Raw genomic sequence first — 54431 nt, forward strand, 5'->3', positions numbered from 1 at the left:
GAATCTCGCTGGGGCGGGTGTGGCGCTTGCGGCGGACGTTCTCCTGCCCATTTTTGTCGGAGGGTGGATTTAGTGTTCGGCTACGAATCGATCACATGTTCGGACGGACCCTTTTTCTCGAACACATGAGCGAGTAAATTTCGAACACAGGAGCGAACATGGCTACCAGCAAACGGTCGAAAGGAACGGCGATGCGGACGGTAATGGCAGAGATGGATACCTGGGTGAACGCTCGGCCGAGCGCGCCGACGGCGCCGGTGCGGCCCGTGCGCCGCCGGCCCCGTGGGGCAGATCCTCGGCGTCGCCCGGGACCGGGGCGAGCGGCCGGCGCGCCGGTGCGCTATCGGGGAACAGGTGTGTTGATGTCGCGCGCGCCGCATCGCACGCGGCCCATCACGCCGTTCACCACCGTCGCGCTGGCGCTGTTGGCCGCTCTGATCACCATCTGGCTCGGTGCAGTCGCGCAGTTCGGTGCGGCGATCCAGGGTGCTGCCGCCCCGGTGCCGGACAAGCTGGCGGTGGTGCAGGTACAGACGGGGGAGACGTTGCAGCAGGTCGCCGCCCGGGTGGCGCCCGACGCGCCGACGGGCCCGGTGATGGAGCGGATCCGTGAGCTCAACAAGCTCGACTCGGTCGCCGTCGACGCCGGACAGACGTTGATCGCGCCGGTCGGCTGAGGCTGGGGGCTGCGGTGGCTGCGCCGATGCTCGCGCAGGTAGGCTCTGAGTCGGAGTTTTCCCACCGTCGGCACGGCGAAGGAGCGGTCATGCACTGTCCTTTCTGCCGTCATCCCGATTCCAGGGTCGTCGACTCCCGGGAAGCGGACGAAGGGCAGGCGATTCGGCGCCGCCGCTCGTGTCCGGAGTGCGGGCGCCGGTTCACCACTGTCGAGACCGCCGTATTGGCAGTAGTAAAGCGTAGCGGCGTCACCGAGCCGTTCAGTCGGGAAAAGGTGATCAGCGGGGTGCGCCGCGCATGTCAGGGCCGGCAGGTGGATGACGATGCGTTGAACTTGCTGGCCCAACAAGTAGAAGACAGTGTGCGGGCGGGCGGCTCGCCTGAAGTGCCCAGTAATGAAGTCGGTCTGGCTATTCTCGGCCCGCTGCGCGAACTCGACGAGGTCGCCTATCTGCGGTTCGCGTCTGTCTACCGCTCGTTTTCCTCAGCCGAAGACTTCGAACGTGAGATTCAGGCCCTCCGCGAGCACCGCGCTGTGATCACCCCCAGCTGATCGCAGCCCACTAGGCGGTGCTTAATCGACCTGTCGCACTCCGTCATTGACTACCCGGCCGGCCACTCGCACCCAGCCCTCCGGACTCCATCGGGTTTCGATCTTCGAGCCCGCACCCTGGGTGATGGACAGATCGCTGCTGAGGTAGTCGGTGATCCGGACGGCCGCCGCGCCGGTCGCTTCGTCCTCGCGGATTCCGAGGTTCATGGCGAACGCCCGGGACCGCACTGCGCCGGACGGTTTATCCGTCCAAGTCCAGAGGTAGTGCTGGATATCGTCGGAATAGTCCTCTGGATTCGCCGCCGCGAGCTCCTCGACGGAGTCCAGATCGTGAATGGCGAACTCGGGAGCCCAGTCGGCGCGGGCGTTGACCGCGGTCAGGTCGGCGTCGTAGTCGATCTGGACGATGCCCGCAGGTACCTGCAAGGTCTTGACCGGTGTGCCCAGTGATTGCAGCCACCACGAGGCCCCGACCGTCGGATGCCCGGCGAACGGAAGCTCTGCTGTCGGGGTGAATATTCGGGCGTGCGCCGTCGACGAACCTTCGTTCGGAAGATCGACGAAAATGGTTTCGCTGTAACCTAATTCGGTCGCCAGGCGCTGGCGATCCGCCGGCGGTACAGTGCTGGCGTCGACGACCCCGAGCGGGTTACCGAAATTGCCCTCTGCGTCGGTGAAAACTCGAAGAACTGTCACCTCGATAGCCATGATTCGACTGTACTGCGCGTGATCTGAGGTGGGTGCCACCTCGAGGTGACGGCCTAGGTGGCACTACGTTCGTCAGAGCCCATCGCGTCGAGGACTGCGACCTTGGTGTCGACAGAGCCGGACAGGTCGCGCTCGTCGATGCCGTCACGCAGCAGCTGTCGAAGCGCGGTTTGGTCGTACGGTGCGGGCTGGGTCGAGTCGATGAAGCGCTGGACCAACTCGACGAACCGGTCCGGGTCGTCGTGGAACGGGAAATGGCCGGAATGTTCGAAGATTTCCAGCTGGGATCCTGGCATGGCGGCATGCGCCATATGGGCGTGTTCGACGGGGATAACGACGTCCTGGCGTCCCCAGATGAGTTGCACGGGAACAGATTCGGTCAAATAACATCGATCGAGCATCGTCACCACTTGGCCGCGCCAGTCCACCACCGCGCGCAACGTGCGCGTGAAGGCCGACGACGCGGTCGGCTCCGGCAGGTCCCGCAGAATCCTCAGCACATCGGGTAGGTCCCGCCCGACCGCGGTCCGGCCGAGCATCGCACCCGCCACCTGACCGGCGACCTGCAACGTCGGCAGCACAAACGGCAGCCGCAGCAGCGCGAGCGCTTCACCGCCCATCGGCAGTGACGCGACGCGCAAGGCGATGTTGACATCCTTGGTGACCCCGCCGGCACCGACCAGAATGAGACGCTCCACCAACTGGGGGAACTGGTAGGCGAATTGCATCGCCACGCCGCCGCCGAGTGAATGGCCGACCACCGTGGCTCGCTCGATATCGAGGACGCTCATCAGGTCCCGCATACCGTTGGCGTAGGCAGCGACGGAGTAGTCGGCCCGCGGCTTATCGGACTGGCCGTGACCCAGCAGATCGGGCGCGATCACCGTGAATCGCTGCGCGAGTTTCGAGTGGACTGTGCTCCACGTGGTGGAGTTGTCGCCAATGCCGTGAATCAGCAACAGGACTGGGCCGGACCCGGCGATCCGGAACGCGCGCCGGTAGCCATGGATAGTCCGAAACTCCAGTGCTGGGGTCAGCTCCCGCACTGGTTGCAGATTCGGCTTCCGGACCATCAGCTGATCACCTGCAGTACCGATGTCATATCGTCCAACCTCGTTGTCGGGCCAGCCGGCGTCAGATGTTGCCGTTGTCGTCGCGGAACGGATCCTTGAACTTTTCGTCTGCCTGCTGGGCGAGGAAGCGTTCGAATTCCGCACCGAGCTCGTCGCCGCTGGGGAGTTCCTCGTCATGGGCCAGCAACGAACGGTTTTCCTGTGCGGCAACGAATGCATCGTACTGTCGCTCCAGCGCGGTCACCACCTGAGCGACCTCTGGACTGGCCGCTACCTGTTCGTCGATCTTGGTGTGGACATCCGCGGCCGCCTCGGTCAGCGCCGTCATCGGCAAATCGAGTGAGCTGATTTTGGCGACCTGTTCGAGCAACGCGTGCGCCGCGGCCGGATAGTCCGTCTGGGCCAGGTAGTGCGGCACGTGCACGGTGAACCCGACGACCTCGTGCCCGTGCTGGGCCATCCGGTACTCCAGGAGGTTCGACACGCTGCCCGGCACCTGCACTTCGCCCACCCAGGGCGTGTGATCGTCGATCAGATCGCGGTTGTTGGCGTGGGCGGTCAAGGTCACCGGCCGGGTGTGCGGCACGGCCATCGGAATGGAGCCGAGACCGATCGTCTGCCGGACACCGAGACGCTCGGCCAGCAGCCGCACCGCGGTGATGAAGCGTTCCCATTTGAGGTCCGGTTCCATCCCTGCGAGCAGCAGAAACGGCGTCCCGACCGTGTCGTGCAGCGCGAACAGCGAAAGTTCGGGGTCGTCATAGTGTGTGAAGTGATCGGTCTTGAACGTCATCAACGGCCGCCTGGACCGGTAGTCGAGCAGCTCGTCGATGGCGAACGACGCCACCAGTTCCGTGTCGAGCGCGTCCTTGAGATGATCGGCGGCCAACTTGATGGCGTGGCCGGCGTCGGAAAAACCTTCCAGTGCGTGCAGCATCACCGGGCCGCGGCCGTCTTCCGACGACAGCTGCGGCGCCGGAAACTCGAGCTCGTACATGCCGGTCTGTTCTGGCTGGTACCGCGGATGGGGGTCCGGCGTCGGAGCTGGTTCTGGGCCTGTCTGGCTGGCCATCTGGTGTCGCCTCCTCGCCACGGCACGTGACATATCCGTCTGACGGTTCATCTGCCGTGACCTCTAGTGTCCCTCAGATCGTCGCGGGCCCCGTGGCGGACCCGCCCGACCTCTTGTCTTTCCTGCCAACGCGCTGTCTGGGAGCTGACATTCCATCACAGCGGCGTGCAGCCTCATCCGGCATGATCGACCTTCATGCGCATCTGGCTGGCCACCCCTGCGGCCGTTGTACTGTTGGCCGGTTGCGCCGGTCACAGTGCTTCGGCGCCCACAGTCGCCAAGATTCCGCTGGATACGCGGAGCGACGCGACGGGCCTGGTCGCGGTCAAAGCAGCTGAGATTGGCCCCGATCCGCGGGTCGGCGCGCTGTTCCTCGGCGCCGGATCCCAGCACACCTGTACGGGGTCGGTCTTGCAGTCTTCGACCGGTGACCTGGTACTGACCGCCGCGCACTGCCTCGCCGATGGGGTTCCCGCCACTTTCGTGCCTGCGTTCGTGAACGAGGCGGCCGCCGACGACGTCTGGAAGGTCGACACGGTCTACCTGGATCCACGCTGGGTCGCCACCCAGGACCCACTCGCCGATTACGCAATCGTTCGGGTCAGCCGCGACGGGGGCGGGTCGATCGAGGCGCAGACGGGCTCGGCGCTGAAGCTGGGCACCGCGCCCTCGGCGGGCACCCCGGTGACCATCACTGGCTATCCGCTCGGTGACGGTGGTGGGCCGTTGACCTGCCAGGCCGATACCGAACAGTCGCCGCAGGGCTACCCGAGGCTGAAATGCGGGGGGTTGGTGGACGGCACCAGTGGTGCGCCGTGGATCAACGGGGCGACGGCCACGGGTGTGATCGGTGGTCTCGACGGCGGCGGATGCGACGAAAACATCTCGTACTCGGCGCCTTTCGACGCCGACACCGCCAAACTGCTGGCGCGGGCGGAGGCCGGCGGCCCCGGTGACGCGGCGCCGAACACGTTCGATTCGGACTGCTGACCGGACAGCCGGCTAGACCCGGAACTGGCTCAGTGCGCGCAACTTGTTCATCACGTCGAGCGCGGCGACCTTGTAGGCCTCCGAGAACGTCGGGTAGTTGATCACGGCGTCGACGAGGTACTCGATGGTGCCCCCGCAGCCCATCACAGCCTGACCGATGTGCACCAGTTCCGTGGCGGCGGTGCCGAAAATATGGACCCCGAGGATCTTCAGATCATCGGTGGAGACCAGCAGCTTGAGCATGCCGTAGGAGTCGCCGGCGATCTGACCGCGCGCGAGTTCCCGGTACCGAGACACCCCGACCTCATACGGGACGGAATCCTTGGTCAGCTCGACCTCGGTGGCGCCGACATAGGACACCTCGGGAATCGAGTAGATGCCGATGGGCTGCAGCTCCGTCATGCCTTTACAGGGCTCGCCGAAGGCGTGATAGGCGGCGAGGCGCCCCTGGTCCATCGACGTCGCGGCGAGGGCGGGAAAGCCGATGACATCGCCGACCGCGTAGATGTGGTCGACCTTGGTCTGGTATTGGTCGTCGACGAAGATCCGGCCGCGGCTGTCGGCCTCAAGTCCGGCATTGGCCAGGTCGAGGTGATCGGTCTGGCCCTGACGGCCCGCGGAGTACATCACGGTCTCGGCGGGGATCTGCTTCCCACTGGCCAAGGTGGTGACCGTGCCGGCGGCGCCGATGTCGACGGCGGTGACTTCCTCGCCGAACCGGAAAGTGACCGCGAGGTCTCGCAGATGGAACCGCAGCGCCTCGACGATCTCCGGATCGCAGAAGTCGAGCATGGTGTCGCGTTTCTCGACGACGGTCACCTTGGTGCCCAGTGCGGCGAACATCGAGGCGTATTCGATACCGATGACACCGGCGCCGACGACGACCATCGAGGAGGGGATGTTCTTGAGGTCCAATATCCCGTCGGAGTCCAGTACCCGGTTCTCGTCGAACTCGATCCCTGCCGGCCGGGCAGGTTTGGTTCCGGTCGCGATGACAATGAACCTGCCGCTGACCGTGACGGTTTCGGATCGGCCCGGCTCTTCGATGGCGATCGTGTGCTCGTCGACGAAGCGGGCATGTCCGACATAGAGCTCGACCCGGTTGCGCATCAGCTGCGAGCGCACGACGTCGACTTCCTTACCGATCACGTGCTGGGTGCGGGCGAGTAGGTCGGCGGGGGTGATCTTCTCCTTGACGCGGTAACTTGCGCCGTACAGCTCCCGCTGGCTCATCCCGGTCAGGTAGACGACGGCCTCGCGCAGTGTCTTCGAAGGGATGGTTCCGGTGTTGACGCAGACGCCGCCGAGCATTCGGCCCCGTTCGATCACCGCCACCGATTTGCCGAGCTTGGCGGCCGCGATGGCGGCCTTCTGACCACCCGGCCCCGAACCGATGACGACGAGGTCATACTCCTCTACCGAACCCATGAGATAGGTGTCTACGCCGGTTCCGGGAACATCGCATGTTGACGAGGTCACGACCACGTGAACAAGGCATCCTCCGAGGGCGATGCACAGTCGGCGCTTCATCCACAGCTGCCGCTGATGGCCCGCTGCAGCGGTTCCCCGTGACGGTACCGATTGTCACCGTTCGGGCATGACACGTCACTATCGCGAATTCAGTACCAACCGTCCCGGCGCCCTGATCGCCGCAATACCCGCCGTTTTGGGCTTCACACCGGAGCAGTCTCTGGTCCTGGTGTCGATCGAAAGTGGAGGACTGGGCGCGGTGCTGCGCGTCGACCTTTCTCCCACCTTGGTGGAGGGCCTGCACGAGTTGATCGAGGTGATCGATGCCGAGCAACCCGACGCGGTCGTCGCGGTGATCGTCGATGACAAGGGCGCCGCCTGCCCGATGTGCAATGAGGAGCATCGAGCGTTGTGCGATGCCCTGATCGAGGCGCTCAGCGGCAGCGGCATCGAACTGTGGGCTGCGCACGTCGTCGATCACATCGGCCTCGGTGGTACGTGGCACTGCGTCGACGGCTGCGGATCGCGCGGCGCGGTCGACGATCCGAAGGCTTCCCCGCTGGCGGCGGCCGCGGTCTTGGACGGACGCCGGCTCTACGCCACCCGCTCCGACCTCCAGGCGGTCATCGCCGCCGACCACACGGCGGCCCCGTCGGCGCTGACGGACGCGATCGCTGCCCGGCAGGGAGACGACGAGAGACGCCGCTGGGAGGACTCCGCCGGTGCCGCGCGCCGCGACGTAGAGGCGGCCCTGGCCGCCGTGAAGCGGGTGGCCGGCGGCGCCCTACTGGCTGAGGCCGAGATCGTTGCTCTGGGCAGCGCGCTGGCCGATGCTCAGGTGCGAGACACCATGTACGCCGTGGCGGTCGGGGAGAGCGCCGGCGCCGCGGAATCGTTGTGGGCGACGCTGGCGCGCAGATTGCCAGCGCCCTGGAGGGTCGAGCCGCTCGTCCTGCTGGCGTTCAGCGCGTATGCCCGCGGCGACGGCCCACTGGCCGGGGTGTCGCTGGAGGAAGCGCTGCGTTGCGCACCGAAACACCGAATGGCACGCATGCTCGACGACGCCCTGCATTCGGCGATGCGTCCGGAACAGATCCGCGAACTTGCCCGCACCGGGTACCGGCGCGCGGCAGAACTCGGGGTCCAACTTCCGCCACGGCAGTCGTTCGACCAGCGTGCGGTGTAGCAGGATAGTTCGACTCGACTAGACCTTCTCGACCTTGACGGCGTGCGCCATCTCATGCGGCAGCTCGACGTTCTCGTGACCGGGGATGACGATGATGACCCCGCCCAGCGGGCTCATCTCGACGGTCACCCTCGCGTTGGGCACCACGCCGGCGTCCTTCAGACGACCGATCAGCGCGGTATCGCCCTGGACGTGCTCGGTCAGCTGGCGGACCACCACGGCGACGGGCGACCCGGCCGGAAGTTCAGTCAGTCGAACAAGACCCGTCTCCTCGAGTCCGCTGGTAGTACCGAAGCCGAGCTCGGAAAGGCCGGGTATCGGGTTGCCGAAGGGCGAGACCGTGGGGTTGTCGAGCACGGCGACGAGCCGACGCTCGACGTCCTCGCTCATGACGTGCTCCCACTTGCACGCCTCGGCGTGAACTTCTTCCCACGGCAGCCCGATGACGTCGACGAGAAGTCGCTCGGCCAGCCGGTGCTTGCGCATCACGGCAATGGCGAGTGTGCGGCCCTTATCGGTCAGCTCGAGGTGTCGATCACCGGCCACGTGCAGCAGTCCGTCGCGTTCCATCCGCGACACCGTCTGGCTGACGGTGGGACCACTCTGTTCAAGCCGCTCGGCGATACGTGCACGCAGCGGAATTACGCCCTCTTCCTCGAGGTCGTAGATCGTCCGCAGGTACATCTCTGTGGTATCGACCAGGTCATTCATTTGGCACCTCCGTTGCCGATGAGTCTACTGGGCTAGCTGGGTGAATGGTTCTCTAACCCGGCCGCGCGGCGACCGATGCAGAGCGAGGCACGAGCGATGGGGAGGAGCGGCGCAATATGGCCCGAACAGCAGTATGCCCGCCGGGGGGCACGGCGGGCATACTGTTTTCCGGAGGGGTCAGCTGGCGTACGAGCGCAACCGCTCAGCGCGGTCGCCATGCCGGAGCTTGGCCATCACTTCGCGTTCGATCTGGCGTACCCGCTCGCGGGACAGGCCGAAGAGCTTGCCGATCTGGTCTAGGGTGCGGGGCTGACCGTCGTCGAGGCCGAATCGCAAGCGGATCACCTGATGCTCACGCTCATCGAGAGTGGACAGCACGCTACGGATATCGGTGTGCAGCAGTTCGGCGATCACTGCGTTCTCCGCGGACAGCGCCTCGGCATCCTCGATGAAATCGCCCAACGGGGCTTCTTCATCGCTGCCCACCGGCATGTCCAGGCTTACCGGGTCACGGCTGTGGGAGAGTAGATCGGCGATCTTCTCGGCAGGGATGCCCGACTCTTCTGCCAACTCTTCGTCGGTGGCGTCGCGGCCGAGGCTCTGATGCATCTCGCGCTTGATCCGGGCCAGCTTGTTGACCTGTTCGACCAAGTGCACAGGCAGACGAATCGTGCGGCTCTGATCAGCCATGCCACGCGTGATCGCCTGACGGATCCACCAGGTCGCATATGTCGAGAACTTGAAGCCCTTGGTGTAGTCGAACTTCTCCATCGCGCGGATCAGGCCCAGGTTTCCTTCCTGGATGAGGTCCAGCAGTGGCATCCCGCGACCCGTGTAGCGCTTGGCCAACGAGACGACAAGCCGAAGGTTCGCTTCGAGCAGATGGCTGCGGGCGGCCTGGCCGTCGCGGACCACCTGCGCGAGCTCGCGCTTGCGGTTGTCGCCGAGGCGCTTACGCGTCGCAAGCAGATGCTGGGCGTACAACCCGGCCTCGATTCGCTTGGCGAGTTCTACTTCGTCTGCGGCATTGAGAAGCGCCGTCTTGCCGATTCCGTTGAGATATACCCGGACAAGATCTGCGGCTGGGCTCTGGGCGTCCAGGTCCCCGTCAATCCTTGCGGCGGCATTTGCCATATCGGCCTCCTACTGGCTCGAACTGTCATGAGGTTCAACGCCTTACTGGAGGAAAGAGTTCCCACAACTCCGCGGATTCACACCCTCTGAACTGCAGAAATGCGGCGACGCCCTGAGAATGTACTGAGAATAGAACTAGAACTTTCTCATCGGGAACCATCCGGCCACTCGCCGGCCGAGTCGGGTTGCGGTAAGCCTTGTTCCAGCGCCGGTCGCTCGGCGGTCGGAAACAGGGGAGTGCGCTTGCGGTTGTCCTCGAACCGCCGTGCTTCCTCGGCTTTGCGTGGCGGCCGATCGTTGGCGATCAGCACCGCGATCCACGGCAGGGGTATCGATGCGGCGATGATCGCCAACGAAATCAGGCCGTTGTGCCAGAGGCTGTAGGCCAGTGCGGCCAGTATCAGGGCGGGCAACCGAAACGACATGATGGTCAGGTACTTGCGCACGCGTTGCTTGTGCTGGACTTCGTAAGCGGGAGCGGCAGCGGTGATCAGCACTGGCCGACCGTCGTCGTCGAAACCCAGCTCTGAGCTGTGTTTCATACCTCTACTGTTTCACAGCCGCACCGACTGTGCCGCGCCGGTTCACGGACCGTAATTCTTTCGGCAGAATGTCACCCATGGACACCCAGACCATCGAGCGGACCGACACTGACGAACGCGTCGACGACGAGACCGATAGCGACAGGCCCAAGTTCTTCCACTACGTGAAGAAAGACAAGATCGCCGAAAGCGCGGTGATGGGTACGCATGTCGTGGCGCTGTGTGGCGAGGTGTTTCCTGTGACGAAGGCCGCCAAGCCGGGATCGCCGGTCTGCCCGGACTGCCAGCGGATCTATAAAAACCTCAAGAAGGACTGACGCGCAGCGGATCCTCAGGGGGATCCGCCACCGCAGCGTTCCGATTGCGGCTCAGGTCCTTTTCGGCCAGTTTCTCCTGGGCCTTTTCCTTGAGTCGCACCCGCAGTCGGTGTGCGTGGGTTACCGGGGCCGGCCATTCCTCCTGGATCGCGGCATTCAATTCGGCCCCGATCATGATGGCGAAGCCCAGGAAGAACGCGAACAACAACAGTGCGATCGGTGTGGCGAGCGCGCCGTAGGTATAGCCAGTTTGGGTGATGTAGCTCAGATAGACCCGCAGCCCGAAGGTGGCGACCAGGAAGACCGTCGTCGCCAACACCGCGCCGATGACGAGGCGATGGGTCGGTAATGGGCTGGGCAATGACACCCGGTAGAGCACGGTGACCGCGAAGATCAGGCTGATCGCCAGCACCGGGTAGTAGCCGAACTGCAGGACCTGGTCCCAGCTGTCCGGGATGAACTCCGCGATCTTCTGCGGGCCCAGTGCAACGAACGGCGCCGCGACGATGACGAACATCAGCACGACGACGTATAGGAACAGTGCAAAGAACCGTTGCCGCACCGGATGTCGCAGCGGCGTCTGATCGTGGGCCTCGACTACTGAGTCGACAAACGCCGAGATAGCGGATGACCCCGCCCACAACGAGATGACGAAGCCGATGGACACCACTTCCCCGCGGGCGCCCTGCACGATATCGGTGATGGTCGGTTCGATGATCTCGCTGACGACGTTCTTCGAGAAGAAATGGCTAGAAGTGCTGATCAGCCGTTCCTCGATGGTCTGCAGTGTCGCCGGGCCGAACAAGGGGGCGATGTAGGCGAGACTGCCCAGCATTCCCAAAAGTAGTGGCGGTAGCGATAACACCGACCAGAACCCGGCTTGCGCGGATTCGGCGAAGATTGAGTCGTCCCACGCTTTGGACAGAGTGCGTTTGGCTATCTGCCAGATGTGGTGACGGGACGGTCGGATCGGAGCGGCTTCGTTCTGGTCGGTCATGACCAGAACAGCATCCCTGACGAGAGGCCGTCATGCCCAACCTGGCCGCCCGAAGGCGGCCAGGCGTGGCTAAAGATCGGTCGCGCTTGCCTCCAGCACGGCGGCCAACTCGATGAGTCGCGCTTCGTGCTCATTGGCATGGTGCTGGCAGAACAGAAGCTCAGCTCCAGAGGGCAACTTGGCCCGGACGCGAGCGGCAGCGCCGCAACGGTCGCACCGATCGGCCTTGGTGAGCTCGGGTGTGGTCAGAGTTGCATTCATGGCTCCTCCTTCTCGCGTAGGTATTACTTTCTCAGACGTTTACGGTTCCGGCCTTGTTCCCAGCCTGTTTACCGGTGTGTCGTGTCTCACGCCCGGTCGCGTTGCGGGTGAGGCAGGCTGATCGTATGGATGCCGGCACCCCCGAACTGGTTCATCTATGCGCTTCCGACGAGTGGGAAGCCGCTTCGGTACGAGGTGAGCTGCGTCCGGACTCGCTTGTCGAAGTTGGCTTCGTTCATCTTTCGACCCTTCAGCAGGTTCACCTCCCGGCCAACCGGCTCTTTGCCGGCCGGGACGATCTGGTACTGCTGTACCTCAATCCTGGCCTGCTCACATCGCCGATTCGCTGGGAACCCGGAGTGCCAACGGATCCCGAGGCCATGCTGTTCCCGCACCTGTATGGGCCTCTGCCCGTCGAGGCTGTGACAAGTATCACGTCGTACCGGCCGGGTCCGGATGGAGCCTTCCCGGCACTCGGAACCACTCAGTCCTTGAGGTAGGCGTCGGCCTCGATCTCCACCAGCAGCTCGGCAGAGATGAGCGCCTGGACTTCGACCATCGTGGTGACCGGACGGATGTCCCCGAAGACCTCTGCATGCACCGCCCCGACCTCGCGCCACTGGGCGATATCGGTGACAAAGATTCGGGTCCGAACGACATCGGTCAGTTCGGCGCCCGCCGCGCGCAGCGCGATCTCGATACGTCGCAGGGCGTCTCGGGCTTGGTCGGCGATACCGTGGCCGGCGCCGGTGGTGCCCGCCACCGCGATCACCGGCCCGATGCGGACGGCCCGGGAGTAGCCGACTGTCGACTCGAATTCCACCCCTGAGGAGATGTTCTGCCGTTGTGTCACGCGAGGTCTCCTCGTTGGTCAATTCTGTTCTGCTCGTGTGGTGTCGATCAGTCCCGTCGCAACGTATCCCAATCGTGTTCGTCCTCTAGGTCGGCGATCAGCCGGCCGGTTCGTTCCCGCAGCAATAGTGTCGCCCCGATACCGACGAGCACCGCCACGATGAGCGCGATCCAGGAGAACCGAGACAGCCAGCGTTCGGCGGCCAGCCCGAGGAAATAGACCACCGCGGTGGTGCCGCCGGCCCAGCAGAGCGCGCCTGTCGCGTTCGCGGCGAGGAACCGCGCATATGGCATCTTCAGCGCGCCGGCCAACGGTCCGGCAAAGATCCGTAGTAACGCGATGAAACGGCCGAAGAACACCGCCCAGACACCCCAGCGCGTGAACAGCTGCTTGGCCAGGGCGACATGGCCCGGTCCGAAATGCTTGGGGAACCGGCGACCGAGTCGCTCGAACAGTGACATGCCGAAGCGGCGTCCGATCGAGTACCCGATGGTGTCACCGACAATGGCGCCGATCGCGGCGGCCGCACCGACGGCGACCGGATTGATGTCCAGTGTGTGGCGCGACGCCAACAGCGCCGCGCTGACCAAAGCGATCTCGCCGGGCAGCGGTATGCCGAGGCTTTCCAGCCCGATGACGGCTCCGACGATGACGTAGACCGCCAGTGGTGGAATCGTCTCAAGCAATGCGTCGACATTCACGCCGCCCACAATGCCTTATTGCTCGTTGTCTGCCGGGTAATCCAGGTGTGCGGATTCCGCAGAAGTGACACAACGGGCCCTGAGTGTAAAGGCAGCCCTTATACTCGGCCACCGTGGGAATTCTCGCCGGCTTCGCGCCGTGGATCGTCTACTGGGTACTGGTCGGCAACGTTGCGTCCACTGTCGCGGTGCTGGTGGCGCTGGCGATCGCCGTGTTGTCGTTCGTCGTCGGCAGAACCAACCGCAAACCGGGAATGACACTCGAAATCGGTTCCATTACAACGTTTCTGATGCTGACTGCACTGACATTCGCGCTGAGTCAGCAGTTCGTGGAGCGCTGGATCCAACCACTGAGCACGGCCGGGATGTTGCTGGTCGCCGTGATCGGAGTGCTGGTCGGCAAGCCGTTCATCCGTGAGATCGCCGAAGCCGAGCAAGCCCCCGACGTCATCAAGAGCGAGTTGTTCGCCACGATCACCGCCCAGATCACCTGGGTCTGGGTCGGTGCGTTCGCAGCGATGACGATGTCGTCGGCGATTCCGCCGATCGTGCAGGGCCTCAACAGCACACCTGACACGCTCCTGGACGCCAGGGCCCCGCTGTCGTACGTCTGCTACTGGGTGGTTCCGTTCGCGCTATTCGGGTGCGCTGCGATCGGTTCGCGCCTGCTCATGGAGCGGATGATTGCCGAAGCGACGAGCCCGCACACCGTGCGGCGCACCACATTTGTCGCGTTCAAAGAGCTCGAGATCGACCAGCTGTACTACCTGGCCAGGGAGCGGGCCGAACGCGAGGTCGGTCCCGATATGGAGGCCTATGACGTCAAGCTCGGTGCTGCGGGCTTGCCACTGACCGGCGACGACTCCCGGGAGTCGTGGCCGGCCAGTTACAAAATGCGCCCGCGCCGCTAGCGGCTAGTCCAGGTAGTCGCGCAGCACCTGGGAACGACTGGGGTGCCGCAGCTTCGACATCGTCTTCGACTCGATCTGGCGGATGCGCTCGCGGGTGACCCCGTAGACCTGACCGATCTCGTCCAGCGTGCGCGGCTGGCCGTCGGTCAGACCGAAGCGCAACCGGACCACGCCGGCTTCGCGCTCGGAGAGCGTTTCCAGGACCGACTGCAGCTGATCCTGCAGCAACGTGAACGACACGGCGTCCACGGCCACCACAGCTTCGCTGTCCTCGATGAAATCGCCCAGCTGGCTGTCGCCCTCGTCGCCGATGGTCTGGTCCAGCGAGATCGGCTCACGCGCGTACTGCTGGATCTCCAGCACCTTCTCCGGCGTGATGTCCATTTCCTTGGCCAGCTCTTCGGGCGTGGGTTCGCGACCCAGGTCCTGCAGCAGCTCGCGCTGGATACGGCCGAGTTTGTTGATGACCTCGACCATGTGCACCGGGATGCGGATGGTGCGAGCCTGGTCGGCCATCGCGCGGGTGATCGCCTGACGGATCCACCAGGTGGCATACGTCGAGAACTTGTAGCCCTTGGTGTAGTCGAACTTCTCGACTGCGCGGATCAGACCGAGGTTGCCTTCCTGGATCAGGTCCAGGAACGCCATGCCGCGGCCGGTGTAGCGCTTGGCCAGCGACACGACGAGCCGGAGGTTGGCTTCCAGCAGGTGGTTCTTCGCCCGGTCGCCGTCGCGGCAGATCCACTGGTAATCGCGACGCTGCGCGGCGGGGAGTTTCTCGCCTTTCTCGACCAGCTCCGACATCAGCTGGGTGCAGTACAGCCCGGCTTCGATCCGTTTGGCGAGCTCGACCTCTTCCTCGGCGTTGAGCAGCGCGACCTTGCCGATCTGCTTGAGGTAGGCGCGCACGGAGTCGGCCGACGCGGTGAGCTCGGCGTCTTTGCGGGCCTGCCGAAGCGCCTCGGATTCCTCTTCGTCCCAGACGAAGTCACCGGATGCCTTGTCCTTTTCGGACGGCTCGGGAACGTCTTCCTCGTCGGTGGCGGGAGTGGGCTCCACAACAGCCGGTGTCTTCACGTCCTTGACTGCGGTGCCCGACTCCTCACCGTCTTCGTCGAGGACGACATCGTCGACCTCCAGATCGGCGTCCTCTTCGATAACGTCGGGCTCGGCCTCGAGGTCGTCGTCGAGATCGATGTCGTCGCCACCGGCCAGATCGGTCTCATCGCCCGAAGTGGCCTTCTTGGCGCGCGGACCGGCGGTTTTGGTTGCTTTGGCGGCCCGCTTGGCGGGGGCCTTGGTGTCTCCGGTGGCGGTCTTGGTAGCTCGCTTCGCGGGCGCCTTCTTGGCGGGGGCCGGGGCCGTCATGGTCACGGTGTGGTTCACCGCTTCATCAGTTACCGGGCTTGCCTTAGTCGCTGCCACGTACACCCTTTCGGTCTTGCTGCCTTTCAGTGGGCAGGTGCATGCACCACCGAAAGTGTCGGCTATTGGGAATATCGGCGTGAGTCTCTGGCTTGGAGCTTCGCCGCTATCCGTTGAGGCGGCCGCCCTGACCATTGTAACGACAGTAATGGGGTCTACTGCGCCGAGCGCGCTGATTCACCCGCGTTTCAGTGTGCTCCTATTGCTCGTTGTCGGCTTCGGCGGCCATTGCCGCACCCACGATTCCTGCCGTGTTCAACAGCGCGGCGGCAACGACAGGCGTGCGGTTCTTCAGCAGCGGAATCCACTTGTCGGCTTTGCGGCTGATGCCGCCACCTGCGATGAACAGGTCGGGCCAGATCGCGTTCTCGACCGCTTCCAGCACCTTGGTCACCTCAGGGGCCCAGCGCTTGTAGCTCCAGTCGTTCTTTTCCTTGACCGAGGATGCGGCCCGGTGCTCGGCCTCCATCCCGCCGACCTCGAGGTGGCCGAACTCGGTGTTGGGCAGCAGGACGCCGTTGTTGATCACCGCAGATCCGATGCCGGTGCCGAAGGTGAGCAGCACGATCAGGCCGCTGTTGTCCTTTCCTGCACCAAAGCGCTCCTCGGCCAGTCCGGCGGCGTCGGCGTCGTTGAGCACCGTGACCGGCTGTCCGTCGAGCGCCCCGCTGAAGACCTCACTGGCGTTTGCCCCGATCCAGGCCTTGTCGACATTTGCCGCGGTCCGCACGACACCGTCGGTCACCACACCTGGGTAGGTGACGCCGAGCCGGCCGGTCCAGCCGAATTCGTGGACGACCGCGGCGATGGTCTTGGCAACGGCTTCCGGCGTAGCCGGTTGCGGGGTGGCTAGCTTGAATCGTTCTCCGATCAGCAAACCGGTGTCGAGGTCGACGATGCCGCCCTTGACGCCGCTTCCGCCGACGTCGATTCCGAATCCGCGGCGCTGGGCGCCCGAATCTGAGGCGGATGAATCTGTCGCGGTCATGAAGACTCCTCAACGAGGCTGGCTGGCGGCGCGCCCCACACACTAGTGGGTGGACGGACAGTTGGTGAGTGTGTCACGAGGTCTCGGACATGTGTTGCGACCCGGATATGTGTTGCGATAGGTGGGTGACGAATCCCGCCAGCCGCCCCGCCAGCTCCGCCGCCGACCTGCGCACGATCGCCGAGCAACTTGCCTCGGAGGCAGCGGCATTCGTCCGCACGCGGCGCGCCGAGGTGTTCGGTGCGGCGGCGGAATCCGGGCAGGCGGCTGCGACCGCGGTGTCTGCTGTGTCCTCCAAGAGCACGCCGACCGATCCGGTCACGGTCGTTGACACCGAGACCGAACGTCTGCTGCGACAGCGCATTGCGACGCTGCGCCCCAGCGATCTCGTGGTCGGAGAGGAAGGCGGCGGCCCGAGCGGGGATGCCCAGGCGGGCGTCGTCACATGGGTGCTCGATCCGATTGACGGGACGGTGAACTTCGTCTACGGGATTCCGGCGTATGCCGTGTCAGTGGCCGCGCAAGTCGACGGCATCACGGTTGCCGGGGCAGTCGCCGACGTCGTCGCAGGCGAGGTCTACTCGGCCGGTCTGGGTCTGGGGGCGCACGTCGAGGGCCCTGCGGGACGGCGGCAGTTACACTGCACCGCGGTCCTTACGCTCTCGATGACGTTGCTGGGCACCGGATTTGGCTACTCGCCGGCCAGGCGCGCGACGCAGGCGGCATTACTTGCCCAACTCATGCCGCTGGTTCGCGACGTGCGCAGGGTCGGCTCGGCGGCGCTGGATCTGTGCATGGTCGCCGCGGGCCGCCTCGACGCCTATTACGAACACGGGACCAAGGTGTGGGACTGGGCGGCCGGTGCTCTGGTCGCGGCCGAGGCGGGCGCGTGGGTGCGTCTTCCGCAGGACACCAAGGACCTCCTTGCCGCGGCCGCCCCCGGCGTCGCCGACGAGTTCCGCGAGACGTTGGGCCGGTTCGGTGGACTGGCGCCGCTGCCGGAGTAGGGGAGTCGGCCTCAGCAGGCGGTGGCGTGGATCTTCTTGATCAGGGCGGGGTCGGCCTGCACGGTGGCGTCGGGCTTGAGGCCGGCCAGCACGGCGTCGATATCGTCGCTGTGCGTCAGCGTCGTGAAATCGGTGCCGACAGCCAGATCGACGGAGTCGTTGTCGCGGTTGTCGCGGTAGAGCTCCGTGCATGGCGCCACCAGCCAGAGTGCGGCTGCCGCCGCCTGCCCCTTGGGGCCGAAGCGGATCTGTCCCTGACAGGTCAGCCGGGTCGTCGCGTAGATCGGATCGTTGGCGGCCACCGGCTGGGCAAATCCGAGATCACGTAGGGCGCCCGACACCTCGGCGGCTTGGCCGCCCTGGCCGCTGGCGTTGAACACCGAGATCTTCGTGTCGGTGAGCTTGGCTGGCGCGACATCGGACATTTCGGTCCGCGACACCGGATCGCCGAGTTTTGGGGCGTTCGGGTCGGTCGGCTGCGGGGGAGGATTGCACACCGCGGCCTCCCGGACGTCCGGTGGCCGAGTCAGGGCGAATCCCCACACCAACGCGGTCGCCACCAGGAGCACGGCGGCTGCGATGACGCCGGGCCAGATATTGCGGCGCCGAAACGGCAATCCGCGCTTGTCGAAGGCCGTACCTTCGGTGATGTTCGCAACCACGCCTGCACTCTAGGCGTGGCGTCGGAAGGGATCTCTGCCCGTATCCCCCGGATAGCACCCCTTTGTGATGTAAATCACAACCAAACTAGGGCTGTTATGGGCACGAATAGTTTGGCGCAGGCGTTCGGCACTGGTACAAAGCCTTGCTGCAACGATTACGAGGGGACGAGGACGATGGCTACCGACTATGACGCCCCACGGCGCTCCGAGACCGATGACGTTTCTGAGGATTCGTTAGAGGAGCTCAAGGCACGCCGGAACGAAGCGCAGTCGGCCGTTGTGGACGTCGACGAATCCGATTCTGCGGAGAACTTCGAGCTGCCCGGCGCCGACCTATCCGGCGAGGAACTGTCTGTGCGGGTGATCCCGAAACAGGCCGACGAGTTCACCTGCTCGAGCTGCTTTCTGGTGCACCACCGCAGCCGCCTCGCCACCGAGAACAACGGTGTGATGATCTGCACCGACTGCGGGGCCTGAGCGACCCGTCGGCGCGCTCAGCTGCGCAGTGCGGACAACACCCGGTCAGGGTGTCGGCAGCTCACCAACCAGTACGGGGTCGGATCATCGGGATCATCGAGCACGACGAGCACCATCGGGCCCACCCAGGCTCGATGCACCACGTAGGCGGCCGGGTCGAGTTGTCGTCCGAGGGCGGCCGACTTGGCTGACCGGGGAACCTCGGCAGAGCGGGCGATGACCGACACCGGCAGGTGTGCGCCGCCGGCCCACAGCTCGATCATCCCGTCTGCGGCAACCACCCGGACCTCCGAGCGCCCTAGCCACAACAGTGCGCCGGAAGCCACGCCGAACAGCGCAGCGAACGGAATCCAGTTGGGCACGGCGGCGGCGGCCTGGTTGACTTCCAGCGCGATCAGGCCGGCCAGGATGAATCCCAGCGGCCACCACCACCAGGGCACCCAGAGTCGCTCGCGGTATCGCACCGCCTGCGAGGTCACACGCGAACTCGACACGCGGCCAAGGGTAGTCTGTGGCCTCGTGTCCACCCCTCTTGCGGTCGTACGTCTGGACCCCGAGCTCCCGCTACCCGCTCGCGCGCACCACGGCGACGCGGGGGTCGACCTGTACAGCGCACAGGACATCGTCCTGTCGCCCGGACAGCGCGCTCTGGTGCCGACCGGCATTGCGGTCGCGATTCCGGAGGGAATGGTCGGCCTGGTGCATCCACGTTCAGGATTGGCTGCCCGCGTTGGACTTTCCATCGTCAACAGCCCCGGCACTGTCGACGCGGGCTACCGCGGCGAGATCAAGGTTTCACTGATCAACCTCGACCCGACCGAACCGATCGTGATTCATCGCGGTGACCGGATTGCGCAGCTGCTGGTGCAGCGTGTCGAGCTACCGGAGCTTGTCGAAGTCTCGTCGTTCGAGGAGGCTGGGTTAGGGGACACCGTCCGTGGCGAAGGTGGCCACGGTTCCTCGGGAGGACATGCGAGTCTGTGATGGCATTTGGAAAACGCAAGCAAAGTGGTGACAGCAGCGGCGAGCCGGCGAAGGGCGCGCCCGCAGTGGAGACCTCGCGCGCGGCGGAGCGGACGGCGCCGGCGGAACCGGCCCCCGGTCTGGAGGACGACCTCGAAGGTCCCTTCGAGGTAGAGGATTTCGATGATCCCGAGGAGGCGGCCGTCGGCCGCCTCGATCTCGGGTCGGTGCTGATACCGATGCCGGAGGGCGGTCAGGTCCAGGTCGAACTGAGCCAGACTGGCGTGCCCAGTGCGGTGTGGGTCGTCACGCCGCACGGCCGCTTCTCGATCGCTGCGTACGCGGCGCCCAAAACCGCGGGCCTGTGGCGCGAAGTGGCCACCGAGTTGGCGGACTCGCTGCGCAAGGATTCGGCGTCGGTCTCGATCGAGACGGGTCCGTGGGGGCGAGAGGTGGTCGGCACGGCCGCCGGGGCGGTTCGCTTCATTGGGGTGGATGGCTACCGGTGGATGATCCGCTGCGTCGTCAACGGCGCCATCGAAACGGTGGACGCTCTGACGGTGCAGGCTCGAAGTGCATTGGCGGACACGGTGGTTCGCCGTGGCGATACGCCGCTGCCGGTGCGCACCCCGCTGCCGGTGCAGTTGCCCGAGCCGATGGCCGCCCAGTTGCGGGCCGCCGCGGAGCAGGCCGGACATCAGCTGCCCCAGGAGCAGGAAGCCCCGCCCGCCGTGCCTGAGCCGACTGCGCGCCGCAGTACGCAGGGTGAGGCGATGCAGCAGTTACGCACCATCACCGGCGGCTAGCTCCGACGGCGCTAGATATCGCTCAGGGCCGCCAGGCAGGCTTCGCCGAGAGTTGATGGGTCGGTACCGAGGTCTGCCAGCGTGATCGTGCGCAGCGATGCGTACGGCGCCGCGGCCACCCACTCGAGACCTACTTCCACGGGGTGGATCGGGTCATCGGATGCCGAGGCCACCCCCATCGGCGCGGTCAGCGTCTCCAGTTGGGCGCTGGTCGGCGCGACGTAATGGGCGGCGGCCTCCATGGCATCCGGCAGTTCCGGCCATTGACCCACCCATGATCGCGTCAGTTCGTCGGCGAGCCACGGGGGGCTGGAATCACGCATCCTGGCCGTCGCGGCCACCACCCCGTCGCGACGGAGTTCGTCGGCGGAGTGCCGGGCCGCCACCGCGGCGGGAGCGGTATCCGGAGCCCCCGTCCACGGGGGTAACGCCGCCAGCACGGCCACGGCATGACCGGGGTGTGCGATTGCCCACGCCGTGGCGACCGCCGCGCCCAGCGAAATCCCGCCGACGGCGATCGGGCCGTCGGCTGCCGCCTCGTCCAGCGCTGCCAGATACCCCTCGATCAGCCGTGCCGGTTGGGGCCGGTGAGCCACCGGCAGGGCGCCTACCTGGTGTAACGCCGGAGCGAACGCACGGTAAACGTAGTCGTCGTCGGAGCCGGTGCCCGGCAGCAGAACCGTGGTGACGCCACGAAGGTCAATGCCCATGCACTGATCGTGCCTGGTGCCGCAGGAATCCTAGGTTTAACGGCGCGGGCGGCGTGGCATTCAGGAACCAAGGGGTCTACGGTGACGTTGTCATTGTGATTCGCGGCTAGTGCGGACCCATTGAGGTGTCAGGAGTGCGATGGCTACGGCCGAAGGTTATCTGCGCCGGCTTACCCGCCGCTTGACGGAAGACCCTGAGCAGCGCGACGTCGATGAGCTGACGGGTGAAGCCGCCAGCACCGGCGCCCAGCGCGCCATCGACTGTCAGCGGGGGCAGGAAGTCACGATGGTCGGGACACTGCGCAGTGTCGAAGCCAACGCCAAGGGCTGCGCGGGCGGGGTCAAGGCCGAATTGTTCGACGGCACCGATACCGTCACCCTCGTGTGGCTCGGACAGCGCCGCATCCCCGGTATCGACTCGGGCCGCACCCTGCGGGTGCACGGCCGGATGGGCAAGTTGGAGAACGGCACCAAAGCGATATATAACCCGCATTACGAGATTCAGCGGTGATGTAGTCGCCCGTGTCTGAGAACCGCACCGGCGCCCAGGCGATGCTGGACCAGATGGGCGGCGTGAGTGGCCTGGTCTACTCATCGTTGCCTGTCGTAGCCTTCGTTCCGATTTCCTCTGCTTTCGGTCTCCCCGCCGCCGTACTGTCGGCGCTCGGGGTGGCCGCACTCGTCCTGTTCTGGCGTCTTTTCCGGCACGACTCGCTCCAGCCCGCGATATCGGGCTTTATCGGAGTGGGCTTCTGCGCCCTGATCGCCTACGTGATGGGCGAGGCCAAAGGATATTTCCTGCTTGGTATCTGGATGTCGCTGGCGTGGGCTGCCGTGTTCGGCATTTCGGTGCTCATCCGGCGGCCGATCGTCGGCTATGTCTGGAGTTCGGTCAACGGCCACGGCCGCGAATGGCGCTCGGTCCGCCGCGCCGTTGTCGCATTCGATATCGCCACCGTCACCTGGGTATTGGTGTTCGCGGCCCGTTTCGTTGTGCAGCACCGGCTCTATGACGCCAACCAGACCGGCTGGCTCGGGTTCGCCCGTATCGCCATGGGCTGGCCGCTGACCGCTGTCGCCGCACTTGCCACCTACCTGGCGATCAAGTCCGCCCAGAAGTCGGTACGCGCTGCCAGTGGCGAAGAACACGAATCTGTTGACGGTGTCGAGGTCGGAGATGGCGACCAGCCGGGGGTCGTCGCCGACAGCGACTCCGCGCAACGCAGCGACTAGCGTCGACGACTCAGGAGAGCGACGGCAGGCTGATCGCCGACGTCGTGTTCAGGCGGTCGTGCTCCGATAGCAGTGCTCCGACAGCCACGACCCGCTTAGGTCGACGGCGGGAGCAGCAGCGCGCGCAATTCGCCCTCGACCTCGGGGGAGACAACCAACACCAGCTCGTCGCCACCTTCCAGCGGCTCGTCGGGTGCGGGCACAATCACCCGATTCCCCCGCAGGATCGTCACCAATGCGGCGTCGCGGGGGAGTTCCAGCTTGCGCACCGCTTTGCCGCCCCACGAGGTGTCCGCGGGCAATGTCATCTCGACCAGGTTCGCCTGACCAGTGCGGAAGGCCATGAGCCGCACCAGGTCTCCGACGGCGACGGCCTCCTCGACGAGCGAGGCCAGCATCCGAGGAGTCGAGACCGCGACGTCGACACCCCACGCGTCGTCGAAAAGCCATTCGTTGCGGGGATCGTTGACGCGGGCCACCACCCGCGATACCGCGAACTCGGTCTTGGCCAGCAGGGAGAGCACCACATTGGCCTTGTCGTCGCCGGTCGCGGCGATGACCACATCGGACTCCTCCAGCTGCACCGACTCCAGCAGGCTCAACTCGCAGGCGTCGCCGAGACGCCAGTGCGCGGCGGGGATGGCGTCGACGTCGATGTGCTCGGCGTTGCGCTCGATCAGCGTGACGTTGTGCCCGTTCTCGACGAGCTCGCGGGCGATCGAACGGCCGACCGCGCCCGCCCCGGCGATGGCGACCTTCATCTGCGCCGCTCCTCGTCGTCGATCGACATCAGTGTTTGTCCTTCACTTCGTCGTCCTCGCCGGGAGGCAGGGCGGCGATCGCCATCGCCTCGGCGGCATGCCCGGACACGGCCGCGATATACACCTGGTCGCTGGCCTGGATCACGGTCTTGGGCTCGGGTAACACGCCCGTGCCGAAGCGGATCAGGAACGCCACCCGGGCACCCGTAGCCGCCTCCAGATCGGTAACCCGGCGCCCGACCCACTCCTCGTGCAATTCCACTTCGGCGACCGCGACCGTGCCGGTAGGGTCGCGCCAGCGGGCGGTTTCGGCATCCCGGGTCAGCGCGTTGAGCAGGCGATCGGTGGTCCACGGCACCGTGGCCACCGTCGGGATGCCCAGGCGTTCGTAGACCGCGGCGCGCTTGGCGTCGTAAATACGCGCCACCACACGCTGCACGCCGAAGGTCTCTCGCGCGACCCGTGCCGAGATGATGTTCGAGTTGTCACCGGAGGACACCGCCGCGAAGGCGCCGGCCCCTTCGATCCCGGCCCGCAGCAGCACCTCTCGATCGAATCCCATCCCCAGCACACGTTCACCGGTGAATTCGGGGGACAGGCGCTGAAACGCCGCGATATCGCGGTCGATGACAGCCACTTCGTGACCGATCCTGGCCAGCCCGTCGGCCAGCGAGGCCCCTACTCGGCCGCACCCCATAACCACTACCCGCACCTGAAGTCCTCTCGGCTGCATTTGCGCGTCAGACGGCCGTCTTACCCGGCCGTGACTCGACCGTACGTGGAACGCTACAGCCCGACGTGCTTAGGCATACTCTTGGTCCTCGTGTCCAAGCTTTCGACCGCCGCGCGCCGGCTCGTTCTGGGTCGCCCGTTCCGTAGCGACAGCATGGGGCACACCTTGCTGCCCAAGCGGATCGCGCTGCCGGTGTTCGCCTCCGACGCCATGTCGTCGGTGGCCTACGCCCCTGAGGAAATCTTCCTGGTGCTCTCGGTGGCCGGGCTGAGTGCCTACTCGATGACACCGTGGATCGGCCTGGCCGTGGCCGCGGTGATGCTCGTGGTGGTGGCCAGCTACCGGCAGAACGTGCACGCCTATCCGTCCGGTGGAGGTGACTATGAGGTGGTCACCACCAACCTGGGCCCGACGGCAGGTCTGACGGTGGCCAGCGCACTACTGGTGGATTACGTTCTGACCGTTGCTGTTTCGATGGCTTCGGCGATGTCGAACATCGGCTCGGCAGTACCGTTCGTCGCCGAGCACAAGGTGCTGTTCGCGGTCCTGGCGATCCTGATCCTGATGTCGATGAACCTGCGCGGTATCCGGGAGTCGGGAACCGCCTTCGCCATCCCTACCTATGCGTTCATCTTCGGCATGCTGATCATGCTGGGCTGGGGTCTGTTCCGGATCTACATCCTCGGTGACCCGATCAAGGCCGAGTCCGCCGGTTTCGAGATGCACGCCGAACACGGCCAGGTGCTGGGGTTCGCGCTGGTATTCCTGGTCGCACGTTCGTTCTCGTCGGGCTGCGCGGCACTGACCGGTGTGGAGGCCATCAGCAATGGTGTGCCCGCCTTCCGGAAACCGAAGTCGCGCAACGCGGCAACGACGCTGCTGATGCTGGGCGGGATTGCCGTCGCCCTGCTGATGGGCATCATCGTGCTGGCGGAGAAGGTCGGCGTGCAGATCGTCGACGATCCGGCCACCCAGCTGGTCGGCGCGCCCGCTGGCTACCAGCAGAAGACGCTGGTCGCCCAGCTCGCGCAGGCGGTGTTCGGCAGTTTCCACATCGGGTTCCTGGTCATCACCATCGTCACGGCCCTCATCTTGGTCCTGGCTGCAAACACCGCGTTCAACGGTTTCCCGGTGCTGGGGTCGATCCTGGCCCAGGACCGCTATCTGCCCCGTCAGCTGCACACCCGCGGTGACCGGCTGGCGTTCTCCAACGGCATTCTGTTCCTGGCCCTGGCGGCCGTCGCGTTCATCGTCGCGTTCAACGCCGAGGTGACCGCGTTGATCCAGCTCTACATCGTCGGGGTGTTCGTTTCGTTCACGCTGAGCCAGATCGGTATGGTCAAGCACTGGACCCGGTTGCTTCGCACCGAAACCGATTCGGCGGTACGTCGCAAGATGATGCGCTCCCGGGTGGTCAACACCATCGGCTTCCTGATGACGGGCGCGGTGCTGCTGGTTGTGCTGGTGACGAAGTTCTTGGCCGGCGCCTGGATCGCGATCGTGGCGATGACGGCGCTGTTCGTCATCATGAAGTTGATCCACAAGCACTACGACACGGTGGCGCGCGAATTGGCCGAGCAGGAAGCCGAAGAGGGCGAAGTGGTGCTGCCCAGCCGCAACCACGCGGTCGTGTTGGTGTCCAAATTGCACCTGCCGACGCTGCGGGCACTGGCCTATGCCCGGGCCACCCGGCCCGATGTACTGGAGGCGATCACGGTCAGCGTGGACGATGCGGAGACCCGCGAGCTGGTGCACAAATGGCAGGACAGCGACATCACCGTGCCGCTGAAGGTGATTGCGTCGCCCTACCGTGAGATCACCCGCCCGGTCCTCGATTACGTCAAACGGATCAGCAAGGAATCGCCGCGGACCGTGGTGACGGTGTTCATCCCGGAATACGTCGTCGGGCACTGGTGGGAGCAGATCCTGCACAACCAGAGCGCGCTGCGACTCAAAGGCCGTCTGCTTTTCATGCCCGGTGTGATGGTGACTTCCGTTCCCTGGCAGCTAAATTCGTCGGAACGACTCAAAACACTGGAAGCGCAGTCCGCTCCCGGTGACGCCAGAAGGGGCTTCGTCGATTGAGTACCGACACCTGTACCGAACTCACCCTGGAGACTGGGGCGGCCGCCAACGGCGGCAGCTGTATCGCGCGCCATGACGGTCGCGTCGTCTTTGTCCGCTATTCGCTGCCCGGCGAGAAGGTCCGGGTCCGTGTCACCGATCAGCGTGGGTCCTACTGGCACGCCGACGTCGTCGAGGTTCTGCAACCGTCAGCCGACCGCATCGACCCGCTGTGCCCGATCGCCGGTGTCGACGGCGCCGGTTGCTGTGATCAGGCGTTCGTCGAACCGGCCGCGCTGCGCACCATCAAGGGGCAGGTGGTCGCCAACCAGCTCGAACGCCTCGGCGGCTTCCAGTGGGACGGCCGGGCTGAAGCGGTCGGCACTGACACCGCGATCGGCTGGCGCACCCGGGTTCGCCTCGAGGTAGGCGCCGACGGCCGGCCCGGTTTTCACCGCTATCACAGCGCCGAACTGGTCACCGACCTGCGCTGCGGCCAGCTGCCCGACGGCATGCTCGACGAGCTGCCCGCCGATCGGCTGCGCACCGGTGATCAGGTGCACGTGGTGCTCGACGACGACGGTGTCCGGCACGTGGTGTGCGGGGGCCAGCACCGCCGCACCCGGGTGGTCGAAGGCGAATATCACGGTATCCAGCGAGTGGCCGGCCGGGAATGGTCTCTGCCGGTCACCGCGTTCTGGCAGGCCCACCGTGACGCGGCCTCGACCTACGGCGAGTTGGTGGCCGGCTGGGCGGGACTTGCAGACGGTATGACGGCCTGGGACCTCTACGGTGGCGCCGGGGTGTTCGCAGCGACGCTCGGTGCCGCGGTGGGGGACAGCGGCCGCGTCATCAGCGTGGACACCTCGCGCGACGCCACCAGGGCGGGCCGGGCCGCGCTCGCCGATATGCCGCAGGTACGCCTGGTGACCGAGTCGGTGCGCCGCGCTTTGTCGGCCCCCGCCGGACAGGACAGCGCGTTGGGCGACAGCGCGGACGTGGCGCTGCTGGACCCGCCGCGGGCCGGAGCGGGGCGTGAGGTGATCGATCGGATTGCCGCCGCAGGTGTGCCACGGGTGATCCACATCGGTTGCGAGGCAGCGGCATTCGCCCGCGATATCGGGCTGTACCGCGGACACGGGTACACCGTCGAGCAGCTGCGGGTGTTCGATGCGTTCCCGCTGACCCATCACGTCGAGTGCTTTGCGCTGCTGACCAAAGGCTGATCGGTGGCCACGCGACTGTTCACCCGTGGCTCGTGGTCGGAGGCCAGCCGGTTCGCCGAGATCCTCCGCAAGGAGACCATCGGTGGTGTCCTGCTGCTCGTGGCCGGTGCGGTCGCGCTGGTCTGGGCGAACTCGCCGTGGTCAGCCGCGTATCACCACCTGTCGGAGCTGACGGTCGGGCCGGCGAGCCTGCACCTGGACCTGCCGCTGGCGGCGTGGGCAGCAGACGGCTTACTGGCGATCTTTTTCTTCGTGGTCGGTGTGGAACTCAAACGCGAGTTCGTCGCCGGCGATCTGCGCAGCCCGGCGCGCGCCGCCCTGCCGATTCTGGCGGCGGTCGGCGGCATGCTGGTGCCCGCGGCTCTCTATGTGGGTGTCAACCTGGGATTGGGCTCGCCGGGCACTCTGGCCGGCTGGGCGGTGCCGACGGCCACCGACATCGCGTTCGCGGTCGCCGTGCTCGCAGTTCTTTCTACGCACCTGCCAAGTGCGCTGCGCACGTTCCTGCTGACGCTGGCTGTCGTCGATGATCTGCTCGCGATCACCGTCATCGCGATCTTCTACACCGACCACCTGGCGCCGGGACCGCTGGCGCTGGCGTTGGTCCCCGGCGGGCTGTTTGCGCTGTCGGTGCAGCGTGGTGTGCGCCAATGGTGGATTCTGCTGCCGTTGGCGATCGCCACGTGGGCGCTGGTGCACGCCAGCGGTATCCACGCCACCGTGGCCGGGGTGTTGCTCGGCTTCACGATCCCGGTGCTGGGTCGCCACGGCGCCGCCGAGCGCACGGAGCATCTACTGCGACCGGTCTCCGCGGGGTTCGCCGTCCCGGTGTTCGCCTTCTTCGCCGCCGGGGTGACGGTCGGCGGTTTCGGTGGTCTTGGCCACGCACTAAGCCATCCGGTGACGCTGGGCGTGATCGCCGGCCTGGTGGTCGGCAAACCCCTGGGGATCTGGCTCACCACATACCTGCTGGCTCGCTTCACCCACGCCAGCCTCGACGACGACCTGGCCTGGCGCGACGTTCTCGGCGTGTCGATCTTGGCCGGAATAGGTTTTACCGTGTCGTTACTCATCGGAGAGCTGGCCTTCGGTTACGGCACGCCGGACACCGCGGACGTCAAGATCGGTGTCCTGTTGGGGTCAGTAATCGCAGGTCTACTCGCTGCAGTGGTGTTGAGGAGCCGCAACGCGGTCTACCGCCGAATCCAGGAGGCGGAAACCGTCGACACCGATCACGACGGTGTGCCCGACATCTATCAGCCTCGTACGGACTGAATCAGGTATCCGTGCGTAGACTGACCAGATGCTTGAACAGATCCGCGGCCCCGCAGATCTGCAGCACCTGTCTCAGCTACAGCTAAGTGATCTGGCTCACGAAATTCGTGACTTCCTGATTCACAAGGTGGCTGCTACGGGCGGGCATCTCGGCCCGAACCTGGGTGTTGTCGAGCTCACCCTGGCGCTGCATCGCGTGTTCGACTCGCCGCATGACCCGATCATCTTCGATACGGGCCATCAGGCCTACGTGCACAAGATGCTCACGGGTCGCAGCCAGGACTTCGATACGCTGCGCAAACAGGGTGGACTGTCGGGGTACCCGTCGCGGGCTGAGAGCGAGCACGACTGGGTCGAATCCAGCCACGCGTCCTCAGCGCTGTCCTACGCCGACGGGCTGGCCAAAGCATTTGAACTGACCGGACATCGCAACCGGCATGTGGTGGCCGTTGTCGGCGACGGAGCGCTCACCGGTGGAATGTGCTGGGAAGCGCTGAACAATATCGCCGCGGCGCGGCGCCCGGTGGTGATCGTCGTCAACGACAATGGCCGCAGCTATGCGCCGACGATCGGCGGTTTTGCCGACCACCTGGCCACTCTGCGCCTGCAGCCGGGCTACGAGCGGTTGCTGGAGAAGGGCCGCGGCGCGGTCCGCGGTATGCCGCTCATCGGTGAGCTCTGCTACCAGTGCATGCACAGCGTGAAGGCGGGCCTCAAAGACGCGCTGGCTCCGCAGGTGATGTTCACCGATCTGGGATTGAAGTACGTCGGGCCGATCGACGGACACGACGAGCATGCCGTCGAAGCGGCGCTGCGCAGCGCGCGCGGATTCAACGCTCCCGTGATCGTGCATGTCGTGACCCGCAAGGGCATGGGGTACGGCCCCGCCGAGGCTGATGAAGCCGAGCAGATGCACTCCACCGGGGTGATCGACCCGCTCACCGGGCAGGCCACCTCCGTGGCGGCACCCGGGTGGACCGCGACGTTCTCCGAGGAACTCATCAAGCTCGCGGCCAAGCGCCGCGACATCGTCGCCATCACCGCGGCCATGCCCGGCCCGACCGGGTTGAGCGCCTTCGGGAAGCGGTTCCCGGACCGGCTCTTCGACGTCGGGATCGCCGAACAGCACGCGATGACGTCGGCGGCGGGGCTCGCGATGGGCGGCCTGCATCCGGTGGTCGCGATTTATTCGACGTTCCTCAACCGCGCCTTCGACCAGGTGATGATGGACGTCGCGTTGCACAAGCTGCCGATCACGATGGTGCTCGACCGGGCCGGTATCACGGGTTCGGACGGCGCGAGCCACAACGGCATGTGGGACATGTCGATGCTGAACATCGTGCCCGGTATGCAGGTCGCTGCGCCGCGTGATGCAGCCACTCTGCGTGAGGAACTGCGTGAGGCGATCGCCGTCAGCGACGGGCCGACCGCACTGCGCTTCCCCAAAGGCGATGTGGGACCGAACATTCCGGCGGTCGAACGACGCTCCGGCGTCGATATCCTGGCTCTGCCCGAGGATGAATTGACCGCAGACGTGCTGCTGATCGCCATCGGGTCGTTTGCCGCGATGGCATTGGCGGTCGCTTCGCGGCTGCGCGATCAGGGTATCGGTGTGACGGTCGTCGACCCGCGCTGGGTGCTCCCAGTTCCCGCGGTCATCAAAGACCTGGCCAAGACACACAAGCTTGTGGTGACGCTGGAGGACAACGGCGTCAACGGTGGCGTCGGATCATCGGTGTCGGCAACGCTGCGGCGCGGCGAGATCGACGTGCCGTGCCGCGATATCGGTGTGCCCCAGCAATTCCAAGATCATGCTTCCCGTAACGAGGTGCTGGCTACGGTCGGCCTGACGGATGCGAATGTGGCCCGCCAGATCACGGGTTGGATTGCCGCTCTTGGTAGTTCGGTGACCGAGCCGGCTGAGGGTCAGTTCGATGAGCGGTCGGACCGCCGGCCGCGCTAGGTCCGATTGCCCCGCCGGGCTGGATTATGCCGCTAGCCGCCTAACGCCATCGTGAGGTGCTGGGCGGAGGCGGTCTTGAGGTGAACCAAGTCTGAGGACACGGTGGCGAAGGTGTATCCCTGCGCCAACCGTCGAGCGGCGGCGTCGCCGGCAGCGGTGTGAATTCCCGCCGCAATTCCGGCGTCGGCGGCCGCTTTCTGAATCCGTACCAACGCGGCCTCGAAAGCATCGTCGACACTGACATCGGTGGTCGAGGAACCGCCCACCGCGAGCCGCAGGTCCGATGGGCCGACATACACTCCGTCGAGTCCGGCCACACCGCAGATGGCCTCGACGTTCGCCAAACCGTCGGATGTTTCGATCATCGCCACCACCGCGGTATCGCGATTGGCGTCGGCGGGTACCGGTCCGACGCGCAGCTGGGAACGCATCGGCCCATAGGAGCGGACACCGATCGGCGGGTACCGTGTCGCCGACACCGCCCGCGTGGCATCCTCGGCGGAATCGACGAGCGGGACGATCACCATCCGTGCTCCGGCGTCCAACGCCTTTCCGATGTACGTGGGGTCGTTGGCTTCCACCCGCACGACGCCGGCGGGTCCCGCCGCTGAGTCGATCGCCTGCAGCCCGCGCAGCATCCCGTCGTAGCCGATCAATCCGTGCTGAAGGTCGAGCGCGATGTAGTCCCAGCCGACGTGGGCTAGCCATTCGGTCGAGACGGGGGAGTCGATGACCGACCAATACCCGACGATGCGTTCGCGGTTGCGCAGGCGAGCGGCGAAGTCAGTTGCAGACATGAGACGACAATTCCTATCTGTTGTAGGCAGGCATGGGGCCACGCAAAGCCGCGCCGACCTCGTCGCACGCCGTGACCAGGTCATCGGACAGCGGTCCGCGACTCAACGCCTCGATATTCGATTGCAGGTGAGACGTTTTCGAGCCGCCGAGCAAGATCGGTCCGGCTACGGGCTTGGACCGCAACCAGCGCAGCGCGAGCTCGGTCAGGGGCAGGCCCGCGTCGCCGGCGATCGAGGACAACGCAGCGATCGCCTCGAAAATCTGGGTGTTCCAGTATCTTTCGCGATACATCGTCGCCAACCGAGAGTCGCCGAACCGACCTTCGCCGGGCTCTTCGGTGAATGAATGCCTGCCGGTGAGCAGCCCGCCGCCGAGTGGGTTGTAGACCATCGTGGTCAAGCCGGTGACGCCGGCATATTCGACGTACTCGTCCTCGATGCGCCGGGCCAGCAGGTTGTACAGCTGCTGTGCCACGACGGGCCGCGGTGCGCCGACCGCACCGGCGACCCGCACCACCTCACCGATCTGCCATGCGGCAAAGTTGGAGACGCCCAGGGCTCGGATCTTGCCTTCGGAGATCAGATCGGCGACTGTCGACAGCGTGTCCTCGAGCGATGCCGCGCGGTCCGGTTGGTGCAGGTAGAACAAGTCGACATACTCGGTCCCGAGACGAGTCAGCGAAGCTTCGACGCTGAGCCGCAATCCTTTCGGTGACAACGGCGAGTGACCGTCCACATCGCCGAGGTACATGCCGGCCTTCGTCGCGATGGTCACCGAGTCACGCCTGCCGGCGAGCAGCTTCGACAAGATGCGTTCCGATTCGCCCGCAGAATATCCGTTGGCAGTGTCGATGTGGGTGATGCCGGCGTCGAGGGCCAAGTCGAGAAGCGCACCAGCGCCGTCGATGTCCACGGTGTCGCCGAAGGTCATGGTGCCCAGCACCATGTCGGAAGAATCCGGTCCGAATGTCATACCGACGCTCCTTGCAGGTTCTGAACCAGGTGTCGAGGCTTGATGCCCGTCATCGTGGTGGGGTCGAGCGCGGCCGCACGCAACATTCGGGTGTACGGATCCTCGGGGTTGGCGAGTATCTCCGCCGTCGGCCCTGTTTCGACCAGCCTACCGTTGCGCATCACGACCACCGAATCCGAGATCTCCCGCACCACACCAAGATTGTGCGAAATAAACACGTAGGTGATCCCGGTATCGTTCTGGATTGTCCGCAGTAGGTCGAGCACCTGCGCCTGCACCGACACGTCCAGGGCGCTGGTCGCTTCGTCGCACACCAGGATCTCAGGCTCTGAGGCCAGGGCTCGCGCGATACCGATGCGCTGGCGTTGTCCGCCCGAGAACTCGGCGGGTCGACGGTGCAGCGACGTCGGCGGTAGTTGTACCCGGTCGATCAGCTCGGCCGCGCGCTTGGCCCGCTCGTCCTTGCTGCGAACACCTTTGAGGCGCATGGGCTCAGCCACGATGTCGACGGCAGACAGGTGCGGATCGAGGGAGCCGTACGGATCCTGGAACACCATCTGCACTCGGGAGCGGAACGGGCGCAGCGCTTTCTCCGAGAGCTGCGAGATGTCGACGCCGTCGACCGCGATCTTTCCCGATGTCGGTGTCAGCAGACGGACGATCGACTTCGCGATGGTTGACTTGCCGCAGCCGGATTCGCCTACAATCGCCAGCGTTTCACCCTTGCCGACGGTGAAGCTGACGCCGTCGACGGCGCGGAACGTCGCGTCTCCGGTGCCGTATTCGACGACGAGGTCCGATACCTCCAACAGGGGGGTTTCAGGCGTCATGCGAGCACCTCCTGGGGTGCGTTCTCCCAGGGGCCCAATTGCGGGACCGCGTCGAGAAGCTTTTTGGTATAGGGGTTCTGCGGGCGACTGACCATCGCGTCGGCGTCACCGCCTTCGACGAACCGGCCCTGTTTGATTACCAGGATGCGATCCGACATCAACCTGGCTACGCCGAGATCGTGGGTGATGAGCAGCATCCCGATGCCGGTCGACTCCTGCAGTTCCAGGAGCAGATCGAGGATGCTGGCCTGCACGGTGACATCGAGGGCGCTGGTCGGTTCGTCTGCGACGATAAGTTCCGGGCTCGCGGCAAGAGCGCCGGCGATCAGCACCCTTTGCATCATGCCGCCGGACAGCTGGTGTGGGTACTTCGTCAGTTGCGTCTGTGGCCGGGGGATGCGGACCTGCTCGAGAAGTTCTATGCACCGCTGCACCTGGTTGGCCTTGCCGCGAACCCCGCTGTGCGCCACAGCTTCCCGTAGTTGAGTGCCGATGGTGTGCACCGGGGACAACGCGGTCATCGGATCCTGCGGCACCAGCGCGATGTGCTGACCGCGGACCTTGCGAAGCGCTTTGTGGTCACCGAGGATGTCGGTGCCTTTGAAGCGCACGCGCCCCGACTGCACCGCAACATCCTCCGGGAGCAGACCGAGAATGCCCATGGCCGTTGTGGACTTGCCGGAGCCGGATTCGCCGATGATCGTGACGGTTTCGCCGGCGTGAATCTCGAACGTGACCCCGTCGACGGCACGCACTACGCCGGTGTCCGTCACCAACTCGATCTGCAGATCGTCGACACGTAAGAGTGCCTCACTCAGCACGGGTTCGGTCATCTCACTTGTCCTTCCGGCCGAAGAGCTTGCCAATGACTGCTCGGGCACCTGAACCCGCCGGCCGGTCGCGCAGACCGTCACCCAACAGGTTCACCCCGACCACCAGGACCACGATCATCAAACCGGTGAGGGTGATGATCCACCACGACGTGGTGATGTAGTCCTGGCCGTCGGCGATGATGCGACCCCACGTCGCGAACGGGCGCTGCGGCCCGGCACCGAGGTAGCTCAGCGCCGATTCCAGCAGCACCGCCTGCGCCAGAAGGAGCAGTACGACGAGCGAGATCTGCTTGATCACGTTCGGGACGACGTGTCGGACCAGGATTGCAAGGTTGCGCAGCCCGAGCACGCGCGCTGCGGCGACGTACGGCTTTTCGCGTTCGACGAGCACGAGTGAGCGTGTCAGGCGGGCGATTTCGGGCCACTGCGCGATGGCGATGACGAAGGTGATGACGGGAATGGACGGGCCGAACAGCGCGACGACGAGCAGCAGCATCATCAACAACGGCAATGACAGTTGCGCTTCGAGGAACCGGGAGACGACAACGTCGACCCACTTCCCGTAGTAGCCTGCGGCGCTACCCAGGACGACCCCGATGATGCCGGAGACGATGACGGCGAGGATGCCGATCATCAGTGACACCTGGCCGCCGTGCAGGATGCGTGACAGCAGGTCGCGGCCCAGCTGGTCGGTGCCGAACAGGTGTCCCGCCGTCAAGGGTGGGAGCCGTCGGTTGGCCAGGTCTGTCGCATTCGGGTCGTCGAGCGGGAGTACCTGTGCCAGCGCGACCGGGAGCAGGACGAGCAGCGTGCAGAACGCGCCCACGCCGATCTTGATCTGGCTGTCCCGGGAGCGGCGGCTGGCGCCCGCCCCCGCGAGGATCTTCGCGGTGACGGCGCTCGGCCGGGGTTGCGCGGGCGGCTCGATGACCGTCGTGCTTCGCGGAGTCCCCGCAAGATCATTGGTGAAGGCCATCAGCTGCTGCCCTTTCCGAGGCGGACGCGCGGGTCCAGAAGCGGGTAACACAGGTCGACGATCAGCTGTACCAAGATCGTCAGTGCGGCAGTCACCAGAACGGTGGCCTGTATCAGTGGGTAGTCGCGGGTCTCCAGTGCCCGGACGACCAGCGAACCGACGCCGGGCCAAGCGAAGACCACCTCGACCACGACCACTCCGTTGAGCATGCCGGCGAATCGGGTGCCGAGCGCGGTCAGCACCGGTACCGACGAGTTGCGCATGGCGTACCGCCACGTCAGCGCGCGTTCCGTGACCCCGCGCGAGCGGGCGACCGTCGCATAGGGAGAGGCCATGGCCGCCACCATCTCTCGGCGTACCAGGCGAGAGATCAGGGCGATCTGCAGGATCGCGATGGTGACCGTCGGGAGGATCAGTGCCGACCAGGTCGTGAAGCCGGCAGCCGGGAGGATCGGGAGCAGGACGGCGAAGATCGTGACGAGCATGAGCCCGCTCCAGAACTCTGGCATCGACTGGCCGCCGATGGACAGCACGTTCGCGGCAAGCTCGCGACGGGTGTCGGCGTGGCGGGCCATCCACACTCCCAACGGGATAGCGAGCAGGATCGTCAGGATGATGGCGGACAGTGCCAGAGTGATCGTGTAGGGCAGACGTTCGAGGACCACATCTAAAGCGGGTGCCTGGAAGGAGTACGACGTACCGAGGTCAAGGTGCAGCAGATCCCCGAGATAGATGAAGTACTGCGCTACCACGGACTTGTCCAGCCCCATACTCACCCGGATCTTGGCGAGGTCCTCGGTACTGGCCAGTGGACCGGCCAGTGCGTAGGCCGGATCGCCGGGTGCCAGACGGATGAGCACGAAAACCGTGGTGAGCGTCAGGAAGATGGTCAACACGCTTTGCGCAAGTCGCTTCACGACGTAGACGGCGGTCGGGTTGACCCGCCGCTTGCTTGTGCTCGAGGAGGGGGAGGGCCGGGTGTCGGGGCGGCTGTCGACGAGGGTCATGGCTCAGGCCTCCAGTCGGACGTTGCCGAGGTTGTATGAATTGATGGGCGTCAGTTCGACGTTGAGAACCCGAGTTCGTTTGGCCAGCATCGCATTCGGGACGAAGCTCCACAGGCACGGCCAGGTGTTCCAGATGTCCACCTGTGCTTCGTCGAGCAGTGCGGTCCGTCGCGCGGGATCGGGCTCGGCCGACGCTGCTTCGATCTTGGCGGTGATGGCGGGGAAGATGTAGCCGTGGTAGGTGTCGCGGGTCTTCTCTTTCTCGGCGGTGCCCGCGTACATGCCCTGGATGGTGGTCAGCGCGAGTCCGGTCTGGTTGCCGTAGCCGTTGCCGAGCACATCCCAGTCGCCCGTCTTACCCTGGCGCCATGACGAGATGTCTCCGCCCGGCTCGAACTGCTGGAGCCGGGCGCGGACTCCGATGTCCTTCATCATCTGCACCACGGATTCCATGACGGAGACGTCATTGGTGAATTCGCCTGTCTCCCAGATGAAGGTGAGCTCGAGATCCTTGACACCTTCGGCGTCGAGCATTTGGCGGGCGCGGCGCGGGTCGAACTGATAGTTGCCGGTTTTGGCGAATCCGTCGAGAGTGAACGGCGCAGGTCCGGTAGCCGAGGTCGCTGAACCGATGAGTACGTCGCGCGCGAGGGCCTCGCCGTCGACCGCGTAGGTAAGTGCCTCGCGGACTCGGGGATTGGCGAGCGGGTGTCCCGGTGGTTTCCGGAAGTTGAAGAACAGCTGATTGATTCGTGTGCTGGGCACGGTTTCGATCTGTACACCAGGCAAATCTGACAGTTGCTCAGCCGAGTTCGGGCTGATCGAGTCGATCACGTCGACCTCGCCGGATCGCAACGCGACGACCCGCGCCGCCTCTTCGGGGATGAACCGGACCTGCACCTGCTGCACACCTGGTGGATTTCCCCAGTACTTGCTGTTCGCGGTGAGTCGGTAATCGCCTGTGCCACGTGATGATTCGGTGACGACGAACGGGCCCGATCCGATACCCGAGTACAGCTCGCTTGGTTGGTTCGCCGCGGCCGGGGTGATCAGGATGTTCGACATCAGCGAAGGTAGCACCGGCAGCGGCGCACTGGTGCGCAGTACGAATGTGCGGTCATCAAGCGGAATGACCTGGGGCCATTCCGGGAACTGCGGGGCCACAAAGGATCCGCTGACTTGCTGATACATCTCCATCGCCACCCGCAGGTCGTCGATCCTGACCGGGCTGCCGTCGGAGTAGCGGACCCCGTCCCGCAGCCGGACGGTCCATTCGGTGTCCGAGGTGGGTTCGAAGCGGTCGGCCAGGACCAGTTGCGGCTTGAGGTCGTCGCCGATGCGGGTGAGGCCCTGACGGACCCCGCGCTGGGGTGTGACGGCGGCGTCGAACTGGTTGAGCTTGTTGTCGAGACTCACCAGCGACCGGTTCAGTGCGAGAACCAGCGTGTCCGCCGACGGCTTACCGGTTGGGCCGGCACACGCTGCGGTGGAACCGAGCAGAACTGCGCCCCCGGCCAGGGCGCTGAACTGGATGAACGAGCGTCGCGACAATGCGGGCGCCCGCAGACGAGGTGTGCTCATGTCAGTGTCCTTCACGCGTCGTCCCTCAAGCTGCGTCCTTCATCGGTCGTTCTTCGAGCGTTGTTCTTCCAGCGCGGTCGTGTGTATCCGTAAGGCGCAGTGCGGTGAGGCCACCCCCTATCGCGCCTAGGCTTGTAACTCAGCTCACAATGACACTATTGCGCGATTCGCGCAAGTACCGTAACTTCGATTGCGCGGAACACGCACAAATCCTGCACCGGTTCGAGGGAGAGGAGGTCCCCGTGGAACCCATTCTGATCTTCGCGGACGACCTCTCCGGGGCAGCCGAGGCCGCTGCGGGCTTCCTCGGCAGGGGGGTGTCACTGCAGGTCCAGCTCACTCCAGTGCCCACATCGGCCGACGTGACGGTGATCGACCTGCACAACCGCCGGGATTCGGTCGGCACCCGGGCGCGAACTCGAGCCGTGCTCGGCGCGTTTCACATCGCTGGATCTCAGCGCGTCCTTGTCAAGATCGACTCCCTGCTCCGGGGGAACATCGCGACCACACTGGAGTCGTTGACGCACACCGGACGCCCGATCGTGCTGGCGGCCGGCAATCCGGTGCTGAATCGCACGATCGTGGGTGGTGCTCCATTCGTCGGGGGTGTTCCGTTGCACGAGACGAACCTGTGGCACGCGGAGACACTGTCTGCACCCCGACATCTTGCCGAGGTGATCGGCGACGTGCGCGATATCCGCATCTGTGATGTGACGTCCGACGCCGACCTCGATGCCGTTGTGGCAGAAGCGGAGCCGGACGCCATCCTGGTGGGGACCGGGGCATTGACCGCCGCGGTCGCCCGATCGTTGCCAGTGGGCTCCCGGCAGAGCGGAGTGCCGACCGGAAGCCGGGCGGTATTCGTAGTCGGCACAGCCGATTCCGCTGCACATCACCAGTTGGCGGCACTCGCCGCGGCGGGCATCCCGATTCACTCCTTGGATAGCGACGACCTTCTCGACGGGACAGCGGCCGTGGAGGTTCCAACGGAATCCATCGCGCTCGCGATCACCGGGCCGGTTCGCCCCGCCGACGCGCATCGTCTGGTCGCCGCGCTCGCCGACACCGCTGTCGGCCTGGTCGACGACGCGACCGATCTGGTCCTCACCGGCGGCGAGACCGCCCGTGCCGTTCTAGACCGTCTCGGCGTCCACGCACTCGAGCCCATCCACGAAATCCACACGGGCGCAATCATGTCCGTTACTCCCGCCGGTAGTCGCGTCGTGACCCGACCGGGCAGCTTCGGCGGTCGCGAATCGCTTACGACAATCCTGCGCCACCTTCAACCGAGCCAACTCCGATCCCGCCACAGTGAGGCACAACCCATGTCAGAGAACCTTCCGTACGTCGCTCTCACGATGGGAGACGGTGCCGGAATCGGACCCGAGGTGATCGTTCCCGCGCTGCTCGACCCTCAGGTCGCCTCGTGGTGTCGTCCCGTGGTCATCGGTGATGCGGCCCGGCTGCGCCGCGCGGCCGGGGTCCTGGGGTTGGCACCGGAAATCGGATCGGTCGAGCATATTTCGGATGCGGTGTTCGTTCCCGGGCGCATCAACGTGATCGACCTCAACCTGCTGCCCGAAGATCTGGCCTGGGGCGAGCTGTCCGCCGTTGCCGGTCACGCAGCCTACGAATACATCAGGGTGGCAAGCGAACTCGCTGTCAACGGTCAGGTTCAGGCGATCTGCACCGCGCCACTGAACAAAGAAGCACTACATGCCGCCGGCCATATCTTCCCGGGACACACCGAACTGCTCGCGCACCTGACCGGAATCGAGGAGGTGTCGATGATGCTGTCGACGCCCAAACTCAAGGTCATCCACGTCACGACGCACATCGGATTGCTCGACGCGGTCGCCAAGATCGAGCCAGGACTCGTCGAGCGCACCATCCGGCGTGGCAACGATGCGCTGGTCCGCTCGGGCAACGCGCACCCGAAGATCGGTGTGTGCGGAATCAACCCGCACGCCGGTGAGAACGGTCTGTTCGGCTACGGCGAGGAGGATCAGAAGATCGTGCCCGCGCTTGAGGTGCTGCGCGCCGACGGTATCGACGTCCACGGACCGTTGCCCGCCGACACCGCGTTCTTCCTCGCCGGCCGCGGTGACTACGACCTCATCGTGGCGATGTACCACGACCAGGGGCATGGTCCGGTGAAAGTGCTGGGCATCGAGGCCGGGGTCAACATCACCGTCGGCCTGCCGGTCATCCGCACGTCGGTCGACCACGGAACGGCATTCGACATTGCGGGCAAGGGAATTGCCGAGCCCGGTAGCATGGTCGAGGCTCTGAGACAGGCGGCGGAACTGGCGACGAGCACTGCTGTCGTGAACTAGCCGGCTGAACTAGGGAGGGGCATGGCGGTCCGGGAATCGCAGGTCAGGCGAGCGGAAATCGTCCGCCTCGCAAAGACCACTGGGCTGGCAGGGGTTGACGACCTTTCCGACCAGTTCGGTGTGACCGCATCGACCATCCGCCGAGATCTCGCGCAACTCACTGCCGAAGGCTTACTCGCCCGGACCTACGGCGGTGCGATCGCCGTGCAACCGCATCCCGAATCCTCACTGCGGCAGCGGGCCGTCGAGGACTACGAAGTCAAACGTCTGATCGCGAAATGGGCTGCTAGCCAAGTGAAGTCGGGTGAGACTATTTTGCTCGACGCCGGCACCACGGTCGGGGCGATGGCGGAGTTCCTCCGCGAGCTCGAGTCGCTGACCGTCGTGACCGCCGGGCTGACGGCACTGGCTGCGCTCGCCGACGCCGACCAGGTGCGTGTCGAATGTCTCGGTGGCACACTGCGACACCTCAGCCAGGGGTTCGTCGGACCTCTCGCGGAGGCGAATCTGGCTCGGCTCTCCTTCGATCGGGCATTCCTGGGTGCGGACTCGGTCACCGCCGACCGTGGAATCTGCGAAGCCGAGCTCGGGCAGACCCGGCTCAAGGAATTGATGATGGAGCGGGCCGGCGACGTCTATGTCCTGGCCCACGCCGCGAAGCTGGGTGAGCGTCTTTTCCATGCCTGGGCGCCGCTGCCGTCCGGGGTCACCCTGGTGACTGACTCCTCGGTTTCCGCCGAGCAGCTGGCTCCCTTCGCGCAGGCCGGTATCCACGTTGTGACGGTGTGAGCCCGGCCTGCACGTCGCGCCCGCATTAGGGCTCGGTCGGCTCCTCGGCCAGCGCCTTGGCCAGCACTGGCACGGTGAGGTCGCGCTGCCACTGCCGGGCCCCGGCGTCGCTCAGGAACGCCGCTATCGCTGCGGCCGGGTTCTCGGTGGGCGTCCAGTCCCAGCACAGGCGTCGCACGAGTTCGGGGGAGAGCAGGTTCTCTGTCGGCACCGTGACCGACGCGGACAACGCAGACAGCGCGGTACGCGCAGCCTCCAGGCGCGCCGCGGCCTCGGGTTTGCGCTTACTCCAGCGCACCGCCGGCGGCGGACCTGTTTGCGGTTCGGAGACCTCTGGCGGATCCGGGGTGATCCTGGCTGCGGCGAGGGCATCCAGCCACACCTGCGCACTGCGGCGTTGTTTACTGCCTCCGAAGATCGGCAGTTTGGTCAGGGCCTCGACGGTGGTGGGATCGGCCTGCGCGGCGTCGATGATCGCTGAGTCGGGCAGGATGCGGCCCGGGGCGATATCGCGACGGCGGGCGATGAGGTCACGCACCGTCCACAGTTCGCGAACCGCGGCCAGCGTCTTACGGTTGCGCACCTTGTGGATGCCTGAGGTGCGTCGCCACCGGTCGCGACGGGTCGGCTGGGCTTCGTAGGTTCGCAGGTGCTCGAATTCCTGGGCCGCCCACTCGGTTTTGCCCTGCCGCTCCAGCTCCGCCGCGACCGCATCGCGTAGTTCGACCAGCACTTCGACGTCCAGCGCCGCGTAGTTCAGCCATGCGTCGGGCAGCGGACGCTTAGACCAGTCGGCCGCGCCGTGGCCCTTGGCCAGACCGAGGCCGAGTAGGCGTTGCACCATCGCGGCCAGGTTCACCCGGTCGAACCCGGCCAGGCGCCCGGCCAACTCGGTGTCATAAAGCGCGGGCGGCCGCATGCCGACCTCGGCGAGGCAGGGAAGATCCTGGTCGGCGGCATGCAGAATCCACTCGTCCTGGTCCAGTACGTCGGCGATCGGCCGTAGCACCGTCACCGGGTCACCGCCGTCGCCCACGGGATCGATCAGGACCGTGCCCGCGCCGGCCCGGCGGATCTGGATCAGATAGGCGCGGTTGGAGTACCGGAAACCCGACGCGCGTTCGGCGTCCACCGCGAAGGCGCCGCTACCGCCACCCAGAAACTCCGCGGCCTGGGCAATCTCGTATGCGGTGACCGACACCTCGGGCACCCCGTCGGCGGGCGCCGTCAGGGGGATGGGCTCAGGCTCGGCTGGCTCGAGCTCTGGTTCGGATTCAGGGCCGACTTCCGACATCTCAGGCGCGCGACCGCGTACCGAGGTTGGTGACCCCGACCGGCGGTAGACCAGCGGCGTGTTCGAGTACTTCACAAAAGGCCTGCACGTGGGTCCCCAGATCCGGTGTCGTCGCAGTCCAGGACGCGCGCAGTTCGAGCTGATGCGCCCGCGGCGGCCCGGAAATATCGCCGTAGCGAACCGATGTCGTTGCCGTGACGGTGCCGCCGAGCGCGGTGACATGCTCCGAGCGTGATTCCAGTGCCTCGATGAGCCAGCTCCAGGCCACCTCGGGGAGCAACGGATCGATGGCCTCGGTGGAATCCAGATCAGCCTGGATGTAGGCCACCAATCGCATGGTGCCGTCCCACGCGTCGGAACCGTCGGGATCGTGTAGCAGGATCAACCGGCCGAAGGCGTCCCCGTCGGATTGTTCGGGCACGACGGTGGGGTCGGCGTGCTTGACCTCGGCGCCGACGGCGTAGCTGAAGGGCGCGAGCCGCTGTGGCGGGCGGATCGGGCCGACCTCGATCTCCGCGCGTACGGTGGCAGCATTCATCGCAGCTACCGCGGCGCGGAATTCAGCCGGTTCGGCAGACGTCACAATTTGTGACGGTAGCCCTAACGGTGCAGCTACTAGTGCAGGCGCGCCGCTTGTGTCGGCATGGCAGCATTGGATGCGATGAATACCCGTCGCGAGCTGTCCGATTCTGCCTACCTCGCCGCCGCAGCCGGCCGCAAACCCGTCCACACCCCGGTTTGGTTCATGCGACAGGCAGGCCGGTCGCTTCCGGAGTACCGGGCCCTGCGTGCCAAGAACACCATGATGCAGGCCTGCTTCGACGCCGAGCTGATCTGCGAGATCACCCTGCAGCCGATCCGCCGACATCACGTCGATGCTGCCATCCTGTTCTCCGATATCGTCGTGCCGCTGCGCGGGGCGGGGATCGACGTGGACATCGTGCCCGACGTAGGGCCGGTCATCGCCCATCCGATTCGTACCGCCGCCGACGTGGCTGCGATCAAACCCCTTGATCCGCAGCATGTTTCGCCAGTCGCGGAGGCGATCAGTCTGCTGGTGTCCGCGCTCGGCGACGTACCGTTGATCGGATTCGCGGGCGCCCCGTTCACGCTGGCGTCCTATCTCGTCGAAGGTGGCCCCAGCAAGCACCACGAGCGCACCAAGGCGATGATGCTCGGTGAACCCGCGATCTGGCACGCGCTGATGACGGCGCTGACCGATATCACCATCGGCTTCCTGCAGGTGCAGCTCGCCGCCGGCGTGGATGCCGTCCAGGTGTTCGATTCCTGGGCGGGCACCCTGTCGCTGGCCGATTACCGCACCTTCGTGCTGCCGCATTCCACCCGGGTGTTCGCCACGCTGGCCGGCGCCGGTGTGCCGATGACGCACTTCGGCGTCGGCACCGCCGAGCTGCTCGGCGCGATGTCCGAGGCGCTCGGTGACCACGCTCCCGCGGTGGTCGGGGTGGATTGGCGTACCTCGCTGACCGACGCGGCCGGCCGCGTGCCCGCGGGGCGGGCGTTGCAGGGCAATCTCGATCCGGTGGTGCTGTTGACGGAGTGGGCGGTTGCCGAGCGCAGCGCCCGTTCGGTTGTCGAGGATGGTCGTCGCGCGGTCGACGCGGGTGCGGCCGGACATATCTTCAATCTCGGCCACGGTGTGCTGCCCGCTACCGATCCCGGTCTGCTCACTGACTTGGTGGCATTGGTGCATTCGTTGTGAAATCCGACGGCAACCCCACCTACTCCATTGTGGGGGGCGGTATCTCGGGTCTGGTTGCCGCCTACCGGTTACGCAGCATCGTCGGCGACGATGCAGTGATCACCCTGTTCGACCCGGCCGACCGGCTCGGCGGGATTCTGCGTACCGAACGGATCGCCGGCCAGCCGATGGATCTCGGGGCCGAAGCGTTCGTCGTGCGCAGGCCCGAGGTGCCCGCGCTGCTGCGTGAACTGGGCCTGGCCGGCCGGCAGGTCGGTACTACTGGCGTGCGGCCGCTGCTGTACAGCCAGAGCCGCCTGCACGCGCTGCCGGCGGAGACCGTCAATGGGATCCCCAGCTCGGCGGCGTCGATGGCCGGGCTGGTCGATGACCAGACCCTGAGCCGGATGGCTGTCGAACCATCGCGCCCGCTGCAGTGGCTGCGCGGGTCCGACCCGGCGGTGGCCCAGCTGGTCGATGACCGGTTCGGTGCCCAGGTCGTCGCGCGTTCGGTCGATCCGATGCTGTCCGGGGTGTACGCCGGGTCCGCTGCGACCATCGGCCTGCGTTCAGCTGTTCCGACGGTGGCCGTGGCACTCGACCAGGGCGCCACCAGCCTGACCGACGCGGTGCGGGCCGCCTTGCCCCCTTCGTCGGGGGCCCCGGTCTTCGGTGCCATCGACGGCGGCTACGAGGTGCTGATCCGGGAGCTGGTGGTGCAGAGCGGTATCCGGTGGGTCGGCACCGGGATCGAGCACCTCGCCCACGACAGCAACGGCTGGGCGCTGCGTGACGACGAAGGTGCGCACTGGCGCGCCGACGCGGTGATCCTGGCGCTGCCGGCCCCCCGGCTGGCTCGGTTGGTGGGCTCGATCGCTCCCCGTACCGCGGCCGCGGCGAGCCGCATCACCACCGCGTCGTCGGCGGTCGTGGCGTTGGCCGTCCCGGGTGGGACACCGCTGCCGTCGCGTTCCGGTGTGCTGGTTGCCAGCGGAGAACGCTTGAACGCCAAGGCAATCACACTCTCGACGCGCAAGTGGGGCCGCGGCGGCAATGCGGAGTTGCTGCGGCTGTCCTTCGGCCGTTTCGGTGACCGGATCGCCCGCGACACCTCCGACGAGGAGTTGCTCGCGTGGTCGGTCCGTGACCTGTCCACGGTCTTCGGCGTCGACGTCGAGCCACTGGATGTGGGGGTGCACCGCTGGCTCGATGCCATGCCGCAGTACGGGCCCGGGCATGCCGAGCTGGTCGCGGAACTGCGCGCCGGGTTGCCGCCGACGCTTGCCGTCGCCGGTAACTATCTCGACGGGATCGGGGTGCCGGCCTGCGTGGGCGTGGCGGGTCGGGCGGCTGCGGAGGTGGCGCGGATGCTGGGTGCGGACGGGATGGCACGATAGAGGTATGGCCAAGCTCGACTATGACGCGCTCAACTCAATGACCAGATACATGATGATCTCGGTGTTTTCGGTACAGCCCGAGGCGTTGGGTGAGGATCGCACTGCCGTCATCGACGACATCGCGACTTTCCTCAAGCAGCAGGAAGAGGGCGGCGTCACGGTGCGCGGCCTCTACGACGTCGCCGGTTTCCGCGCCGACGCTGATTTCATGATGTGGACCCACGCCGAGCGGGTCGAGGATCTGCAGGCGACATACCGCGATTTCCGTCGGACGTCGCTGGGCCGGGTCAGCGATCCGGTGTGGAGCACGGTCGCCCTGCACCGGCCCGCCGAGTTCAACAAGAGCCATGTACCGGCGTTCATCGCAGGTGAGGAGCCCGGCGACTACATCTGTGTCTACCCGTTCGTCCGTTCGCTGGAGTGGTACCTGCTGCCCGATGACGAGCGCCGCAAGATGCTCGTCGAACACGGCATGGCGGGCCGCGAATACCCCGATGTCCGCGCCAACACGGTGCCGGCGTTCGCGCTCGGCGACTACGAGTGGATCCTGGCGTTCGAGGGACCGGATCTCGGCCGCATCGTCGAGCTGATGTGGAAGCTGCGCTACACCGACGCGCGGCGCCATGTGCGTGAGGAGATCCCGTTCTTCACCGGCCCGCGGGTCGGCGTCGAGCAGCTGGTCTCCGCTCTTCCGTGAGCCCAGCTCTTCCGTATTTACTCGGCCGGGACCAGCTTCAGTGAGATGGAATTGATGCAGTAGCGCTGGTCGGTCGGGGTGGGATATCCCTCACCGGTGAAGACGTGGCCGAGGTGGCTGTGGCAGTTGGCGCACAGCACCTCGACGCGGCGCATGCCGTGCGAGTCGTCGGGGCGCAGGATCACCGCATCGGAATGCGACGGGTCGAAAAACGACGGCCATCCGCAGTGCGAACTGAACTTCTCTGAGCTGCGGAACAATTCGGCCCCACACGCCCGGCAGTCGTAGACACCTTCGGTCTTGGTGTCGGTGTACTCGCCGACCCCTGCCGGCTCGGTACCGGCCTGACGCAGCACAGCGAACTCAGCGGGGGTGAGCTTCTCGCGCCACTGGTCGTCGGTCAGCGTTACCTTCGGGCTGGGTATCCCTGACGTTTCGGAAGTCATGCTCCTACGCTAGCGCGCGGCTCCTGCGGAGTCATCCACGGCGGATCGATACCGTCGTCGAGGCGCCCGTCGGCCTTGGCGTCGAGATAGCGGAAGTACAGCACCACGAACGCCACGATCAGCAGCAGCGACCAGCCGTAGGTGACTTTCAGGTACTCGAGGTACCGCCCGAATGACGGCCAGCGCCACAGCAGCCAGCGATCGGCTGTCAGGAAGCCGTATACGGCCAGCCAGGCCGGCCAGTTCCGGAGCACCGAATTGCGTAGCACCACGGTCATCAGGAACGGGAACAGCATCATCGAGTAGTAGCCCTGGGCCAGCGACAGCACCAGCCAGGATGCGGTCAGCAGCACACCCGAAGATGTCAGCATCCAGAAGAACGGATCGCGGACGCGGTAGTAGCGGTACAGCAGCCACAGAGTCGCGATGGCCAGCAGCGCGAATCCGAGGCGCAGCACGATGATCAGCCATGTCGGCAGGCCGTAATAGACACCGTTGCCCTGGATCGAGCTGTTGAAGTAGTCCCGTACACCCAGGATGTAGGGCACGGTGCGGGTGACGAAGTTCATCGGATCGGAGACCAGGGGCCAGGCCACCACGTTGAAGACGAGCGGCACCGCCACGGCGGTGACCAGAGGTCGCCACTGCCGGTTCAGTAGCGGGATCACCAGTAGTGGCGCGAGCACCGGCTTGACCACCAGGGTCAGGCCGATTGCGGCGCCCGCCCACCACTGATGTTTGGTCTCACCGTCCAGCAGCCAGCGGAAGAACACCACTTCCATCAGCAGGATGCAGCCGTTGATATTGGTGAAAACCAGCGTGTTGGTCACTGATTCGGTGATGAACATCGCGGCCAGCAGGGCGGGCAGAGCCACCGAGGACAGCGGGAACCCGAAGAGCTTCACCAGCAGGCACGCAGCGAGGATCATGGCGATGGTGTTGAAGGCCACGAACCAGTTGTGCGACGCGAACACCGGCAGATAGCCGAACGGGGCCATCAGCAGGGTGCCGCCGGGCGGGTACAGGTAGTGCGGATCGACGTAGTCGAAGTGCTCGTTGTAGATGTCCCAGCCCATTTTGAAGTTGATCACCGCGCGGTAGACCGGGCCGAAGTCATCGGTGATGTAGCCGTTGGTCGACAGGATGTAGCTGCGGTGGATCACCGACATGATGGCCAGCGGCCACAGCGCGGAGCGCAGGATCGTCGCAGTGCTGGGCGCACTGGTTCGGGGTGCGAAGAGGCGCAGCACGGACCAGTGCAGGCCAGAGGAACCGGAATCAGCAGCCGCCACGGCAGCACCGTACACCGATAGCCTTGACAGGTGTTTCAGGCGGGGCAGTACGTGTCGGTGTCCGGGGTTTTACCGCTGTCGAGGTAGCCGAGCAGCGGCGGCATGGAGCACCCGGTGTAGATGCTGGCGCCGTGGCCGATGCCCTGCCACATCACCCGTTTGCTGTTGGAACCGGCGTTGATGATGATGGCTGCGGTGGCGGCGACGCCCTCGGAGCCCACGATCGGATCGTTCTGAACGCCGAGCACCAGGACGCCGACCTTGAGGTTCTTCGGTGCGTCCGGTGCGGTGCCGCTGGGCCAGTTCAGGCATTTGACCAGGTTCAGCGCGGCGACGGTACCGAATTGCGGGTACAGCTTGCCCCAGGCCACCACGAGCTCGCGGACCCGGTCGGGGGTCGGGCGATTCAGCGAATCGCTGCACCGGTTGATGAACTGACCGTCGGTCTGCTGCATCGCGTCGGCCTGGTCGATGAGGTTGTTGAGCAGGTTGTCGTCACCGTTGCGGGCGGCCGCCAGGGCGCTCGCCAGGCGAGCGGTGTTCGTCGCCCGGTCACCGTCGGGGTAGCCGAGGGCGGTGACGATCGCGTTGACCAGTGCGGCCACTGACTGCCCGCCGGGGCCGTTACCGCTGCGGGCGGCCGCCAGCAGCGCGTCGACGGCGCCCTTGGGATCGGGGCCCAGTGGGCAGTTCGTCGCCGCACATTGGGTGGCGAACGCGTCCAGCGCGGCCTGCTGGCCCTTGACCTGCTGTTCGGCGGCGGCCTCGGCGCTGACTCCCAGGGCTACCGGTGAGTCGAGGATCAGCCTGGCCACTTTGTCGGGATGTGAACCGGCGTAGGACATGGCGACCTGGCTGCCGTTGCCGATACCGATGAGCGCCAGCGCCGGAACATCCCAGATGCTGCGCAGTTTCTCGATGTCCTCGGCGGAGTGGGCGTTGTCGTAGGCCGAGTCGCCGGGGGCGATGGTGTCGGTGCAGTTGGTGGTCGCGGTCATGGTGACGGCACCCAGATTGGCGACCGGGTCGTCACCGGACTCGAATTGGGCCTGGTCGCGCATCTCCTGGCGGTCGAAGGCGTCTCGGCAGTCCACTGCGCTGGACATCCCCATCCCGCGCCGGTCGACGGCGACGATCGGATGTGATTTGAGGATGTCGGCACCGGACCGGGTCAGCCACACCGGCAGCTGTACCGAGGTGGGGAGGTCGGATCCGGTGGTCAGTACCAGGGGACCGGCGTCGGGAGGCGTCTGTACCGAGCGGGCCCGCACGACACCGATGGTCACCGTTCCGGTGGCCCCGTTGATGGGATCGAGGTCGGCGTCGTACGTCGCGCACTCCATCGTGATGCCGGGCGGGGCGGGCAGCGCGGCGTCACTGAAGACCCGTGATGTGCAGTCCCGCCACGACAGGTCGTGGCCGTCGGCGGGCGCGGCGATCGGTGGCGGGCCGTTCGGCGGGGGAGCCGACGTGCTCGGGCCACCGCCGCTGTGTCCGTTGTCGACGGCGAATTGCGGGTTGGCGGCCAGGCCGGGGGCGCAGCCGGCCAGCAGCGCGCTGACCGACAGCAGGATGGTGGCGAACTGGGCCCGGCGACTCATGCAGCCCACAGTAGCGATAGCCGACGCCAGGTCCCGACAGCCATTTGGCGAGTCATTCGCCCCGGCCGCTCGACGAGCGATGCGGAGAAGTCGGGCTAGTGGGCAACGTAACGGCTGTACAGATATCCACTGTCGTCGGCGAGCAGATGCGCCCGACGGAGTTTGGTGGTGATCGCGCTGGTCGCCTTGGCGATCCGGCCGCCGTCGCCTCCGACGATCACCGGCGCGATCGTCAGGCACAGCTCGTCGATCAGGTCGTTCTCGATGAAGGTGCCCAGCAGGCTGGGGCCGCCTTCGGTCAGGACGCGGGTGAGCTTGCGCGCTGCCAGCAGCTCGAGCATCGTGGCGGTGTCGAGGCTGGCCGGGTCGGGGCCGGAGCAGTCGATGACCTCGGCGAGGCCGTGCAGTCGGTCGCGGGTGTCGGCGGCGGCGGCGGTACAGGTCAACACCAGCGGCGGTACCTCGGTCTGGGTGAAGACCTTGGTGTCGCGGTCGAGATGCCCGGATTGGGTGACGATCGCGATCGGCGGGATCTCGGCTTGCCCGCGGGCCTGCCGGTTCTGCCGCTGCGTGACGCTGAGTTGTGCACCCGCATAGTTCTCGGCCCGCACGGTGCCCGCGCCGACGACGATGACGTCGGCCAGCTCACGCATCAACCGGAACAGGGCCCGGTCACCGGGACCGCCCAGCCCGCCGGACTTGCCGTCGACGCTGGCGCTGCCGTCGAGCGTGCTGATGAAGTTGGCGCGCACGCAGCAGCGGGAGATGTCGGCCGGATACTCGTAGAGCTCGGGGAGACGGGATTCGTCGACGGTGTCGGCTGTCCCCAGGAGTGTGAGCTGTGTCCCAGCGGTGGGTTCGGCCATAAGAACGATTGCAGCACGTCGCTACAGTGCGTGCATGGACGCCCCCACCTCCGCGCCCGGTGGCGGCGCGGTCGCCCATCTGACCGATCGCAAGCCCACGGTGTCTCCAGAGCGGCTGATCGCTCAACTCAACCCCCCGCCGACGTTCACTGACGTCAGCTTCGCGACGTACCGTCCCGACCCGAACGAGCCGAGCCAGGCCGCCGCGGTCGAGTCCTGCCGGACGTTCTGTGCACAGGCCGTCGAACGTCGCGCCGGGAAGAAGAAGCTGTTCGGTAAGCGCGAGGTGCTGCCAGGGGTGGGGCTGTACCTCGACGGCGGGTTCGGTGTCGGCAAGACCCACCTGCTGGCGTCGATCTACTACACGTTGGCCGGCTCCGGCGACGGGGTGGCGTCTGGTCCCGCGGCGTTCGCGACCTTCGGTGAGCTGACGCAGCTGGCCGGCGTCTTCGGGTTCGTCGAGTGTATCGACCTGCTCTCGGAGTATGTGGTGGTGTGCATCGACGAGTTCGAGCTCGACGACCCGGGCAACACCACGCTGGTGTCCCGGATGTTGTCGCAGCTGGTGGAGCGCGGCGTGTCGATTGCGGCGACGTCGAACACCCTGCCCGAGCAGCTCGGCGAAGGCCGGTTCGCCGCGCAGGATTTCCTGCGTGAAATCAACACGCTGGCAAAGATTTTCACGACGGTGCGGATCGAGGGGCCTGACTACCGCCACCGCGGCCTGCCGCCAGCGCCCGAGCCGCTCACCGACGAGCAGGTCACCGAACTGGCCGCGGCGGTCCCCGGCGCCACCCTCGATGAGTTCGACGCGCTGTGCGCTCACCTGGCGACGATGCACCCCTCGCGCTATCAGGCACTCATCGAAGGGGTGACCGAAGTCTTTGTGACCGACGTGCACCAGATCGATGACCAGAGTGTGGCGCTGCGGCTGGTGTCGCTGACCGACCGCCTCTACGACGCGGGCATCCCGATCGTCGCTTCGGGCGCCAAGCTGGACACGATCTTCAGCGAGGAGATGCTCGCCGGCGGTTATCGGAAGAAGTATCTGCGGGCCACGTCGCGACTGCTCGCGCTGACGGCGGCGGGAATCCAGGCGTAGTCCCCCCGAGTAGACGCTTACTGCCCCCGACACACCGGGGCAGGGCGAGCTGCTAGGTCTGTTCGGCGTCGAGCAGCGGCCGCAGCATCACGAAATCCTGCTCGATGCCGGCACCAAGGCGGAACGTCTTGGTGCCACTGACCGCGAATCCGTGTTTGCCGTAGAACCGCTGGGCGCGCCGGTTCTGCTGGTTGACACCCAGCCACACACCGACCGCACCCGCTGCCGTTGCGTGGACCAGTGCGGCGCGCATCAGCGCCGCCGACACTGCGCCGCCGTGGCTGTCGGGCACGACGTACATCTTCGACAGTTCGACTGCGGGCCGCAGCGTCACCGCCGCCTGGACGTCGGGGTCGTCGGGAACGCCGTCGACGGTCATGGCGTAGCCCAGGATTCGGCTCTCGTTTCGGGCGATCAGCACCGCGCGTGTGGGGTCCGCAAGGTACTCGGCAAACCGCGCCGCCGACAGGGTGGTCGCGATGAATGCCGCGATGTCCTCGGGCCGGGCCGCGGCCGGACATGCCAGCGGGAAGGTGAGGGCGGCGACGTCTGCGAGTTCGGGAAGATCAGCGTGTTCGGCTGCGGTGACCTCGATGACCATCAGCGGACTCAGGGTAGCGGGGTGCCGGGTTCCCAGATGTTCCACTGCGCCAGATGCGTGCCTGAATGCGGTTCCAGGAGAACGACATTGGTGACGCCTGCGCGGTAAACCTGCCAGTAGACGGCGCCGTCGACGGTGGCTCCGTTCGGCACGTTGAGGAGCGCGGCCTGCAGCGCATCGGGAGCATCGTTGTTCTTGGGTGCGTAGGCGTCGGCGTACGGGGTTACCCCGTCGAAGCTGAAGGCCACCGCCATCGCGTACGGAGTCGGGACTTGCACCGCGTGGACGGTCACCGATGCGCGCCAGGGACCACCTTCGTTGCGCCAGCGTGGGGAGCCGGTGGGTGCGTAGCCCGGAGGCGGGTCGGTGGGCAACACGTCATGCACGGTGACGTCGGCGATGATGCCGCCGTAGTCGACGCGCAGGGTGTCGCCGAGCCGGCCGATCGCGGCTTCCGCCGACGCTGTGGGAGCCGGAGTCACCACAAAGGCGGCAATCGAGAGGGCTCCGATCAGGGTCGCAAACCAGCGGCGCATGTGACGCATGATGGCACACCGCCTATGACCCGCGGGCGGGTTGGCGCAACGAGACCGGTGACCGGGATAGAAGGAGCTCGTTGCTCAGGAGGTCCAGGGACCCGAGCCGCCGACCTTATCGATCGTGATGCGGGTCAGGTAACCAGCAGGCGAGCCCTCCGGCGGGAAGCCGGAGTCGGGACCGAGCATCACCGCGGCCAATTCGGTGAGCAACTCGGGGGCGCCGCCCTCGACGATGCGGGCTGTCCCGGTAATCGACAGATAGTCGGTGAGGACGCCAGGCTTGGGCGCGGCGACGATGGTCACCGAGACCCGCGGATCCTGGCGGACGTTGCGAACCTTCTTGTGCTCTTTGAGATGAGCGGTGACCAGTTCGTCGCCGTCGGGCGTCGACTGCAGCGCAAACCACACCACGCTGACCTGTGGGCTGCCGTCGGGGTTGAGGGTGACCAGGGTGCCGTCGGCACCGGATCCGATGAGGTCACGCGCGGAGTCGTTGAGCTTCATCTCCCCGAAAATACTCTCGACTGTCAGGCTGCACCTTCGAAGTCGAGCAGCGTGAGTTTGGTGGCGGCGCCGCCGGCGTACTGCCCGGGGGAGCCGTCGGAGCGGACCACCCGGTGGCAGGGAATCACGACGGGCAGCGGGTTGCGGGCACACGCGGTGCCGACGGCCCGGACTGCCTTGGGGCTGCCGACCGCGGCGGCGACCTCGGCGTAGGTTTCACGCTGCCCGTAACCGATAACGCGCAGATGTTCGATCACGGACCGTCGAAAGCCTTGTGCCAGGCGGAGATCCACCGCGATATCGAATCGGGTGCGCTGATGGGTGAAGTACTCGTCGAGTTGGCGGGCGGTGTCATCCAGCCGCGCCGGCGCCCGCAGAATGCGGGGGCTGACGGTGTCGGCCAGCATGGCCAGCACCGCGTCATGGCCCTCGACGGCGAATGCGACGCGGATCAGACCCTGATCTGTGCGGGCCAGTAGCAGGGCCCCGATCGGGGTGTCCACCGTCCGGTAGGCGATATCGAGTAGTCCCTCGGCGGCGGCGGCGAACTGCAGTTGGGTGTGCAGGCGATCCAAGATCGCCGATTCATCGGGGTTGGCGAACATGTTGGTGTTCATGGCGTTTGGTCCTTCGTGTAGAGCGCGCGCAGGTTTTTGATGCCGTCGGCGGCGGCACGGCGGGCGGCGTCGGGTGAGTTGCCGAGCAGCGTGGCGATATCGGCGAAGGGCAGGCCGGCGATGTGGTGATACGCCACGGCAAGGCGCTGTTTGTGGGGGAGTCGCGCGAGCGCTGGCCACAGGTCGGGGTCGCGGTCCGCCGGATCGGCGTGGGTGGCGGGCCGCTCGGGCAGTGTGTCGGTCGGGGCGGCGCGACGGGAGCGCGCACGGCCGACGTCAAGGGCGCGTCGGTGCGCGATCGTCACCAGCCAGGCCTCGACATTGGCGTCGGCAGGCAGGTCGGGATAGGCGCGCAGCGCGGACAGGAAGGTCTCCGACCAGGCCTCCTCGGCATCGTCGGGCCCGACGACGGCACGGCAGACCCGCAGCACGGTTCTTCCGTGCTCGGTCACGACATCTTCGAACGGACGCACCTTCACATCATGTAGACGTGGGCGGCGCCGCGTTTGTGAGGTCGGTCGGTGAGATTGTCAGTGATCGACTTCAGCCATCCCGGCGCCACTCTCGTTCGCGGGCATCTAGGCGTGCTTGGGATAGCCGCGCCGAACAGTGCGATCCAGAATGGCCAGCGTGGCCCTGATGGCCATCTCGGAGATCACGGGGAAGATCCCCGCGTCGCGCCACTTCTGGTCGATGTTCGACCAGTCGTAGAACGAGGTGACCACCGTGCTCTCGCCGTCGGTGGCCGGTTCCAGCCGGTAGCCGTATACGTGCCCGATCTGTGGCCGGATCTGTCCGAGGATCGTCCACGCGATCAGCGCGTCGGGCTCGAATTCGGTGATCTGAACCGTGACGTCGTAGCGGCCCAAATCCGGAAAATCGTTCAGCGCTTCGCGATCCATATGCACGACGAAGGAATCCCCGACTGCGGTCACGGGTGCCCCGTCAGCGTCCTGCAACATTCCGGAGGAATCGATCGCGACGTGGCCCTGCGGATCGCACAGAACCGCGAAAACGTCGGCGGCGGTGGCGGCGATGGTGCGCTGAAGTTCGATGCGGTCGGTCATGTCCACATCCTGTCGCAGGTGTTCGTGAAAATTTTTCGATTGTTTTGTTTGGTGGACGATGTTGCCGGGTAACAATGGCAGCATTAGCCGCTGACTCGGGAGGGGACCCCGATGTTCTTGGTTTCGATGCTCTA

General features: G+C 65.9%; 61 protein-coding genes (1 of these 61 only partly in view). 24 read left to right on the forward strand and 37 right to left on the reverse strand.

Annotation, left to right across the window (positions count from 1 at the left end; translation table 11 throughout):
• The first annotated feature begins 158 nt into the window (after positions 1–158).
• Both H7J73_RS23195 and nrdR read left to right on the forward strand, forming a co-directional pair.
• A complete protein-coding gene (locus H7J73_RS23195; RefSeq protein ID WP_435405565.1) occupies positions 159–677 on the forward strand; it encodes a LysM peptidoglycan-binding domain-containing protein in 519 nt (172 codons plus the stop codon).
• A gap of 89 nt (positions 678–766) precedes the next feature.
• Positions 767–1231, forward strand: coding sequence for a transcriptional regulator NrdR (nrdR, locus tag H7J73_RS23200; protein ID WP_264070140.1), 465 nt, complete (start codon positions 767–769; stop codon positions 1229–1231).
• Between the two features lie 21 nt (positions 1232–1252).
• Here the strand turns inward: nrdR and H7J73_RS23205 are convergent, their stop codons facing one another.
• From H7J73_RS23205 to H7J73_RS23215, 3 genes are read right to left on the reverse strand one after another with little or no spacing between them, the layout of a single operon-like run.
• Positions 1253–1939: a PhzF family protein gene (locus H7J73_RS23205; RefSeq protein WP_264070062.1), complete on the reverse strand. Its 687-nt coding sequence runs from the start codon at positions 1937–1939 to the stop codon at positions 1253–1255.
• 53 nt (positions 1940–1992) lie between these two features.
• Positions 1993–3015 carry an alpha/beta fold hydrolase gene (locus tag H7J73_RS23210; RefSeq protein WP_264070141.1) on the reverse strand — a complete coding sequence of 341 codons (1023 nt, stop codon included), beginning with the start codon at positions 3013–3015 and terminating at the stop codon, positions 1993–1995.
• Between the two features lie 58 nt (positions 3016–3073).
• Positions 3074–4084 carry a proteasome assembly chaperone family protein gene (locus tag H7J73_RS23215; protein WP_264070063.1) on the reverse strand — a complete coding sequence of 337 codons (1011 nt, stop codon included), beginning with the start codon at positions 4082–4084 and terminating at the stop codon, positions 3074–3076.
• A gap of 195 nt (positions 4085–4279) precedes the next feature.
• Here H7J73_RS23215 and H7J73_RS23220 point away from each other — a divergent pair, with 195 nt between their 5' ends.
• A complete protein-coding gene (locus tag H7J73_RS23220) occupies positions 4280–5074 on the forward strand; it encodes a trypsin-like serine peptidase (protein ID WP_264070065.1) in 795 nt (264 codons plus the stop codon).
• A gap of 12 nt (positions 5075–5086) precedes the next feature.
• On the opposite strand, the gene sthA is transcribed toward H7J73_RS23220, so the two are convergent.
• Positions 5087–6502: a Si-specific NAD(P)(+) transhydrogenase gene (gene sthA / locus H7J73_RS23225; protein ID WP_264070066.1), complete on the reverse strand. Its 1416-nt coding sequence runs from the start codon at positions 6500–6502 to the stop codon at positions 5087–5089.
• A 169-nt stretch (positions 6503–6671) separates the two neighbouring features.
• Between sthA and H7J73_RS23230 the strand changes: the two genes are divergently transcribed.
• On the forward strand, positions 6672–7730 hold the full coding sequence (locus H7J73_RS23230; RefSeq protein ID WP_264070067.1) for a DUF4192 domain-containing protein: 1059 nt from the start codon (positions 6672–6674) through the stop codon (positions 7728–7730).
• A gap of 18 nt (positions 7731–7748) precedes the next feature.
• On the opposite strand, the gene H7J73_RS23235 is transcribed toward H7J73_RS23230, so the two are convergent.
• From H7J73_RS23235 to H7J73_RS23245, 3 genes are all read right to left on the reverse strand, one after another.
• The gene (locus H7J73_RS23235; RefSeq protein WP_264070068.1) at positions 7749–8441 is read right to left on the reverse strand and encodes an iron-dependent transcriptional repressor DtxR; all 693 of its coding nucleotides are present in this window, start codon (positions 8439–8441) and stop codon (positions 7749–7751) included.
• A 177-nt stretch (positions 8442–8618) separates the two neighbouring features.
• Complete coding sequence (locus H7J73_RS23240) at positions 8619–9575, reverse strand: sigma-70 family RNA polymerase sigma factor (RefSeq protein ID WP_264070069.1); 957 nt, start codon at positions 9573–9575, stop codon at positions 8619–8621.
• 146 nt (positions 9576–9721) lie between these two features.
• Entirely contained in the window at positions 9722–10117 is a 396-nt protein-coding gene (locus H7J73_RS23245) for a DUF3099 domain-containing protein (RefSeq protein WP_264070070.1), read from the reverse strand.
• A 77-nt stretch (positions 10118–10194) separates the two neighbouring features.
• Here H7J73_RS23245 and H7J73_RS23250 point away from each other — a divergent pair, with 77 nt between their 5' ends.
• Complete coding sequence (locus tag H7J73_RS23250; RefSeq protein ID WP_264070071.1) at positions 10195–10434, forward strand: DUF3039 domain-containing protein; 240 nt, start codon at positions 10195–10197, stop codon at positions 10432–10434.
• On the opposite strand, the gene H7J73_RS23255 is transcribed toward H7J73_RS23250, so the two are convergent.
• Positions 10421–11431 carry a YihY/virulence factor BrkB family protein gene (locus tag H7J73_RS23255; protein WP_264070073.1) on the reverse strand — a complete coding sequence of 337 codons (1011 nt, stop codon included), beginning with the start codon at positions 11429–11431 and terminating at the stop codon, positions 10421–10423. The genes H7J73_RS23250 and H7J73_RS23255 overlap by 14 nt on opposite strands.
• A gap of 69 nt (positions 11432–11500) precedes the next feature.
• Complete coding sequence (locus H7J73_RS23260; RefSeq protein WP_264070074.1) at positions 11501–11692, reverse strand: DUF7455 domain-containing protein; 192 nt, start codon at positions 11690–11692, stop codon at positions 11501–11503.
• A gap of 125 nt (positions 11693–11817) precedes the next feature.
• On the opposite strand from H7J73_RS23260, the gene H7J73_RS23265 reads away from it, so the two are divergent.
• Complete coding sequence (locus H7J73_RS23265) at positions 11818–12192, forward strand: DUF952 domain-containing protein (protein ID WP_264070075.1); 375 nt, start codon at positions 11818–11820, stop codon at positions 12190–12192.
• Here H7J73_RS23265 and H7J73_RS23270 read toward each other — a convergent pair.
• Both H7J73_RS23270 and H7J73_RS23275 read right to left on the reverse strand, forming a co-directional pair.
• Entirely contained in the window at positions 12177–12545 is a 369-nt protein-coding gene (locus H7J73_RS23270; RefSeq protein ID WP_264070076.1) for a RidA family protein, read from the reverse strand. The genes H7J73_RS23265 and H7J73_RS23270 overlap by 16 nt on opposite strands.
• A gap of 47 nt (positions 12546–12592) precedes the next feature.
• Positions 12593–13246: a DedA family protein gene (locus H7J73_RS23275; RefSeq protein WP_264070077.1), complete on the reverse strand. Its 654-nt coding sequence runs from the start codon at positions 13244–13246 to the stop codon at positions 12593–12595.
• 113 nt (positions 13247–13359) lie between these two features.
• Here H7J73_RS23275 and H7J73_RS23280 point away from each other — a divergent pair, with 113 nt between their 5' ends.
• Positions 13360–14157, forward strand: a complete 798-nt coding sequence (locus H7J73_RS23280; RefSeq protein WP_264070078.1) for a hypothetical protein — start codon at positions 13360–13362, stop codon at positions 14155–14157.
• Positions 14158–14160: 3 nt separating this feature from the next.
• Here H7J73_RS23280 and H7J73_RS23285 read toward each other — a convergent pair whose 3' ends face one another.
• Together H7J73_RS23285 and ppgK are read right to left on the reverse strand one after the other, a co-directional pair.
• Positions 14161–15582 carry an RNA polymerase sigma factor gene (locus tag H7J73_RS23285; RefSeq protein WP_264070079.1) on the reverse strand — a complete coding sequence of 474 codons (1422 nt, stop codon included), beginning with the start codon at positions 15580–15582 and terminating at the stop codon, positions 14161–14163.
• 199 nt (positions 15583–15781) lie between these two features.
• Positions 15782–16570 carry a polyphosphate--glucose phosphotransferase gene (gene ppgK, locus H7J73_RS23290; RefSeq protein ID WP_264070080.1) on the reverse strand — a complete coding sequence of 263 codons (789 nt, stop codon included), beginning with the start codon at positions 16568–16570 and terminating at the stop codon, positions 15782–15784.
• 107 nt (positions 16571–16677) lie between these two features.
• On the opposite strand from ppgK, the gene H7J73_RS23295 reads away from it, so the two are divergent.
• Positions 16678–17577: an inositol monophosphatase family protein gene (locus H7J73_RS23295; RefSeq protein ID WP_264070081.1), complete on the forward strand. Its 900-nt coding sequence runs from the start codon at positions 16678–16680 to the stop codon at positions 17575–17577.
• A gap of 11 nt (positions 17578–17588) precedes the next feature.
• On the opposite strand, the gene cei is transcribed toward H7J73_RS23295, so the two are convergent.
• Positions 17589–18239 (reverse strand): envelope integrity protein Cei, encoded by a 651-nt coding sequence (gene cei / locus H7J73_RS23300; RefSeq protein WP_264070082.1) that lies wholly within the window; start codon positions 18237–18239, stop codon positions 17589–17591.
• Positions 18240–18413: 174 nt separating this feature from the next.
• Here cei and H7J73_RS23305 point away from each other — a divergent pair, with 174 nt between their 5' ends.
• Positions 18414–18716, forward strand: coding sequence for a DUF4193 domain-containing protein (locus H7J73_RS23305; protein ID WP_264070083.1), 303 nt, complete (start codon positions 18414–18416; stop codon positions 18714–18716).
• Positions 18717–18733: 17 nt separating this feature from the next.
• Here the strand turns inward: H7J73_RS23305 and H7J73_RS23310 are convergent, their stop codons facing one another.
• Positions 18734–19210 carry a DUF3093 domain-containing protein gene (locus H7J73_RS23310; protein ID WP_264070084.1) on the reverse strand — a complete coding sequence of 159 codons (477 nt, stop codon included), beginning with the start codon at positions 19208–19210 and terminating at the stop codon, positions 18734–18736.
• Positions 19211–19235: 25 nt separating this feature from the next.
• Between H7J73_RS23310 and dut the strand changes: the two genes are divergently transcribed.
• Entirely contained in the window at positions 19236–19700 is a 465-nt protein-coding gene (gene dut, locus H7J73_RS23315; RefSeq protein ID WP_264070085.1) for a dUTP diphosphatase, read from the forward strand.
• Positions 19697–20485 (forward strand): DUF3710 domain-containing protein, encoded by a 789-nt coding sequence (locus H7J73_RS23320; RefSeq protein WP_435405566.1) that lies wholly within the window; start codon positions 19697–19699, stop codon positions 20483–20485. Before dut ends, H7J73_RS23320 begins: the two co-directional genes overlap by 4 nt.
• 11 nt (positions 20486–20496) lie before the next feature.
• Here the strand turns inward: H7J73_RS23320 and H7J73_RS23325 are convergent, their stop codons facing one another.
• The gene (locus H7J73_RS23325; RefSeq protein WP_264070087.1) at positions 20497–21195 is read right to left on the reverse strand and encodes an alpha/beta hydrolase; all 699 of its coding nucleotides are present in this window, start codon (positions 21193–21195) and stop codon (positions 20497–20499) included.
• Positions 21196–21334: 139 nt separating this feature from the next.
• Between H7J73_RS23325 and H7J73_RS23330 the strand changes: the two genes are divergently transcribed.
• Positions 21335–21706 carry an OB-fold nucleic acid binding domain-containing protein gene (locus H7J73_RS23330; RefSeq protein ID WP_264070088.1) on the forward strand — a complete coding sequence of 124 codons (372 nt, stop codon included), beginning with the start codon at positions 21335–21337 and terminating at the stop codon, positions 21704–21706.
• Between the two features lie 41 nt (positions 21707–21747).
• Entirely contained in the window at positions 21748–22428 is a 681-nt protein-coding gene (locus H7J73_RS23335) for a DUF3159 domain-containing protein (RefSeq protein WP_264070142.1), read from the forward strand.
• A 95-nt stretch (positions 22429–22523) separates the two neighbouring features.
• On the opposite strand, the gene H7J73_RS23340 is transcribed toward H7J73_RS23335, so the two are convergent.
• Both H7J73_RS23340 and H7J73_RS23345 read right to left on the reverse strand, forming a co-directional pair.
• Positions 22524–23189, reverse strand: a complete 666-nt coding sequence (locus H7J73_RS23340) for a potassium channel family protein (protein WP_264070090.1) — start codon at positions 23187–23189, stop codon at positions 22524–22526.
• Positions 23190–23217: 28 nt separating this feature from the next.
• A complete protein-coding gene (locus H7J73_RS23345) occupies positions 23218–23901 on the reverse strand; it encodes a potassium channel family protein (RefSeq protein ID WP_264070091.1) in 684 nt (227 codons plus the stop codon).
• A gap of 111 nt (positions 23902–24012) precedes the next feature.
• Here H7J73_RS23345 and H7J73_RS23350 point away from each other — a divergent pair, with 111 nt between their 5' ends.
• From H7J73_RS23350 to dxs, 4 genes are read left to right on the forward strand one after another with little or no spacing between them, the layout of a single operon-like run.
• Positions 24013–26007 (forward strand): APC family permease, encoded by a 1995-nt coding sequence (locus tag H7J73_RS23350; protein ID WP_264070092.1) that lies wholly within the window; start codon positions 24013–24015, stop codon positions 26005–26007.
• Positions 26004–27212 carry a class I SAM-dependent RNA methyltransferase gene (locus tag H7J73_RS23355; protein WP_264070093.1) on the forward strand — a complete coding sequence of 403 codons (1209 nt, stop codon included), beginning with the start codon at positions 26004–26006 and terminating at the stop codon, positions 27210–27212. Before H7J73_RS23350 ends, H7J73_RS23355 begins: the two co-directional genes overlap by 4 nt.
• A gap of 3 nt (positions 27213–27215) precedes the next feature.
• On the forward strand, positions 27216–28487 hold the full coding sequence (gene nhaA, locus H7J73_RS23360) for a Na+/H+ antiporter NhaA (RefSeq protein WP_264070094.1): 1272 nt from the start codon (positions 27216–27218) through the stop codon (positions 28485–28487).
• 28 nt (positions 28488–28515) lie between these two features.
• The gene (gene dxs / locus H7J73_RS23365) at positions 28516–30450 is read left to right on the forward strand and encodes a 1-deoxy-D-xylulose-5-phosphate synthase (protein WP_264070095.1); all 1935 of its coding nucleotides are present in this window, start codon (positions 28516–28518) and stop codon (positions 30448–30450) included.
• A 32-nt stretch (positions 30451–30482) separates the two neighbouring features.
• On the opposite strand, the gene H7J73_RS23370 is transcribed toward dxs, so the two are convergent.
• The 7 genes from H7J73_RS23370 to H7J73_RS23400 are packed head-to-tail and all read right to left on the reverse strand — an operon-like array spanning position 30483 to position 37447.
• The gene (locus H7J73_RS23370) at positions 30483–31247 is read right to left on the reverse strand and encodes an HpcH/HpaI aldolase family protein (protein ID WP_264070096.1); all 765 of its coding nucleotides are present in this window, start codon (positions 31245–31247) and stop codon (positions 30483–30485) included.
• 13 nt (positions 31248–31260) lie between these two features.
• Positions 31261–32220 (reverse strand): aldo/keto reductase, encoded by a 960-nt coding sequence (locus H7J73_RS23375; protein WP_264070097.1) that lies wholly within the window; start codon positions 32218–32220, stop codon positions 31261–31263.
• Positions 32217–33050: an ATP-binding cassette domain-containing protein gene (locus tag H7J73_RS23380; protein ID WP_264070098.1), complete on the reverse strand. Its 834-nt coding sequence runs from the start codon at positions 33048–33050 to the stop codon at positions 32217–32219. Before H7J73_RS23380 ends, H7J73_RS23375 begins: the two co-directional genes overlap by 4 nt.
• A complete protein-coding gene (locus H7J73_RS23385) occupies positions 33047–33883 on the reverse strand; it encodes an ABC transporter ATP-binding protein (protein WP_264070099.1) in 837 nt (278 codons plus the stop codon). Before H7J73_RS23385 ends, H7J73_RS23380 begins: the two co-directional genes overlap by 4 nt.
• Position 33884: 1 nt before the next feature.
• Positions 33885–34859 carry an ABC transporter permease gene (locus tag H7J73_RS23390; RefSeq protein WP_264070100.1) on the reverse strand — a complete coding sequence of 325 codons (975 nt, stop codon included), beginning with the start codon at positions 34857–34859 and terminating at the stop codon, positions 33885–33887.
• Entirely contained in the window at positions 34859–35866 is a 1008-nt protein-coding gene (locus tag H7J73_RS23395) for an ABC transporter permease (RefSeq protein WP_264070101.1), read from the reverse strand. Before H7J73_RS23395 ends, H7J73_RS23390 begins: the two co-directional genes overlap by 1 nt.
• A gap of 3 nt (positions 35867–35869) precedes the next feature.
• On the reverse strand, positions 35870–37447 hold the full coding sequence (locus H7J73_RS23400; RefSeq protein WP_264070102.1) for an ABC transporter substrate-binding protein: 1578 nt from the start codon (positions 37445–37447) through the stop codon (positions 35870–35872).
• 242 nt (positions 37448–37689) lie between these two features.
• Here H7J73_RS23400 and pdxA point away from each other — a divergent pair, with 242 nt between their 5' ends.
• Together pdxA and H7J73_RS23410 are read left to right on the forward strand one after the other, a co-directional pair.
• The gene (gene pdxA, locus H7J73_RS23405) at positions 37690–39783 is read left to right on the forward strand and encodes a 4-hydroxythreonine-4-phosphate dehydrogenase PdxA (protein WP_264070103.1); all 2094 of its coding nucleotides are present in this window, start codon (positions 37690–37692) and stop codon (positions 39781–39783) included.
• 21 nt (positions 39784–39804) lie between these two features.
• Positions 39805–40572, forward strand: a complete 768-nt coding sequence (locus H7J73_RS23410) for a DeoR/GlpR family DNA-binding transcription regulator (protein ID WP_264070104.1) — start codon at positions 39805–39807, stop codon at positions 40570–40572.
• Between the two features lie 25 nt (positions 40573–40597).
• Here the strand turns inward: H7J73_RS23410 and H7J73_RS23415 are convergent, their stop codons facing one another.
• Together H7J73_RS23415 and H7J73_RS23420 are read right to left on the reverse strand one after the other, a co-directional pair.
• Positions 40598–41866, reverse strand: coding sequence for a ribonuclease D (locus H7J73_RS23415; RefSeq protein ID WP_264070105.1), 1269 nt, complete (start codon positions 41864–41866; stop codon positions 40598–40600).
• 1 nt (position 41867) lies between these two features.
• Positions 41868–42404: a DUF3000 domain-containing protein gene (locus H7J73_RS23420; RefSeq protein ID WP_264070143.1), complete on the reverse strand. Its 537-nt coding sequence runs from the start codon at positions 42402–42404 to the stop codon at positions 41868–41870.
• Positions 42405–42527: 123 nt separating this feature from the next.
• On the opposite strand from H7J73_RS23420, the gene hemE reads away from it, so the two are divergent.
• Genes hemE through hemQ form a run of 3 tightly spaced genes read left to right on the forward strand, consistent with a single transcriptional unit; the run spans position 42528 to position 45662 of the window.
• Complete coding sequence (gene hemE, locus H7J73_RS23425) at positions 42528–43589, forward strand: uroporphyrinogen decarboxylase (protein WP_264070144.1); 1062 nt, start codon at positions 42528–42530, stop codon at positions 43587–43589.
• Positions 43586–44965, forward strand: a complete 1380-nt coding sequence (locus H7J73_RS23430; protein ID WP_264070107.1) for a protoporphyrinogen oxidase — start codon at positions 43586–43588, stop codon at positions 44963–44965. Before hemE ends, H7J73_RS23430 begins: the two co-directional genes overlap by 4 nt.
• Positions 44966–44969: 4 nt before the next feature.
• Complete coding sequence (gene hemQ, locus H7J73_RS23435) at positions 44970–45662, forward strand: hydrogen peroxide-dependent heme synthase (protein WP_264070108.1); 693 nt, start codon at positions 44970–44972, stop codon at positions 45660–45662.
• Between the two features lie 17 nt (positions 45663–45679).
• Here hemQ and msrB read toward each other — a convergent pair whose 3' ends face one another.
• From msrB to H7J73_RS23455, 4 genes are all read right to left on the reverse strand, one after another.
• Positions 45680–46108: a peptide-methionine (R)-S-oxide reductase MsrB gene (gene msrB, locus H7J73_RS23440; protein ID WP_264070110.1), complete on the reverse strand. Its 429-nt coding sequence runs from the start codon at positions 46106–46108 to the stop codon at positions 45680–45682.
• Positions 46105–47415: an arabinofuranan 3-O-arabinosyltransferase gene (gene aftC, locus H7J73_RS23445; protein WP_264070111.1), complete on the reverse strand. Its 1311-nt coding sequence runs from the start codon at positions 47413–47415 to the stop codon at positions 46105–46107. The genes msrB and aftC overlap by 4 nt, the downstream gene beginning before the upstream one ends.
• 20 nt (positions 47416–47435) lie before the next feature.
• Positions 47436–49001 carry an alpha/beta fold hydrolase gene (locus H7J73_RS23450; protein ID WP_264070112.1) on the reverse strand — a complete coding sequence of 522 codons (1566 nt, stop codon included), beginning with the start codon at positions 48999–49001 and terminating at the stop codon, positions 47436–47438.
• 95 nt (positions 49002–49096) lie between these two features.
• Positions 49097–49867: a pyrimidine reductase family protein gene (locus H7J73_RS23455; protein ID WP_264070113.1), complete on the reverse strand. Its 771-nt coding sequence runs from the start codon at positions 49865–49867 to the stop codon at positions 49097–49099.
• Between H7J73_RS23455 and zapE the strand changes: the two genes are divergently transcribed.
• The gene (zapE, locus tag H7J73_RS23460) at positions 49866–50969 is read left to right on the forward strand and encodes a cell division protein ZapE (RefSeq protein ID WP_264070145.1); all 1104 of its coding nucleotides are present in this window, start codon (positions 49866–49868) and stop codon (positions 50967–50969) included. The two genes, H7J73_RS23455 and zapE, sit on opposite strands and share 2 nt — an antisense overlap.
• A 52-nt stretch (positions 50970–51021) precedes the next feature.
• On the opposite strand, the gene H7J73_RS23465 is transcribed toward zapE, so the two are convergent.
• From H7J73_RS23465 to H7J73_RS23490, 6 genes are all read right to left on the reverse strand, one after another.
• Positions 51022–51570 carry a GNAT family N-acetyltransferase gene (locus H7J73_RS23465; protein ID WP_264070114.1) on the reverse strand — a complete coding sequence of 183 codons (549 nt, stop codon included), beginning with the start codon at positions 51568–51570 and terminating at the stop codon, positions 51022–51024.
• 8 nt (positions 51571–51578) lie between these two features.
• Entirely contained in the window at positions 51579–52106 is a 528-nt protein-coding gene (locus H7J73_RS23470) for a hypothetical protein (RefSeq protein ID WP_264070115.1), read from the reverse strand.
• A gap of 84 nt (positions 52107–52190) precedes the next feature.
• A complete protein-coding gene (locus H7J73_RS23475) occupies positions 52191–52613 on the reverse strand; it encodes a PPOX class F420-dependent oxidoreductase (RefSeq protein ID WP_264070116.1) in 423 nt (140 codons plus the stop codon).
• Positions 52614–52636: 23 nt separating this feature from the next.
• A complete protein-coding gene (locus H7J73_RS23480; protein ID WP_264070117.1) occupies positions 52637–53230 on the reverse strand; it encodes a methylated-DNA--[protein]-cysteine S-methyltransferase in 594 nt (197 codons plus the stop codon).
• Positions 53227–53709 (reverse strand): RNA polymerase sigma factor, encoded by a 483-nt coding sequence (locus H7J73_RS23485; RefSeq protein ID WP_264070119.1) that lies wholly within the window; start codon positions 53707–53709, stop codon positions 53227–53229. The genes H7J73_RS23480 and H7J73_RS23485 overlap by 4 nt, the downstream gene beginning before the upstream one ends.
• Before the next feature lie 99 nt (positions 53710–53808).
• Positions 53809–54297 carry an SRPBCC family protein gene (locus tag H7J73_RS23490; protein ID WP_264070121.1) on the reverse strand — a complete coding sequence of 163 codons (489 nt, stop codon included), beginning with the start codon at positions 54295–54297 and terminating at the stop codon, positions 53809–53811.
• 111 nt (positions 54298–54408) lie between these two features.
• Here H7J73_RS23490 and H7J73_RS23495 point away from each other — a divergent pair, with 111 nt between their 5' ends.
• On the forward strand, positions 54409–54431 hold the 5' portion of the coding sequence (locus tag H7J73_RS23495; protein ID WP_264070122.1) for a hypothetical protein. The gene runs 217 nt beyond the window's last position; only the first 23 of its 240 coding nucleotides appear in the window; it begins with the start codon at positions 54409–54411; its stop codon lies beyond the right edge, outside the window.

This window comes from Mycolicibacterium komossense (genome assembly GCF_025822605.1).
Taxonomy (GTDB): Bacteria; Actinomycetota; Actinomycetes; order Mycobacteriales; family Mycobacteriaceae; genus Mycobacterium; species Mycobacterium komossense.

Excerpts from the sequence above, each read along its gene's own strand:
- H7J73_RS23240 (WP_264070069.1), bottom strand. The coding sequence starts at position 9,575 with ATGGCAAATGCCGCCGCAAGGATTGACGGGGACCTGGACGCCCAGAGC.
- nrdR (WP_264070140.1), top strand. The coding sequence starts at position 767 with ATGCACTGTCCTTTCTGCCGTCATCCCGATTCCAGGGTCGTCGACTCC.
- H7J73_RS23400 (WP_264070102.1), bottom strand. The coding sequence starts at position 37,447 with ATGAGCACACCTCGTCTGCGGGCGCCCGCATTGTCGCGACGCTCGTTC.
- H7J73_RS23305 (WP_264070083.1), top strand. The coding sequence starts at position 18,414 with ATGGCTACCGACTATGACGCCCCACGGCGCTCCGAGACCGATGACGTT.
- H7J73_RS23325 (WP_264070087.1), bottom strand. The coding sequence starts at position 21,195 with ATGGGCATTGACCTTCGTGGCGTCACCACGGTTCTGCTGCCGGGCACC.
- H7J73_RS23255 (WP_264070073.1), bottom strand. The coding sequence starts at position 11,431 with ATGACCGACCAGAACGAAGCCGCTCCGATCCGACCGTCCCGTCACCAC.
- H7J73_RS23385 (WP_264070099.1), bottom strand. The coding sequence starts at position 33,883 with ATGACCGAACCCGTGCTGAGTGAGGCACTCTTACGTGTCGACGATCTG.
- H7J73_RS23375 (WP_264070097.1), bottom strand. The coding sequence starts at position 32,220 with ATGACATTCGGACCGGATTCTTCCGACATGGTGCTGGGCACCATGACC.
- H7J73_RS23235 (WP_264070068.1), bottom strand. The coding sequence starts at position 8,441 with ATGAATGACCTGGTCGATACCACAGAGATGTACCTGCGGACGATCTAC.
- H7J73_RS23250 (WP_264070071.1), top strand. The coding sequence starts at position 10,195 with ATGGACACCCAGACCATCGAGCGGACCGACACTGACGAACGCGTCGAC.
- dxs (WP_264070095.1), top strand. The coding sequence starts at position 28,516 with ATGCTTGAACAGATCCGCGGCCCCGCAGATCTGCAGCACCTGTCTCAG.
- H7J73_RS23480 (WP_264070117.1), bottom strand. The coding sequence starts at position 53,230 with ATGAACACCAACATGTTCGCCAACCCCGATGAATCGGCGATCTTGGAT.
- H7J73_RS23330 (WP_264070088.1), top strand. The coding sequence starts at position 21,335 with ATGGCTACGGCCGAAGGTTATCTGCGCCGGCTTACCCGCCGCTTGACG.
- H7J73_RS23265 (WP_264070075.1), top strand. The coding sequence starts at position 11,818 with ATGGATGCCGGCACCCCCGAACTGGTTCATCTATGCGCTTCCGACGAG.
- sthA (WP_264070066.1), bottom strand. The coding sequence starts at position 6,502 with ATGGGTTCGGTAGAGGAGTATGACCTCGTCGTCATCGGTTCGGGGCCG.
- hemQ (WP_264070108.1), top strand. The coding sequence starts at position 44,970 with ATGGCCAAGCTCGACTATGACGCGCTCAACTCAATGACCAGATACATG.
- H7J73_RS23380 (WP_264070098.1), bottom strand. The coding sequence starts at position 33,050 with ATGACGCCTGAAACCCCCCTGTTGGAGGTATCGGACCTCGTCGTCGAA.
- H7J73_RS23220 (WP_264070065.1), top strand. The coding sequence starts at position 4,280 with ATGCGCATCTGGCTGGCCACCCCTGCGGCCGTTGTACTGTTGGCCGGT.
- H7J73_RS23390 (WP_264070100.1), bottom strand. The coding sequence starts at position 34,859 with ATGGCCTTCACCAATGATCTTGCGGGGACTCCGCGAAGCACGACGGTC.
- H7J73_RS23470 (WP_264070115.1), bottom strand. The coding sequence starts at position 52,106 with ATGCGCCGCTGGTTTGCGACCCTGATCGGAGCCCTCTCGATTGCCGCC.
- H7J73_RS23410 (WP_264070104.1), top strand. The coding sequence starts at position 39,805 with ATGGCGGTCCGGGAATCGCAGGTCAGGCGAGCGGAAATCGTCCGCCTC.
- H7J73_RS23475 (WP_264070116.1), bottom strand. The coding sequence starts at position 52,613 with ATGAAGCTCAACGACTCCGCGCGTGACCTCATCGGATCCGGTGCCGAC.
- msrB (WP_264070110.1), bottom strand. The coding sequence starts at position 46,108 with ATGACTTCCGAAACGTCAGGGATACCCAGCCCGAAGGTAACGCTGACC.
- H7J73_RS23395 (WP_264070101.1), bottom strand. The coding sequence starts at position 35,866 with ATGACCCTCGTCGACAGCCGCCCCGACACCCGGCCCTCCCCCTCCTCG.
- ppgK (WP_264070080.1), bottom strand. The coding sequence starts at position 16,570 with ATGACCGCGACAGATTCATCCGCCTCAGATTCGGGCGCCCAGCGCCGC.
- H7J73_RS23335 (WP_264070142.1), top strand. The coding sequence starts at position 21,748 with ATGCTGGACCAGATGGGCGGCGTGAGTGGCCTGGTCTACTCATCGTTG.
- H7J73_RS23450 (WP_264070112.1), bottom strand. The coding sequence starts at position 49,001 with ATGAGTCGCCGGGCCCAGTTCGCCACCATCCTGCTGTCGGTCAGCGCG.
- H7J73_RS23195 (WP_435405565.1), top strand. The coding sequence starts at position 159 with ATGGCTACCAGCAAACGGTCGAAAGGAACGGCGATGCGGACGGTAATG.
- hemE (WP_264070144.1), top strand. The coding sequence starts at position 42,528 with ATGAATACCCGTCGCGAGCTGTCCGATTCTGCCTACCTCGCCGCCGCA.
- H7J73_RS23260 (WP_264070074.1), bottom strand. The coding sequence starts at position 11,692 with ATGAATGCAACTCTGACCACACCCGAGCTCACCAAGGCCGATCGGTGC.
- H7J73_RS23370 (WP_264070096.1), bottom strand. The coding sequence starts at position 31,247 with ATGTCTGCAACTGACTTCGCCGCTCGCCTGCGCAACCGCGAACGCATC.
- H7J73_RS23415 (WP_264070105.1), bottom strand. The coding sequence starts at position 41,866 with ATGTCGGAAGTCGGCCCTGAATCCGAACCAGAGCTCGAGCCAGCCGAG.
- H7J73_RS23295 (WP_264070081.1), top strand. The coding sequence starts at position 16,678 with ATGTGTTGCGATAGGTGGGTGACGAATCCCGCCAGCCGCCCCGCCAGC.
- H7J73_RS23205 (WP_264070062.1), bottom strand. The coding sequence starts at position 1,939 with ATGGCTATCGAGGTGACAGTTCTTCGAGTTTTCACCGACGCAGAGGGC.
- H7J73_RS23455 (WP_264070113.1), bottom strand. The coding sequence starts at position 49,867 with ATGGCCGAACCCACCGCTGGGACACAGCTCACACTCCTGGGGACAGCC.
- H7J73_RS23340 (WP_264070090.1), bottom strand. The coding sequence starts at position 23,189 with ATGAAGGTCGCCATCGCCGGGGCGGGCGCGGTCGGCCGTTCGATCGCC.
- H7J73_RS23245 (WP_264070070.1), bottom strand. The coding sequence starts at position 10,117 with ATGAAACACAGCTCAGAGCTGGGTTTCGACGACGACGGTCGGCCAGTG.
- H7J73_RS23215 (WP_264070063.1), bottom strand. The coding sequence starts at position 4,084 with ATGGCCAGCCAGACAGGCCCAGAACCAGCTCCGACGCCGGACCCCCAT.
- H7J73_RS23465 (WP_264070114.1), bottom strand. The coding sequence starts at position 51,570 with ATGGTCATCGAGGTCACCGCAGCCGAACACGCTGATCTTCCCGAACTC.
- H7J73_RS23230 (WP_264070067.1), top strand. The coding sequence starts at position 6,672 with ATGACACGTCACTATCGCGAATTCAGTACCAACCGTCCCGGCGCCCTG.
- H7J73_RS23490 (WP_264070121.1), bottom strand. The coding sequence starts at position 54,297 with ATGACCGACCGCATCGAACTTCAGCGCACCATCGCCGCCACCGCCGCC.
- H7J73_RS23420 (WP_264070143.1), bottom strand. The coding sequence starts at position 42,404 with ATGAATGCTGCCACCGTACGCGCGGAGATCGAGGTCGGCCCGATCCGC.